Source organism: Pseudomonas sputi (assembly GCF_021603585.1).
GTDB classification, from domain to species: domain Bacteria; phylum Pseudomonadota; class Gammaproteobacteria; order Pseudomonadales; family Pseudomonadaceae; genus Aquipseudomonas; species Aquipseudomonas sputi.
In genome coordinates this window covers 1-55,516 of record NZ_BQHI01000025.1, presented here as the reverse complement: position 1 = coordinate 55,516, position 55,516 = coordinate 1, and the positions used below count along the sequence as shown (strand labels likewise).

The following is a 55,516-nucleotide window of genomic DNA, read 5'->3' as shown; positions in this document are numbered from 1 at the left end:
GCTGCGCTCGAACGCTTCAGGCTTGAGATTGATGCTGCCGCCGAATACGCCGTCATCCAGCACTTTCAAACCCGCATCCAGTTGTTTGAGGCTGTCGTGATACTGCCCGGCCCAGTTTTGCAGGGCTGGCGGCTGACGCGCTTCGAGCAGGCCTGCGGTTTTCACCAACTGCTCGCGGGCATCACCGATGCGGCTGCGCAAGTCACGCAGTTGCAAACGGCTTTGCAGAGTGAACTGGCCGGAAACCACGGACGCCTGGCCGACAGCTGCCAGTCGGCCGACGCGTTCGATCAGGTCCGGTGCGTGCTGGGTGGAAATCTGCGTCAGCAGATAGGTTTCCAGCCACGGCGCAAGAATCAGGCGATTATCCATCGCGATTTGTTCGCGCAGCGCTTGCAGGGCGCTGAGTGCGTTGGTGAAGCGATCATAACCGTCTGGCCACCAGCCAACACCGGAAAGGCTTTTCGAGTCCAGACCATTGAGCGCGGCTTGCAGGGCCTGATAGCGGGTCAGTGTTTCGCCTTCCGCGCCTTCGGCTCGCAAGGCATTGCCCAGATCCAGCGTGGCCTGAGCAACGGCAGGCTGCACAGCATCGAATGCGGCCATCGCGGCGAGGGTCGCGGGCGTCGGCTGGCGGTTGGTTTCCGTGGCGCGCCAGCGGGCGGCGCGGTCGCGTTGGGCGGCGAGCAGGTTGTCGAGTGCATCGAGGGCGAGCAACTGCCGCACGCCGGCACGTTCGCCAGCGATCAGGTTGAGTTTTTCGCGATAGTCCTGGCCGATCATCAACAGGCTGCCGGCCAATGGAAGGATAAACAGTAGAAACAACAACTGGAATTTACGCGCGAAGCCAAACCGCCCCAGCAATCCGATCCCCGGTGATAAAAAAAACTGCATGCCCCATGACTCCTCTGGACACCACGCACCATCGGCGTGCATCGCGGTCGTTGCGACCGGGATTGGTGCCCTGCTTAAAGGCCTCGAAAGTTCACCCTTACCCGCTCTGTAGGCCGGCTCTGTAGCGAAACTTCCCATTCTCGATGCCCTTTGTAAGGGCGCCGCGTTCAAGCGGATAAGCAAGGCAAGATTCAGACCATGGCGTTGCGCTATCACTTGCGACGCGACGATTGAATAGTTCGTTAGCTGGCTAAGGGGATGGCGCTGGCGCACCGAAAAATGGCACATTGACGCACCTGCCCGCGTGCACCCATCTGCAGTCCGGAAACTCCCATGGCTATCAGCAACGTTCAGACCGCCGCTGCCTCGGCGTCCGCTCCTCCCCAGAGCAGTCCACTGGTGATGCGCATCATCGGCGCGGTGGCGCTGGCGCATTTGATCAACGACCTGATCCAGTCGGTGCTGCCGTCGATCTATCCGATGCTCAAGGCCAACTATGGCTTGAGCTTTACTCAGGTCGGCCTGATTACCCTGACCTTTCAATTGACCGCTTCGCTGTTGCAGCCGTGGGTCGGTTATCACACCGACCGGCACCCGAAGCCGTGGCTGCTGCCGGCAGGTTCCGTGTGCACGCTGATCGGCATCGTGATGATGTCGATGGTCGGCAGTTTTCCGTTGATTCTGCTGGCGGCGGCGCTGATCGGCATTGGTTCATCAACCTTTCACCCCGAGGCTTCTCGTATCGCCCGCCTGGCTTCTGGTGGGCGTTTCGGTCTGGCCCAGTCGACGTTCCAGGTCGGTGGTAATGCCGGTTCGGCCTTCGGCCCGTTACTCGCGGCGGCGATCATCATTCCTTTCGGTCAGGGCAACGTGGCGTGGTTCGGGCTGTTCGCAGTGTTTGCGTTGTTCGTGCTTTATCGCATCAGCCGCTGGTACGCCCATCACCTGAACCTGTTCAAGCTCAAGGCTGGCCAGGCCGCCACTCATGGACTGTCGAAGGGCAGGGTGACCAGCGCGTTGGTGGTGCTCGGGCTGCTGGTGTTCTCCAAGTATTTCTACATGGCCAGCCTGACCAGTTACTTCACCTTCTACCTGATCGAGAAGTTCGACCTGTCGGTGGCAAGTTCCCAACTGCACCTGTTCCTGTTCCTCGGCGCGGTCGCGGCGGGCACGTTCTTCGGCGGGCCGATTGGTGACAAGATCGGGCGCAAGGCGGTGATCTGGTTCTCGATCCTCGGCGTGGCGCCGTTCACGCTGCTGATGCCACATGTCGATCTGTTCTGGACCAGCGTCCTGAGCGTGGTGATCGGTTTCATCCTCGCTTCGGCGTTCTCGGCGATCGTGGTGTATGCGCAGGAACTGGTGCCGGGCAACGTGGGGATGATTGCCGGGGTGTTCTTCGGTCTGATGTTCGGATTTGGCGGGATTGGTGCGGCGTTGCTCGGGCATCTCGCGGACATTCACGGCATCGAATACGTGTACTTCCTGTGCTCGTTCCTGCCGCTGTTCGGGGTGCTGGCGATCTTCCTGCCGAAAACCAGAAAGGCCTGACGGACTGAATTTCAGGCATAAAAAAGCCGCGTATCGAACGCGGCTTTTTCTTGGGTGCGGCTTTTACACGTTGAAGCGGAAGTGCATCACGTCGCCGTCCTTGACGATGTAGTCCTTGCCTTCCAGACGCCATTTACCGGCTTCTTTGGTCCCGGCTTCGCCCTTGTACTGGATGAAGTCGTTGTAGGCGATTACTTCGGCGCGGATGAAGCCTTTTTCGAAGTCGGTGTGGATTACGCCGGCGGCTTGCGGTGCGGTGGCACCGACGCGGACGGTCCAGGCGCGGACTTCTTCGACACCGGCGGTGAAGTAGGTCTGCAGGTGCAGCATCTCGTAGCCGGCGCGGATTACGCGGTTCAGGCCAGGCTCTTCCAGGCCCAGGGCCTCGAGGAACATGTCTTTCTCTTCGCCGTCATCCAGCTCGGCGATTTCCGCTTCGATCTTGTTGCAGACCGGAACGACCATGGCGCCTTCTTCTTCGGCGATGGCCTTGACCACGTCCAGGTGCGGGTTGTTCTCGAAACCGTCTTCAGCGACGTTGGCGATGTACATGACCGGCTTGGTGGTCAGCAGGTGGAAGCCCTTGATGATCGCCTTTTCGTCGGCGCTCATGTTCTTCATCAGGCTGCGTGCAGGCTTGCCTTCGGTGAAGTGCGGGATCAACTGCTCCAGCAGGGCCTTCTGGGCCACTGCGTCCTTGTCACCGCCCTTGGCGTTGCGCGAAACCTTCTGCAGTTGCTTCTCGCAGCTGTCGAGGTCGGCGAAGATCAGTTCCAGGTCGATGATTTCGATGTCGCGCTTCGGGTCGACGCTGTTGGAAACGTGGATCACGTTATCGTCTTCGAAGCAGCGCACGACGTGAGCGATCGCGTCGGTTTCGCGGATGTTGGCCAGGAACTTGTTGCCCAGGCCTTCACCTTTCGAGGCGCCGGCCACCAGGCCTGCGATGTCGACGAATTCCATGGTGGTCGGCAGGATGCGCTTCGGATTGACGATGGCCGCCAGGGCATCCAGACGCGGATCCGGCATCGGCACGATGCCGCTGTTCGGCTCGATGGTGCAGAAGGGGAAGTTCTCGGCCGCGATCCCGGATTTGGTCAGGGCGTTGAACAGGGTGGACTTGCCGACGTTAGGCAGGCCGACGATGCCGCAATTGAATCCCATGGTGTTTCCCCTCGGATTAGAGTCAGGCCTTCTGGCTGTGCAGGTTTTTCATCGCGCGGTTCCATTCACCGGCGAGGATATCCGGCAGCACGCCGAGGGCAAAGTCGATGCTGGCATCGAGTTTTTCCTGTTCGGCGCGTGGCGCACGACCCAGGACGAAATTTGAAACCATACTGGCGACGCCCGGGTGGCCGATGCCAAGCCGCAGGCGGTGAAACGTATTCTGATTGCCCAATTGCGCAATGATGTCGCGCAACCCGTTGTGACCGCCATGGCCGCCGCCGACTTTGAGTTTGGCGACGCCCGGAGGCAGATCGAGTTCGTCATGTGCCACCAGGATCTCTTCAGGCTTGATGCGGAAGAAACCGGCGAGTGCCGCCACGGCCTGGCCGCTGCGGTTCATGTAGGTGGTGGGAATCAGCAGACGAACATCCTGACCCTGATGCGAAAAACGCCCGGTCAGGCCGAAATACTTGCGATCGGCCACGAGATTCACGTTCTGTGCGTGGGCGATGCGCTCAACAAAAAGGGCCCCTGCGTTATGCCGGGTCTGTTCGTATTCAGCGCCTGGATTTCCCAGGCCAACGATCAGTTTGATGGCAGTCACGATAGGGGCCCTTCCTTTGAGTGGTGGATAACATCGCCGCGATCAGGGAAGGCGGCGAAAGTGGACGAAAAATGCTCATTTACCATGGATGTAAACTCCGCGTTCCCGCCCGCTTTCTCGCTACGTTCCAGTCCGCGATGTTACCTGCTCACTCAGGCATGACAGAGTGAATTACTCTGCTGCGCCTTCTTCGGTAGCTTCTGGAGCAACACGTGGAGCGTGGACGTTGGCAACAGCCTTGTCATCGCCGTGTGCCAGAGCAACGAACTCAACGCCTTTAGGAGCCTTGAGGTCCGACAGGTGAACGATGGTGCCGATTTCAGCGTTAGCCAGGTCGACTTCGATGAACTCAGGCAGATCTTTCGGCAGGCAGGAAACTTCGATCTCGGCAACAACGTGCGAGATTTCGCCGCCTTTCTTCACTGGAGCCGCTTCGTTGATGAAGTGCACAGGAACGATAGCGGTCAGTTTCTGGCCAGCTACAACGCGTACGAAGTCAGCGTGCATCACGTGGCCTTTGGCCGGGTGACGTTGCAGAGCCTTGATGATTACGTTTTGCTTGGTGCCACCAACGTTCAGTTCGATAACGTGGCTGTAGGCCGCTTCGTTTTCGAGCAGTTTGGCAACTTCTTTGGCCAGCATGCTGATGGATTCAGGGGCTTTTTCGCCACCGTAAACAACAGCTGGAACCAGGGCAGCGAGACGACGCAGGCGGCGGCTCGCACCTTTCCCCAGGTCGGAACGCAGTTCAGCATTCAAAGTAAAATCGTTCATTTTGTATCTCCAAAATAGCCATGACCGAGTGGCGTTTGCGACCAGCGCCGAACACGGTATGGGCAAAAAAGCCCCGCCCCGGCAGAGATGCCGGGGCGGGGCGCTTTTCGTCAACGAGACATTTCGCGAAGGGCAGGGCCCTTAACGGAACATCGCGCTGATCGATTCTTCATTGCTGATGCGGCGAACCGCTTCGGCAACAACCGGTGCGATATCCAGTTGACGGATACGTGCACAGGCTTGTGCTGCAGCGGACAGCGGGATGGTGTTGGTGACCACCAGCTCGTCCAGCACGGAATTTTCGATATTCTCGATGGCCCGACCCGACAGCACAGGGTGTGTGCAGTAGGCAAAGACCTTGGCTGCGCCATGCTCTTTCAGGGCCTTGGCCGCGTGGCACAGGGTGCCGGCGGTATCGACCATGTCATCGACCAGGATGCAGGTACGCCCTTCGACATCACCGATGATATGCATCACTTCAGAGTGATTGGCTTTCTCACGGCGTTTGTCGATGATCCCGAGATCCACGCCCAGGGATTTGGCAACGGCACGTGCACGCACGACGCCACCAATGTCCGGGGACACGATCATCAGGTTCTCGAAGCGCTGATCTTCGATGTCATCCACCAGAACCGGGGAGCCGTAGATATTATCTACCGGAATATCGAAGAAGCCCTGAATCTGGTCAGCATGCAGATCAACCGTGAGAACACGGTCGATGCCGACTACGGTGAGCATGTCAGCAACGACTTTCGCGCTGATAGCCACACGTGCGGAACGCGGACGGCGATCCTGACGGGCATAACCAAAATAAGGAATAACAGCAGTGATACGAGTAGCCGAGGAGCGGCGGAAGGCATCAGCCATCACTACCAGTTCCATCAGGTTATCGTTGGTCGGAGCGCAAGTCGGCTGAATAATGAAGACGTCTTTACCACGAACGTTTTCATTGATCTCGGCTGTAATTTCGCCGTCGGAAAATTTACCGACAGAGATGTCACCGAGAGGGATATGCAGCTGACGTACAACACGCCGAGCCAGATCGGGGTTAGCGTTCCCCGTAAAGACCATCATCTTGGACACGCGCAGTACCTGAAGGCTGAGGGTATACCTGGATGAGTATAGGAAAATGGCAGGGGCGGCTGGATTCGAACCAACGCATGGCAGGATCAAAACCTGCTGCCTTACCGCTTGGCGACGCCCCTGTATCTGTTGCTTGCAAGTGCCGGGCACTTGATTCCTTTAGAGCAGACTTTGTAGCTTGCGATGCAACATCGAAACGTTGCTTCCTTTTGCTACAAACCCTGTAAGGGTCTCTGTCAGAAGGGCCGAGACTTTATCAGCTTCAGCTTTGCTTGGGAAGCCCCCAAACACACAACTTCCAGTTCCGGTGAGTTTTGCTTCGGTAAAATTACCTAACAAATTCAATGCGTTACGTACTTCCGGGTAACGCTTCGAGACCACCGGCAAGCAGTCATTTCGACTGTTTCGCTCGGGAACGGGGCGCACTTTAATGGGCGGCGTGTTACGTGTCAACAAAGGATCTGAAAAAATTTCTGCCGTACTAACAGAGACTTGCGGAACGAGTACGACATACCACGGTTCGGCGGGCTCGACCGGGGTCAGTTTTTCGCCGACACCTTCGGCGAAAGCCGCATGGCCACGCACGAACACCGGCACGTCGGCGCCCAGCGTCAGGCCCAGTGCCGCCAGGCGATCTTGATCCCAACCCAGTTGCCACAAATGATTGAGACCAAGCAGCGTGGTGGCCGCGTTCGAACTGCCGCCACCGATGCCGCCGCCCATCGGCAGGATCTTGTCGATCCAGATATCAATGCCGAGCGAGCAGCCGGATTGCTCCTGCAGTTTTTTCGCTGCGCGCACGATCAGGTTGCTGTCGTGGGGCACGCCGTCGAATTCGGTGTGCAGGCGAATAATGCCGTCGTCACGCACGGCGAAGGTGATTTCGTCGCCGTAGTCGAGGAACTGAAAAAGCGTCTGCAACTCGTGATAACCGTCTTCACGGCGACCGAGAATGTGCAGCATCAGGTTGAGTTTGGCCGGCGAGGGCAGCGTCAGGCGTGCAGCGGTCATGCGTTATTGCCCCAGTTTGCGCGGTTGCCAGGTCTTGATGACCAGCGTCACGTCCAGATCGGTGCCGTGCAGCTTGATCCGCTCGGGCAGCCAGTAACCGTTCTGTTCGGCATAACCGAGGTATTCGACCTGCCATCCATCCTGATCCAGATTGGCCAGGCGACTGTTGCCGTCCAGGGTCAAGCGGCTTTTGCTGTCCGGGGCCGGAAGACCGCGAACCCACCAGGCCAGATGCGAGACCGGCAGTTTCCAGCCCAGTTGCTCTTCGATCAGTGCTTCCGGAGTTGGTGCTTCATAGCGACCCTGATTCGCCACTTCCAGTGACACCGCGCCCGGGCGGCCGGTCAGCCGCGCCGCGCCGCGACCCAGCGGGCCGGACAAGCGGATGTCGTAGTAGCCCTGACGTTGCAGCCAGAACAGCGTGCCGCTGCCCGAGTCTTTCGGCGCGCGGATGCCGATCTTGCCGTCGATCTGCCAGCCGTCGAGGCCGGTCAGTTGCTGTTTGTTCGCGGCCCATTGGGCAGGGCTGCCATGGCCCTCGACGGATTCACGGGCGCCGAAGCCCGCGCAACCGGCGAGCAGGGCGATGAAGCTGAAAACGATGACGTGGCGCAAAAACATGAGTTAAAGAGTCTCGGATCCGGTCAGGCGCTTGATGGTGCTGCGCAGGATGGTGCTGTCGGGTTGGTCCTTGAGGAACTTGCCCCAGATTTGCTTGGCTTCACGCTGCTTGCCTTTGGCCCACAGTACTTCGCCCAGATGCGCGGCGACTTCGTGATCGGGGAAGCGATCGAGGGCCTGGCGCAAGTATTTCTCGGCGTCTTCCAGATTGCCCATGCGAAAGTTCACCCAGCCGAGGCTGTCGAGAACCGCCGGGTCTTCCGGGTTGATCTGGTGCGCCTGCTCGATCAGCGCCTTGGCTTCGGCGTAGCGGGTCGTGCGGTCGGAGAGGGTGTAGCCGAGGGCGTTGAGGGCCATGGCGTTGTCCGGATCGCGCTTGATGATCAGGCGCAGGTCTTTTTCCATCTGCGCCAGGTCATTGCGTTTTTCCGCCTGCATCGCGCGGGTGTAAAGCAGATTCAGATCGTCCGGGTACTGCTGCAACGCTTGTTGCAGGACTTTCCAGGCCTTGTCGCCCTGATTGTTGGCGGACAGGGTTTCGGCTTCGATCAGGTACAGCTGGATCGCGTAATCCGGCTGCTCATCGCGCTCGGCGGCCAGTTTGCTCTGGGCTTCGGCGGTCTTGCCGTTGTTCATCAGAATATCGGCCTGACGCAGTTGCGCCGGCAGATAATCGTTGCCCGGGCCGACCTGGGCGTACTCGATGAGCGCGCCTTGCGGATCGTTGCGCTCTTCGGCGATGCGCCCCAGGTTCAGATGCGCCGAATCGACATGGCTTTCCCGGGCGATGAGGTCTTCCAGATAACCCTTGGCCTCGTCCCAGGCCTTGGCTTCCAGGCAGACCAGTGCCAGGGAGTAACGAAGCTCGTCGTCTTCCGGGTATTGCTGAACCAGGGTGGAGAACTCGACCTTGGCGTCGTCCATCCGGTTCTGCTCTACCAGCATCCGCGCGTAGGTCAGGCGCAGGCGTTTGTCGTCCGGATACTTCTTGATGCTCTTTTGCAGCAACGGCAAGGCTTCGTCGCCACGACTCAGCCCTTGCAGCAGGCGTGCACGCAGCAGAATCGGGGCGATCTCGCCGTCTTCCGGCGGATTGTCTTCGAGCAGGGTCAGCGCGCCTTTGGTGTCGCCATCCTGCTGCATCAGCAGGGCCTTGCCGAAAATCAGCTGATTGTTGTTCGGGTGACGCTGCAACAGGCGGTCGAAACTTTTCATCAGGCCGTTGCGGGTTTCCTGATCGGTATCGGCGGCCGACAGTGCGAGGAAGTCGAAATGGGTGTCGCCCTTGCCCTGCAGGACTTTCTCCATATAGACCATCGAGTCGTCATAACGCCCGGCGCGGGCCAGTTGCACGGCGGCGGCGCGTTGCGCTTCGAGGTCGTCCGGGGCGTTTTTCGCCCAGATCAGCGCGGTATCGAGAGCCGGCTGGTCGGCGCCCAGGTACTCGGCGATGCGGAACGCACGCTCGGAGACGCCCGGATCCTGGGTGTTGATGGCCTGGGTCACGTAGTTGTCCAGGGCAATGTCGAAACGATTGCGCTGGCCGGCGAGCTCGGCGCTCAGCAGGCTGAACACCGTTTCCTGGCTGAACGAGCTGTAAACCTTGGGCTTTTCAGGGGCCGGCGTGGTGTCTTCGACCGGTGAGGCACCGTCCTGCGAAACGGGGGCCAAGGCCTGGCAGCCGCTGAGGAAGACAAAAGCGAGGAGCAACGCGGAAGATCTGTTCATATAGGAAGAGGACGACTAACCTGCGGTCGGATCATCATGACACAAGCCTTCGGCCAAACATAACCGAGTCTCGATTGTGGTCATTATAGGGGCCGACAATTGGGACAATAGTCAGCGGTAGTTGTTCTGAATCTGACGAAGTAGGACAATTGCCGGCTTCACGTCACCATCAGCGACCTTGAATGGCCTTCCTTGCACTCGGTATCAACCACAAGACTGCTTCAGTAGACGTCCGCGAGCGCGTGGCCTTTACCCCTGAGCAGCTGGTGGAGGCCTTGCAGCAGCTCTGCCGACTCACCGACAGCCGCGAAGCTGCGATCCTCTCCACCTGCAATCGCAGTGAGCTGTATATAGAACAGGATCAGCTGTCGGCCGATATCGTGCTGCGCTGGCTGGCCGACTATCACCATTTGAGCCTCGATGAGCTGCGCGCGAGCGCTTATGTGCATGAAGACGATGCGGCCGTTCGTCACATGATGCGCGTCGCCTCCGGGCTCGACTCGCTGGTGCTGGGCGAACCGCAGATTCTCGGCCAGATGAAATCGGCCTACGCCGTGGCCCGCGAGGCCGGCACTATCGGGCCGCTGCTCGGGCGACTGTTCCAGGCGACCTTCAACGCCGCCAAGCAAGTGCGCACCGACACCGCCATCGGTGAAAACCCGGTGTCCGTGGCGTTTGCCGCCGTCAGCCTGGCCAAACAGATTTTCAGCGACCTGCAACGCAGCCAGGCCCTGCTGATCGGCGCCGGCGAGACCATCACCCTGGTCGCCCGCCATCTGCATGAACTGGGGGTCAAACGCATCGTGGTCGCCAACCGGACCCTGGAACGCGCCAGCCTGCTGGCCGAGCAGTTCGGTGCCCATGCAGTGTTGCTATCGGACATCCCGGCCGAACTGGTGCGCAGCGATATCGTGATCAGCTCTACCGCCAGTCAGTTGCCGATCCTCGGTAAAGGTGCGGTGGAAAGCGCGCTGAAGTTGCGCAAGCACAAGCCGATCTTCATGGTCGACATCGCCGTTCCCCGTGACATCGAGCCGGAAGTCGGCGAACTCGACGACGTTTACCTCTATAGCGTCGACGATCTGCACGAAGTGGTCGCCGAAAACCTCAAGAGCCGTCAGGGTGCAGCCCAGGCTGCCGAAGAGATGGTTTCGGTCGGCGCCGACGATTTCATGGTGCGCCTGCGCGAGCTGGCGGCGGTCGATGTGCTCAAGGCCTATCGTCAACAGAGCGAACGCCTGCGTGACGAAGAGCTGCAAAAGGCTCTGCGCCTGCTGGCCAACGGCGGCAACGCCGAAGACATCCTCGGGCAACTGGCCCGTGGCCTGACCAACAAACTCCTGCACGCCCCGAGCGTGCAGTTGAAAAAGCTTTCTGCCGAAGGCCGCCTTGATGCGCTGGCCATGGCTCAGGAACTCTTTGCCCTCGAGGGCTCACCGGATAGCTTTTCGGATAAAAAACCGCAATGAAAGCGTCACTGCTCAATAAGCTGGACATCCTCCAGGACCGTTTCGAGGAACTGACCGCGCTGCTCGGCGACGCCGAAGTCATTTCCGACCAGACCAAATTCCGCGCTTATTCCAAGGAATACGCCGAACTTGAGCCGGTGGTACAAGGCTATAAAAAGCTGCTCGGCGTACAAAGCGATCTTGAAGGCGCACAGGCGCTGCTCAAGGACAGCGACCCGGACATGCGTGAAATGGCTGTGGAAGAAGTCCGCGAAGCCAAGGAATTGCTGATCACGCTGGAATCCGACCTGCAACGCATGTTGCTGCCCAAGGATCCCAACGACGGGCGCAACGTGTTTCTCGAAATCCGCGCCGGCACCGGTGGTGACGAGGCGGCGATCTTCTCGGGTGACCTGTTCCGCATGTACTCGCGTTACGCCGAACGCCGTGGCTGGCGCGTGGAGATCCTCTCGGAAAACGAAGGCGAACACGGTGGCTATAAAGAAGTCATCGCCCGCATCGAAGGCGACAACGTTTACGGCAAGCTGAAATTCGAATCCGGCGCGCACCGCGTACAGCGTGTACCCGCCACCGAATCCCAGGGCCGTATCCACACCTCGGCCTGCACCGTGGCGGTATTGCCCGAGCCGGACGAGCGTGAAGCCATCGAGATCAACCCGGCGGATTTGCGCGTCGACACATACCGCTCCTCCGGGGCCGGTGGTCAGCACGTCAACACCACCGATTCGGCGATCCGCATCACCCACATACCGACCGGCACCGTTGTCGAGTGCCAGGAAGAACGTTCCCAGCACAAGAATCGCGCCCGGGCGATGGCCTGGCTGTCGGCCAAGCTCAACGATCAGCAGACTGCCGCCGCGGCCAACGCCATCGCCAGCGAACGTAAATTGCTGGTGGGTTCCGGTGACCGCTCCGAGCGCATCCGCACCTACAACTTTGCCCAGGGCCGGGTCACCGATCATCGCGTCAACCTGACCCTGTATTCCCTCGACGAAATTCTCGCCGGTGGCGTCGAAGCGGTGATCGAGCCGTTGCTGGCCGAATACCAGGCCGACCAACTCGCAGCGATAGGTGAGTAAATGACCATCATCGCCAGCCTGTTGCGCGCCGCCGAACTGCCGGACTCGCCGACGGCGCGTCTGGACGCCGAATTGCTTCTGGCCGCCGCGCTGGGCAAGTCGCGCAGTTTTCTCCACACCTGGCCCGAGCGCATCGTGCCCAGCGAAGCTGCGCTGGTCTTTGCCGAGTACCTGCAACGCCGCCGCAGTGGCGAACCGGTCGCCTACATTCTGGGCCAGCAGGGTTTCTGGAAGCTGGATCTGGAAGTCGCGCCGCACACGCTGATCCCGCGTCCGGACACCGAGCTGCTGGTGGAAGCCGCGCTGGAGTTGTTGCCGGCGACCCCGGCCAAGGTCCTCGATCTGGGCACCGGCAGCGGGGCAATTGCCCTGGCCCTGGCCAGCGAGCGCCCGGCGTGGAAGGTCACCGCCGTGGATCGCGTTCTGGAGGCCGTGGCCCTGGCCGAGCGCAATCGTCAGCGCCTGCACCTGAACAACGCCACGGTATTGAGCAGCCACTGGTTCAGCGCCCTCGAAGGCAAGCGTTTCGAGCTGATCATCAGCAACCCGCCGTACATCCGCGCCGCCGACCCGCATCTGGTGGAAGGCGATGTGCGTTTCGAGCCGGAAAGCGCCTTGGTGGCCGGCATCGACGGGCTCGACGATCTGCGGCTGATCATCACCCAGGCGCCGGCCCATCTGGAGGCCGGTGGCTGGCTGATGCTCGAACACGGCTATGATCAAGCCGAAGCCGTGCGCGATCTGCTGCTGACGCAAGGTTTCGACGAAGTCCACAGCCGCACCGATCTGGGCGGTCATCAACGGATCAGCCTGGGGCGCCTGCCGTGCTGAATGATCAGGAATTGTTGCGCTACAGTCGGCAGATCCTGCTGCAACACATCGACATCGATGGCCAGTTGAAGCTCAAGGACAGCCGGGTATTGATCGTCGGCCTCGGCGGCCTCGGTGCGCCGGTGGCCTTGTACCTGGCGGCGGCGGGTGTCGGTGAATTGCACCTGGCGGATTTCGACACGGTCGACCTGACCAACCTGCAACGCCAGATCATCCACGACACCGACAGCGTCGGCATGACCAAGGTCGACTCGGCGCTCAAGCGCCTGAGCGCGATCAATCCTGAAATCCGCCTGGTGCCCCATCGTCAGGCGCTGGATGAGGATTCCCTCGCCGCCGCCGTGGCCGCGGTGGATCTGGTGCTCGACTGTTCGGACAATTTCTCCACCCGCGAAGCGGTCAACGCCGCATGCGTGGCGGCGCGCAAGCCATTGGTCAGCGGCGCGGCGATCCGTCTTGAAGGACAGCTCTCAGTGTTCGACCCGCGTCGCACCGAGAGCCCGTGCTACCACTGCCTGTACGGTCACGGCAGCGAAGCCGAACTGACTTGCAGCGAAGCCGGCGTGGTCGGGCCGCTGGTCGGTCTGGTCGGCAGCCTGCAAGCGCTGGAAGCCTTGAAGCTGCTGGCGGAATTTGGTGAGCCGCTGGTGGGCCGTCTGCTGTTGATCGATGCGCTGGGCTCGCGCTTTCGTGAACTGCGGGTCAAGCGCGATCCGGGGTGCAGCGTCTGTGGTTCGCAGCATGCGTGAAGCGCCGATTGCCGTATTCGATTCCGGCGTCGGTGGCGTGTCGGTGCTGGCGGAAATCCAGCACCTGCTGCCGAACGAATCGCTGCTGTACTTGGGCGATTGCGGCCACATCCCTTATGGCGAGAAAACCCCGGAATTCATCCGCCAGCGTTGCAGCGTGATGGCCGGGTTTTTCCGCGAGCAGGGCGCCAAGGCGCTGGTGATCGCGTGCAATACCGCGACCGTGGCCGGCGTTGCCGATCTGCGCCGGGACTTTCCCGAGTGGCCGATTGTTGGGATGGAGCCGGCGGTCAAACCGGCCGCCGCCGCCACCCGCAGCGGTGTGGTGGGCGTGCTCGCCACCACCGGCACCTTGCAGAGCGCCAAATTCGCCGCATTGCTCGACCGCTTCGCCACGGATGTGCGGGTCATCACTCAGCCGTGTCCCGGACTGGTCGAGCGCATTGAAAGCGGCGATCTGCACAGCCCCGAGTTACGTGCCTTGCTCAAGCACTACGTTGACCCGCTACTGGCCAACGGTTGCGACACGATCATCCTGGGCTGTACCCACTACCCGTTTCTCAAGCCGATGCTCAAGTCGATGATCCCCGAGAGCATCAGCCTGATCGATACGGGCGCGGCGGTAGCGCGGCAATTGCAGCGGCTGCTGGCCGAGCGTGATCTGCTCGCCGCAGGTCCGAACCGCCCGGTCAGATTCTGGACCAGCGCCGATCCTGCGTCTCTGCGCAAGACCCTGGTCCTGCTGGGCCAAGTCGTTGGCGACGTTGAAAGATTCACTTTGTAAAAAAAATGTGAAATATCTAAAAAGTCAGCTGAACTTCTGACCAAGCGCAGATTTCTATAGCGCAGAGTGACCTAAAAAACCAAACGATCGTTCCGGAAAAGGAAGTTTCAAAGTGAAGCGACTATTCTGCTTGGCCGCGATTGCGGCTGCACTGATGGGGCAAAGTTTTACCGCACAAGCTGCTGGCGTCGAGTTTGCAGTGGGTGCTACCAGCGATTCGACCATGACTTATCGCCTGGGCATGAATTTCGATTGGGACAAGAGCTGGCTGCAAAGTGACGTGGGTCGTCTGACCGGTTACTGGAGCGGTGCCTACACTTATTGGGAAGGCGACAAGACGTCGAGCAACAACAGCCTGTCGTTCTCGCCGGTATTTGTTTACGAGTTTGCCGGCCAGTCGGTCAAACCGTATGTCGAGGCGGGGATCGGCGTGGCGCTGTTCTCCAACACCGAATACGAAGACAACAAGCTCGGCGGCTCTTTCCAGTTCGAAGACCGTATCGGTTTCGGCTTGCGCTTCAATGGCGGGCATGAAGTCGGGATCCGTGCGACGCACTATTCCAACGCCGGTCTGAGCAGCGACAACGACGGGGTTGAAAGCTACGCGCTGCATTACACGATGCCGCTGTAAGAACGCGGAAAGTCAGTTCGAGCAAAAAAGAGCGCCAGGCGCTCTTTTTTTGTGCTCAGCGATACGCCGTGGCAATTCCCTGGCGTTCGTCGATGCATTCCGGGGCGCCCATTTCGAACTCGCGGCAGATCAGCGGACGCTTCTCGTAAATCGTGCACATCATCGTGTCGCGATCCAGCGCCGCGCACCAGCCGTCGTCCAGACGCAGCATCACTTCACCCCCCCAATCGTCGGTATCGATAAAACGCTCGGGCACGCCGGTGTCGGTGATCAGCATCACTTCAAGCTGACAGCAGCAGGCCGCACAGGTCGAGCAGGTGACCACGGGTTCGGCGATTTGCCGATGGGGAATGGTTTTCATGGCGCCAGTGTACGGCAGTGACCGAGGACCGTGTGAAAGGCCTGACAGGCGTTTAGCGTTCCAGCCGCCGGGACAACTGGTGCAACAGCGGAAACAGCAACGCCCACAGCAGCGCGATGCCGGTCAGGGTCGCAAACTCACCATAGGGAAACTGCACGCCGGCCAGACGTCCGCCAGCGCCATAGGACAGCGCGCCACCCGCTGCGCCGAGCAGACTGGCCAGCCACCAGGGCCTGGCGCTCCATTGCAGACAATGACGCAATGTCGTGGCAAACAGCGCCCACAACAGCATCAGCCACAGCGGAATCAGCGGCGACAGATCCTTGAATTCGAAAACCCCCAGGCCGCGCAGCGCACTGTCCACCGCCGTGCCGATGATCACCACGCTGAGGATCAACCGGCCTTCCTGCGCCCAACTGCTGATCCAGTGCAGATGAATCACCAGCATCGCCAGTGCCAGCAGCAACCACAGGCTGTCGCCACCGAGCACGCAGGCCAGCCAGCCGATCTGGAACAGCACCGCGTTGGCCAATCGCTCAAGCATCGAATCGGCCGAGCAAGGGCGCGGTCATCGCCGCCGGTTTGGCCAGCACCAGTTGTGCGGTGCCGATGGTGCGTTCGAGAAATCCGCCCTCGCAGTAACACAGGTAGAACTCCCACAACCTGAGGAAGTAATCGTCATAGCCCAGTTCCGTCAGGCGGCCGTGAGCATGGCGAAAGTTCTCGTGCCACAGACGCAGGGTGCGGGCGTAGTGCAGGCCGAAATCTTCCATATGCAGCAGGTTCATGTCGGTGTCGCGGCTGACGATCTCAAGCATTTTCTGCACGCAGGGCAGGGCGCCGCCGGGGAAAATGTAGCGCTGGATGAAGTCCACCCCGCGACGTGCCTGTTCGTAGCGCTGTTCGCGGATGGTGATCGCTTGCAGCAGCATCAGGCCGTTGCTCTTGAGCAGGTGCGCGCACTGTTTGAAGTAGGTCGGCAGGAAGCGGTGGCCGACCGCTTCGATCATCTCGATCGACACCAGTTTGTCGTACTGGCCGGTGAGATCGCGGTAGTCCTTGAGCAGTAGCGTCACCTGATCCTGCAAACCGAGGCGTTCGATACGGGCGGCAGTGAAGGCGAACTGCTCCTTCGACAACGTGGTGGTGGTGACTCTGCAACCGTAATGCTGCGCCGCGTAGAGCGCCATGCTGCCCCAGCCGGTGCCGATTTCCAGCAGGTGGTCTTCGGGCTTGAGCGCGAGTTTCTGGCAGATCCGCTCCAGTTTGTTCAGTTGCGCCTGCTCCAGGCTGTCGTCGGGGCTGAGAAACTGCGCGGCGGAATACATCATGGTCGGATCGAGAAACTGCTCGAACAGGTCATTGCCGAGGTCGTAATGAGCGGCGATGTTTTTCTGCGAGCCTTTGCGCGTATTGCGGTTGAGCCAGTGCAGTCCGCGCACCAGTGGGCGACCGAGCCGGGCCAGGCCACCTTCCATGGCGTCGAGCACTTCAAGGTTGCTGACAAAGACCCGCACTACGGCCGTCAGATCCGGCGAGCGCCAGTAGCCATGAATAAAAGACTCACCGGCACCGATCGAACCATTGCCGGCGACCAGCCCCCAGACGGCCGGGTCCAGCACCTGAATTTCCCCCACCAGCGTGCTGCCTGGCGTACCGAAGACGTGGCGTTCGCCGTCCTCGATGACGATCAATTGACCCTGCTTGAGCTGCTCGAGCTGGCGCAGCACTCCCCGGCGCAGCAGCGAACCGCTCAGGCCATGGGGGCTGAACAGGCTGGCTTTGGCCGAGACGCTAGTGGATTTCATGGTGGCGTTCCTCGGTCGGTACGGTGGCGGTTCGAAAAAGGTCGTCGGTGCGCTGGTGGTCATACACCGGAGTGCGCTTGAGCAACAGGCGCAGCGCCTGCCAATAGATCGCCAGCGCGGTCTTGGCAGTCATCCAGGGAAAGCGCCACAGGTGTCGGTGCAAGTGGCTTCGATCAAGGGGTTCGCGTCGCAGGTCGAGGGTGGCGTCGAACAGTTTCTGCTCGCCCTGCCAGTCGGCCATGTGTACGCCCAGGTGCTGCGCGGCGGGGCTGAAGCTCATGCGGTATTCCAGATCCGGCGGCAGGAACGGCGACACATGAAAGGCCTTGGCCACGGCAAAGTGCTGGTGAAAGTCCTGCAAATGGGTCGGCGCTCGGGCCGGCAGCACGTAGTGATAACGCTCGCGCCACGGCGTGTTGCTGACTTCGCAGAGAATCGCCGCCAGTTGGCCGTCGGCCTCGTGGCAATAGAAAAAACTTACCGGGTTGAACGACAGGCCCCAACTGCGCGGCTGGGTCAGCAGGCAGATCGAGCCTTGCGGTGCGCGGCCCAGGGCTTCGCCCACCCGTTGCCGCACCGCATCGCTCAGGCGTACACCCCGGCCGGTGAAGGTTTTCAGGTAGTCGGTTTCGCGAAATGAAAACGGCGCAAAGCGGCTGGTACCCGCCAGTCGGGACAGGCCCAGCACCGCTTCCTGTTCAGCCAGATCCAGATACAGCATGCCGATCCGGTAACGGAATTGATGACGGCGCGGTGCGAATCGCCGATGGGCAATCCAGCCACTGTAGAGCGCGCTGTTCACAGGCTTTCTCCGAAGGCTGCGGCCACGCGCAGGGCGCTGACTACGCCGTCCTCATGAAAACCGTTGGCCCAATAGGCGCCGCAATAATGCGTGTGTTGCGCGCCGTCGATTTCAGCCCAGCGCTGCTGCGCCGCCACGGCCGCGAGGCTGAATTGCGGGTGGGCATAGGTGAAGCGCGCCAGGACTTTGGATGGTGTGATGCCTGCGCTCTGGTTGAGGCTGACGCAGAACGTGGTGTCGCTCTGAATGCCTTGCAAAATGTTCATGTCGTAGGTCACGGCTGCCTGGGTAAGGCCCGTTCCGCCGAGGCGATAATTCCAGCTGGCCCAGGCCCGTTTGCGTGTGGGCAGCAGGCGGGTATCGGTGTGCAGCACCACTTCGTTGTCGGCGTAGGGCAGGGCGCCGAGGATTTCCCGTTCTTTATCGTCAGGATCTCCCAGCAGTCGCAACGCTTGATCGCTGTGACAGGCCAGCACCACTTTGTCGAAACGCTCGATGCCGGCCGGGCTGTGGATGACCACGCCGTGCTCGTCGCGATCGATCCGGCCCACCGGGCAGTTCAGGCGGATGCGTTCCTTGAACGACTCGACCAGCGGCGTGATGTAGGCACTGGAACCGCCCTCGATCACCTGCCACTGCGGCCGATTGCTGACCGACAGCAATCCGTGATTCTCAAAAAAGCGCACGAAGAACTGCAACGGAAAATTGAGCATCTCGGCCATCGGCATCGACCAGATCGCCGCGCCCATCGGCACGATGTAATGCAGGATGAAACGCTCGCCGTACCCGCCGGCCTTGAGGTAATCGTCAAGGGTGGTGTCGGTGCCGATCCGCTGCTCGGCAAGGTCGCGCCGGGCTTCTTTATTGAACCGCAGGATGTCGCGCAACATGCCCCAGAATCCAGGTGACAGCAGATTGCTGCGCTGGGCGAACAGGCTGTTAAGGTTGTTGCCGTTGTATTCCAGGCCGGTGTCCGGATCGTTGACCGAAAAACTCATCTCGGTGGGCTTGAAGGCCACACCCAACTGACCGAGCAAGCGAATGAAGTTCGGGTACGTCCAGTCGTTGAACACGATGAACCCGGTGTCCACCGCGTACTCGCGCCCGTCCACGGTCACCGGCACGGTGTGCGTATGGCCGCCGACCCGGGCGTCGGCTTCGAACACGGTGATTTCGTGTCGGCGAGCGAGCAGATACGCGCAGCTCAGACCGGCGATGCCGCTGCCGACGATGGCGATTTTCATGTTGCATCCCTGAGCGGCGGGTTGCTGCGCACCATGCGTTTGCCAATGGCCAGTTGTACCCGCGCAGGCATTTTCGACAGGGGCCACAGGACCGCCATGAACAGTGCCGGGAAAGCGATCTCCAGCGGCCGGTCCTCAAGTTTGGCGAAAATATGCCGCGCGGCTTTATCCACAGGCCAGCTGAGCGGCATCGGGAAATCATTCTTGGCGGTCAGCGGTGTGTCGACGAAACCGGGGCTGATGACGGTAACGTCAATGCCTTCGTCGGCCAGATCGATGCGCAGCGATTCGAACAGATAACGCAGCCCGGCCTTGGATGCGCCGTAGGCTTCGGCGCGGGGCAGCGGAACATAGGTGACGGAGCTGGCCATCCCCACCAGAAACGGTGCCGTACCTTTGCGCAGCAAGGGCAGGGCGGCTTCGATGCAGTAGCTGCTGGCGAGCAGGTTGGTGCGCACCACGTGCTCGATGATCGAGGCGTCGAACTGCCGGGCATCGACGTACTCGCAGGTGCCGGCGTTGAGGATCACCGTGTCCAGCGCCCCCCATTCCATTGCGATCTTCTCGCCGATTTCCCGGACGGTCTGGCTGTTGGTCAAGTCTCCCGGCACGACCAGTACCTGGCCCGGATAGCGTTGTGACAACACTTTGAGCGGCGCGACCTGGCGGGAACTGACCGCCAGCTGTGCACCGCTTTTGAGAATTTCTTCTGCGAGTGCCGCGCCGATACCACTGCTGGCACCGGTCAACCAGTAACGACGTGGAGCTGTACGACTCATCCCAATCTCCTTTTCAGCCAGGCGATCACCCGGCCCAATACGGGTAAATGTTCATAGAGCAGTGCCCCGGCATCGAAGTAATCCCGGTGGCGGTAAACCTTGTCGCGCCAGAGCAGGTGCGAGCAGCCGACGACGCGGATCAGTTGTCCGCCGGCCAGTCGCGGGTGGCGGTAGCTCATGACCCAACGCAAATAGCCTTCGCCTTCGCCGATCTGGTCGAAACCGTGGAAATCGAAGCGCAGTTCGTTGACGTTGGCGTACAACTCGCTGAAGTAACTGCGTAGTTGCGCCAGCCCCTGGACTTCGTGCAACGGATCGGTGAAATGAATGTCTGCGCTGTACAGTTCGTCGAGGTTACGCAAGTTGTCTTTATCCAACTGTGCGAACCGCTGGGCGAAACTGCGCAGAAATTCACTCATCGCTCTCTCCTTGAGACGACCGCGACGGCAGATTCTTGAACGCTGCCAGCGCTCGCTCCCGTGACGCGCTCAAATTGACGATCGGCGACGGATAGTCCGCCACGCCGAACAGCCCGCCGGCATTGGCCGGGTTGTGCACGTCTTTCTTGTTCAGCCCGGTCAGTTGCGGCAGCCAGTGCTTGATGAACAGGCCTTCGCTGTCGAATTTTTCCGACTGGCTGAGCGGGTTGAAGATCCGGAAGTACGGCGCCGAATCGGTGCCGGTCGAGGAACTCCACTGCCAGCCGCCGTTGTTGGCGGCCAGGTCGCCGTCGATCAGGTGGCGCATGAAAAAACGCTCGCCTTCGCGCCAGTCGATCAACAGGTTCTTGGTCAGAAACATCGCCACCACCATGCGCAGGCGGTTGTGCATCCAGCCGGTTTCCAGCAGTTGGCGCATGGCCGCATCGATGATCGGCAACCCGGTGCGGGCCTCCTGCCAGGCGGCCAGATCGTCCGGGGCATCGCGCCAGGCCAGGGCTTCGGTTTCCGGACGGAATGCGCGATGGCGTGAAACCCGTGGATAACCGACGAGGATATGTTTGTAGAACTCGCGCCACAGTAGTTCGTTGATCCAGGTGACGGCCCCGACCTTGCCGCTTTCGAATTCGCCCTGATTACTTTGCAGGGCGGCGTGCAGGCATTGGCGCGGCGAGATCACACCGGCGGCCAGGTAGGCCGAGAGCTGACTGGTGCCGGGTTTGGCCGGGAAGTCGCGTTCGCTCTTGTAGTAGTCGATCTGTGCATCGGCGAACGTGTCGAGACGGCGTCGGGCTTCGGTTTCACCGGCGGGCCACAGTGCGCGCAGGGATTCGCCGGGTGTCGGGAAACCTTCGATGGCTGCTGGAACAGGGTCGCTGGTGATGTTCAGTGCCGACTGTTTGCCCGGGGCCTTTTTCAGCGAAGGCATCGAGCGGTGCAGGCGTTCGTAGCAGACTTTGCGGAACTGGCTGAACACCTGAAAGTAAGTGCCGGTCCGGGTCAGCACGCTGCCGGGCTTGAACAGCAATTGGTCGAGGTAGCTGTGGAAGGTGATGCCGTCGGCTTGCAGGGCCTCGGCGACTGCCGCATCGCGACGGCTTTCGTTGATGCCGTATTCCTCGTTGACGTGCACGGCCTCGATCTTCAGTTGCCGACACAGTTCGAGCAGTACCGCAGGTGCCTGATCCCAGTGAGGCGCGGTGCGGAGCAGGAGCGGGATATTCAGTTCGCCGAGGCTTTTGCTCAGCTCACGCAGATTGCGCAGCCAGAAATCGATCTTGCACGGTGCGTCGTCGTGTTGCTGCCATTGCTCTGGGCTCAACAGGTACACGGCCACGGTCGGGCCACGCTCGGCGGCGGCCGCCAGGGCGGTGTTGTCATGTTGGCGCAGGTCGCTGCGCAGCCAGATCAATTGCATGTCGGTCTCTGTCTGAATCATTAAATCAACCCACGCTCAACGAGTATCCGATGCGCCGAAAGGGGGTCTTCGGCCAGGAGCAGATCAGCGCGTTCGGTAGTGTTTGCGGACAACTCGGCGTGGTGGATGCACACCGTTGGTCCGGCAATCAGTTTCGGGCAGCTGACGCCATTTAACAGTTTCGGCAGCTGCGCAAGGTTCAGGGCTTTGCTGGAATACAGCAGTACGCCACGGGCTTGCAGGGTATCGGTTGCCAATGCCAGCTCGCCGGCCGGCAGCGGCCAGTCGAACACCTGCACCGGGCAATCGGCGCTGCTGATCAGCCAGGCGCAGAGCCAAACGTGCGGCTCCAGTGGCAGGTCCGACTGGTTGATCAGCAGCAGCGGCGCGGTGCGTAACTGACGATTGTTATGGTAGATGCGCGCTCCGAATTTGCTGCGCAACCAGGCATAAAAGAACACACGTTCCATCTGCGCGCCGAACTGGCCCTGCCAGCGCTGTTCGAGATCGCTCAGCAGCGGCAGCAGTAATTGCTCGCACAGCGTGCGTGGCGGATACAGCGCCATCGCCTGGTTGATGCTGTCGTCGAGGCCGCGCTCGTTCAGGTCAGTGACCGCGAGCAGGGCGGCCTGGCGCAGGGGATGCCATTCGTTCTCCACCGGTTCGTTCAAGGCCTGCGCCGTGTCGAGCAGCGGTTTGACCTGGCTGACCGCAACGCCACGGTTGAGCCAGGTAAGGATGTTCTGGATACGTTGCACATGCTCGGCGTTGTACAGGCGATGGCCCTTGGGCGTGCGCTGCGGAACGATCAGCCCATAGCGCCGTTCCCAGGCGCGCAGGGTGACGGCGTTCACGCCGGTCTGACGGGCGACTTCGCGGATTGGCAGCCAGCCTTCGTCGAGGGCTTTCTTGAAGTCGGCGCCGAGGTCTTCCCGGGCGCTGGTATCGGGTGAGTCGTTCATCAAATGGCGTTTCGCAGGCTGAGGTTTTCCGGATGCGGTTGCAGGTACACCTGCTGCGCAATGTAGGGATCCGGGTGGAGGCGAAAGTGATGCTTGAGCAGCGTCAGCGGCACCACCAGCGGCACGATGCCGTGTCGGTACTGGCCGATGATGTGCTGCACTTCCTGTTTGTCTTCGGGGCTGATCGCCTGTTTCAGGTAACCACTGATGTGTTGCAGGACATTGCTGTGGGTGCGGCGAGTGGCGCATTTTTTCAGCGCCGCCATCAATTCGCTGAAATAGCGCGGGCCCAGCTCGGCCGGGTCGGTCCGGCCCATGTTGCCCAGCCGATTGCCCAGCGCCTTGTATTGCACCGGGTTGTGGGCCATCAGCAGGTATTTGTAGCGCGAGTGGAAGTCGGTGAGCGCGCGGCGGCTCAGGCCTTGCTTGAGCACTTGCTGCCATTCGCGGTAGGCGAGTACGCGAGTGATGAAGTTCTCCCGCAGCACGGGGTCATTAAGGCGCCCGGCTTCTTCCACCGGCAGATCCGGATGCCGTGCACAGAACGCCTCGGCGTAAATGCCGCGCCCGCCACCATTCACCGGTGCGCCGTTGGCATGGTAGACCTTGACTCGCTCAAGTCCGCAGGACGGCGATTGCTGCATGAAGATGTAGCCGCAGATGCCATCGAGCTCTGCAGCCATTTTTTCTCCATAGGCCGCCAGCGGTTGGGTGACATTGATCGATGAATTGACGGTGCCGACCGCCTCGGGCCTGGTCGGGTCACCCACCAGACGGATCGGTTCGCGGGGAATCCCCAGACCGATCGCGACTTCAGGACAGACGGGAACGAATTCAAAATGCTCGGCCAGGGTGCGGCTGCACAGCCGCGATTCCTTGTGTCCGCCGTTGTAGCGTACTTCGGCGCCCATCAGGCAGGCGCTGATGGCGATTTTCGGCAGGGACGTCGATGAGTCGGACATGCAACAACCTCGAATCTGAACCTGTACAGACAAATAGATCTGTACAACATGCTCTCAGCATAGATTCATGGGTGTACAAGTCAAACTGTTTGTATAAGTTTTTTTGAGGTTTTTAACGCCAGCCCATTTTCCAGCGTGAATCATCCTCCAGGGCGCGCCAGTCGCATTGCTCGGTACGCCGGGTCAGCACCGCCTGCAATTCGATTTCCAGCACTGTGCCGTCCTCGTCGCGGAAGAGTTCGGTCACCAGAAAATGCTTTTCACGGTTTTGCGGGTGGGCTGCTGTCCATTTCGACAGCAGCAATTTGCGCGGATTGATGCGATTCACTGCAGGTGTTCGTGCAAGCGTCTTGCCGCCTCCTGGCCACTGAGCCACGCCCCTTCGACCCGACCCGACAGGCACCAGTCGCCACAGGCATACAGGCCCAGATCGGCGTCGGCCAGGGTGCCCCATTCGTGGCTGCTGGCGGGGCGGGCATACAGCCAGCGGTGGGCGAGGCTGAAGGTCGGTGCCGGCATGGCGCTGTGCAGCAACTCGGCGAAGGCGCCGTGCAATTGTTCGATCACCGCTTCCTTGGGCAGGTCGATGTGCTGCCGGCTCCAGGCACTGGTGGCGTGCAGAACCCAGGTGTCGCAGGTGGTGTCGCGACCCGGTTTGCTGCGGTTGCGGGCCAGCCAGTCAAGGGCGCTGTCCTGAACGAAGCAGCCTTCGATCGGCGTATCCAGTGGCGTGTCGAAGGCGAGGGCGACGGCCCAGGTCGGGTCCATTTTCACGCCGGCGGCGGCGCCGGCGAGTTTCGGCGCGGAGGCCAGCAGGGCAGTGGCCTGAGGCGCCGGCGTGGCGACCACCACGTGGCTGAACGGCCCGTGGGTGAAACCCTCGGCGTCCTGCAGGTGCCAATGTTCTTCACCGCGATAGACCTCGGTGATCCGGCAGGCGAAATGCACTTCCAGGCCATCGAGCAGACCGCGGGTGATGGCGCTCATGCGCGGCGTGCCGACCCAGCGGGTCTGTTCGTCCGGCGACAGGTTCAGTTGCCCGCCATGATAGGTGTAGAGCTGCGGTGCCCATTCGGCGACCCAGCCTTTGCTTTGCCAGCGCTGGACTTCGGTCACGAAGCGCCGGTCACGGGCGGTGAAGTATTGCGCACCCATGTCCAGCGAGCCGGCATCGCTGCGCTTGCTCGACATGCGCCCGCCGCTGCCGCGACTTTTATCGAACAACTGAACGGTATGCCCGGCATCCGTGAGTGCCTGGGCGGCGGAGAGTCCGGCGATGCCGGTGCCAATGATTGCGATAGGTACAGTCATAGGGGCCTCGTTTACCTTTCTGCACAGACTACGCCGTGGATGAAACCTGTACAATTATGTTTTTTGGTATAACTTCCAGCGTTCTGGTTCTGACAGCTTGGCCTATGGTTAAACAATAGAGCCTGCCCGATAGAAAAGATCCCTGTTTATAAAAATAGACTAGTGATCGGGGTAAAACGCCACGCGAGGAAGAAGTCATGCACATATTGCTGACCGGCGGTACTGGGTTGATCGGACGTCAGCTTTGCCGGTACTGGTCCGGACAAGGGCATCGCCTGACGGTCTGGAGCCGCCGTCTGGAGAAAGTTGCGCAAATCTGTGGCGCCCAGGTGCGTGGCGTCGCGCGTCTGGAGGACCTTGGCGACGAACCGGTCGACGTGATCGTCAACCTGGCCGGTGCGCCGATTGCCGACCGGCCGTGGACCCATCGGCGCAAGGCGCTGTTGTGGAGCAGCCGGATCACACTGACCGAATCGCTGCTGGCATGGCTGGAAAAGCGCGGGCAGAAACCGTCGCTGCTGATCTCGGGCTCGGCCGTGGGTTGGTACGGTGACGGCGGCGAACGTGAGTTGACCGAGGACTCGCCGCCGGTGATTGACGATTTCGCCAGCCAGTTGTGCATCGCCTGGGAGGAAACCGCGCAACGCGCCGAAGCGATGGACATTCGCGTGGTGCTGGTGCGCACCGGCCTGGTGCTGTCGGCCGAGGGCGGCTTTTTGTCGCGCCTGCTGCTGCCGTTCAAGCTCGGGCTGGGCGGGCCTTTGGGCAACGGTCGGCAGTGGATGCCGTGGATTCATATCGATGACCAAATCGCCCTGATTGATTTTCTTCTGCACCGCAATCAGGCGAGCGGTCCTTATAATGCGTGCGCGCCGAAACCGGTGCGCAATCGCGAATTCGCCAGGACGCTGGGCAGCGTGTTGCACCGCCCGGCGTTCATGCCGATGCCGGCCCTCGCCTTGAAGGTCGGGCTCGGCGAGATGTCATTGCTGTTGCTGGGAGGCCAACGGGCCACGCCCAAACGCTTGCTGGAAGCGGGATTCACTTTCCGGTTCACGGATTTACGCGCGGCCCTGGACGATCTGTCCAGCCGCCTCTGAAATAGGACGTTGCATGACCGATCACGCCTTGCTTCTGGTCAACCTGGGCTCGCCGGCCTCCACTTCGGTGGCCGACGTGCGCCGCTATCTCAATCAATTCCTGATGGACCCGTACGTGATCGACCTGCCGTGGCCGCTGCGGCGTCTGCTGGTGTCGCTGATCCTGATCAAGCGCCCGGAGCAGTCGGCCCATGCCTACGCCTCGATCTGGTGGGACGAAGGGTCGCCGCTGGTGGTGCTCAGTCGTCGCCTGCAACAGCAGATGAAGGCGCAGTGGACCCACGGCCCGGTGGAACTGGCCATGCGTTACGGTGAGCCGTCGATTGAGACAAGTCTGATGAAGCTGGTAGCGGCGGGGCACAAACGCATTACCCTCGCGCCGCTTTATCCACAGTTCGCCGACAGTACCACCACCACGGTGATTGAAGAAGCCAAGCGGGTGGTACGCGAAAAGAAACTCAATGTGCAACTGTCGGTGTTGCAGCCGTTCTACGATCAGCCGGAGTACCTCGACGCTCTGGTGGCGAGCGCCAAGCCGCACTTGCAGCAGGATTACGATCACCTGTTGCTGAGCTTCCATGGTTTGCCCGAGCGGCACCTGACCAAGCTCGACCCGACCGGCAATCATTGCTTCAAGAATGAAGATTGCTGCAGGAACGCTTCGGCTGCCGTCCTGGCCACCTGTTATCGCGCCCAATGCCTGCGCACCGCGGCGTTGTTCGCTGAGCGCATGGGGCTGGCGGACGGCAAGTGGTCGGTGTCGTTTCAATCGCGTCTGGGCCGGGCGAAATGGATCGAGCCCTACACTGAAGCGCGGCTGGACGAGCTGGCCAACAGCGGCGTGAAGAAGATTCTGGTGATGTGCCCGGCGTTTGTTGCCGATTGCATCGAGACGCTGGAAGAGATCGGCGATCGCGGCAAGGAACAGTTCCGCGAGGCGGGGGGCGAAGAGCTGGTGCTGGTGCCGTGCCTGAATGACGACCCGCAATGGGCGAAGGCGTTGGCAACGCTTTGTGAACGGGCGCCGTTGGCCCTCTGAAAGCGTCGCCAGCAGGCTGGCTTTGATCGTTCCCACGCAGAGCGTGGGAACGATCAGTGTGGGTTGATCCGCGTGGGAACGATCTTGAAGCTAAGGCTTAGATCAGCGGCTCATCCGCCTTCTTCTGCTTCCAGCCGTCATTGCCCGGCAGCAGCAGGTTCAGCGCAATCGCCACCACCGCGCACAGCGCGATGCCTTTGAGACCGAAGTCGTCGGGACCGGTGCCGGTGCCGACCAGCACACCGCCGATACCGAACACCAGGGTTACCGAGACGATCACCAGATTGCGCGCCTCGCCCAGATCGATCTTGTGACGGATCAGGGTGTTCATCCCCACCGCCGCGATCGAACCGAACAGCAGGCACAGAATCCCGCCCATCACCGGCACCGGAATGCTTTGCAGCAGGGCGCCGAACTTGCCGATGAACGCCAGGCTGATGGCGAAGATCGCCGCCCAGGTCATGATTTTCGGGTTGTAGTTCTTGGTCAGCATCACCGCGCCTGTCACTTCCGCGTAGGTGGTGTTGGGCGGACCGCCGAACAGACCGGCTGCGGTGGTGGCGATGCCGTCACCGAGCAGGGTGCGATGCAGGCCCGGCTTCTTCAGGTAGTCGCGACCGGTCACGCTGCCGACCGCAATCACGCCGCCGATGTGTTCGATGGCCGGGGCCAGCGCTACCGGAACGATGAACAGGATCGCCTGCCAGTTGAACTCCGGTGCGGTGAAGGCCGGCAGGGCAAACCACGGTGCCGCGGCAATCTTTGCGGTGTCGACCACGCCGAAGTAGAAGGACAGGGCAAAGCCCACCAGCACGCCGGAAATGATCGGCACCAGACGGAAAATGCCCTTGCCGAACACCGCCACGATCAACGTGGTCAGCAGCGCCGGCATCGAGATCATCATCGCGGTCTGGTAATGGATCAGCTCCGAACCGTCGCCGGCCTTGCCCATCGCCATGTTCGCGGCAATCGGCGCCATGGCCAGGCCGATGGAGATAATCACAGGGCCGATCACCACCGGCGGCAGCAGACGGTCAATGAACCCGGTGCCTTTGATCTTCACGGCAAGGCCGAGGAAGGTGTAGACGAAACCGGCCGCCATCACGCCGCCCATGGTCGCGGCGAGGCCGAACTGGCCCTTGGCGAGAATGATCGGGGTAATGAAGGCGAAGCTCGACGCCAGGAACACCGGTACCTGACGCCCGGTGACGATCTGGAACAGTATCGTGCCCAGACCTGCGGTAAACAGTGCCACGTTCGGGTCCAGGCCCGTGATCAGTGGCATCAGCACCAGGGCGCCGAAAGCCACGAACAGCATCTGTGCGCCGGACAGTACGGTGCGCCAGAGCGGATCGTTGAACTCTTGTTGCATGCTTAAGCGTCCTTCTGCTTGGTGCCGAAGATCTTGTCACCGGCATCGCCAAGCCCAGGAATGATGTAACCGTGCTCGTTGAGTTTCTGATCGATGGACGCGGTGTAAATGATCACGTCCGGGTGGGCCTGCTCGACAGCGGCAATGCCTTCCGGTGCGGCAACCAGCACCATCGCGCGGATGTCCTTGCAACCGGCCTTCTTCAGCAGGTCGATGGTCGCGACCATGGAGCTGCCGGTGGCGAGCATCGGGTCGATGATCATCGCCAGGCGCTCGTCGATTTCCGGAACCAGTTTTTCCAGATAGGTGTGGGCCTGCAAGGTTTCTTCGTTGCGGGCAACGCCCACGGCGCTGACTTTTGCGCCCGGGATCAGGCTGAGCACGCCTTCGAGCATGCCGATGCCGGCGCGCAGGATCGGCACGACGGTAATCTTCTTGCCGGCGATTTTCTCGACCGACACAGTGCCGCACCAACCTTCGATATCGTAGGTTTCCAGCGGCAGGTCTTTGGTCGCTTCATAGGTCAACAGGGCACCGACTTCCTGAGCGAGCTCACGGAAATTCTTGGTGCTGATGTCTGCACGGCGCATAAGGCCAAGTTTGTGACGGATCAGCGGATGGCGGATCTCTTGGATGGACATGGGGAAAGGCTCCGGCGGCGGGCAAAAAAACCGGCCTAGATTAATCTATCCGAGGGTGATGTCCTATAGGACATACAGTACGTTAGTCCACAAATGCTTGATTCGGCCCCGGTTGATGCGTACCTTTGCCCGCTTTTCCGAAATCCGTCCCCCTGGAGAGCGCCATGTCCGCTGATCTCGAGCATATCCGTCAAATCATGCGAGAGGCTGACTGCCTGTACACCGAAGCTGAAGTCGAGGCTGCCATTGCCCGCGTCGGTGCACAAATCAACGAACAACTGGCCGACAGCAACCCGGTGGTGTTCTGCGTGATGAACGGTGGCCTGATCTTCTCCGGCAAACTGCTGACTCATTTGCAGTTCCCGCTGGAAGCGTCCTACCTGCACGCCACCCGCTATCGCAACGAAACCAGTGGTGGCGACCTGTTCTGGAAAGCCAAGCCGGAAGTCTCGTTCATCGACCGCGACGTGCTGATCATCGACGACATCCTCGACGAAGGTCACACCCTCGGCGCGATCATCGACTTCTGCCGTCACGCTGGCGCGCGCAAAGTGCACACTGCCGTGCTGATCGACAAGGAGCACGACCGCAAGGCTCGTCCTGATCTGAAAGCCGACTTCGTCGGTCTGCCGTGCATCGACCGTTACATCTTCGGTTACGGCATGGACTACAAAGGCTACTGGCGCAACGCCAACGGGATCTTCGCCGTCAAAGGCATGTAAGCCCCCCCTGAAAGATCGCAGCCCCAGGCTGCGATCTTTTGCTTTAAAGGCTGCTAAAGTGCTCGGCCCCGTCCCCCGGAGCCTGTCATGAGCCTCTTGATCCGCAGCTGCGCCGCTCTGTTGCTGACCCTCAGCCTGCCCCTGTCCGCCGCTCCGATGCACAGTCAATTCCTGCCGCCGGACGATCTGACCCTGCGCGATGCCGAACCCGAGCAGCAGCAACTGTTGCAGGTCACCGATTATTCAGTGGTGGTGGGGGCCCAGCGTCAGTCCAATCAGCAGCCGATTCCGGTCACCTCTTCGTTGATGATCCGCCTCAAAGGCAAACCCCTGAACAAGGGGGCGTCGATCAATCAGGTGCTGGTCAACTTCGATGGCGAAAGCAAAAGCCTGAAAAAACCGGCGTATGACGCCAAGAGCAAAACCCTGACGCTCTATTACCCGCTGGCCCAGTACCGGGTGGTGATCGATCTGTTGCGCAATGGCACCGTGTATTGCCAGTTCCTGACCTACGCCAACGGTCATATCTGGGCCGATTTGCACACCGGCAGCACGCGCTCGCGTTGAGCCTTGTGCCTGCGCAGGGGTAAACTGCCCGCCCCGTGAAATGTCTGCGAGCTGGAGTCGGCAATGCGTAAAGATAAGAAGCAAGTGATTGGTGACGAGATCGGCGATGAGCAGATCAAGCTGTTTCTCGATTTTGAGCCGGTCGACGCCACTTCGCCGTCGCTGCACAAACTGGTCAAGGCTTACCGTGGCCTGCGCATCGACGATTTCGAGCGTTTCCTGACGTTCTTCGTTGCAGCCGGTTATGACGTGGATGGCAAGGACGAGCACGGCAAGACCTTCGTCGATCAGATCCGCGATCAGCGCAACGCCCAGGAATACATCGAGCTGATCGAGAAAGCCCGCGGTTTTCTAAAGGCATAAAAAACGCCCCGCACTGACTGAGTGCGGGGCGTTTTTCATGGGGCCGAATCAGGCGTAGCTTTCGGTCTCGTTGCTGGCTTCAACCAGTTCCAGCGCGACGTTGTTCTGCGTGTTGATCTTGCGATACAGCGCAGCGTCGGTTTCCAGGACCTTTTCACGGGCCGGGAAAATTTCCGCCAGTTTGGCAGCCCACTCACCCTTGGCCTTGGCCGGGAAGCACTTCTCGATCAGTTCCAGCATGATCGAAACGGTCACCGAAGCACCTGGTGAAGCGCCGAGCAGGGCGGCGAGGGAGCCGTCCTTCGCGGCCACCAGTTCGGTACCGAACTGCAGGATGCCGCCTTTTTTCGGGTCTTTCTTGATGATCTGCACCCGTTGGCCGGCCACTTCCAGGCGCCAGTCTTCGGCTTTCGCCTCGGGGTAGAAACGGCGCAGGGATTCCAGACGCTGTTCCATCGACTGCATCACTTCGCTGACCAGGTACTTGGTCAGGTCCATGTTGTTTTTTGCCACGGCCAGCATCGGCCCGATGTTGCCGGCGCGAACCGACAGCGGCAGGTCCATGAAGGAGCCGTGCTTGAGGAACTTGGTGGTGAAACCGGCGTATGGCCCGAACAGCAGGGATTTCTTGCCGTCGACCACGCGGGTGTCCAGGTGCGGCACGGACATCGGTGGCGAACCCACGGCCGCCTGGCTGTAAACCTTGGCCTGGTGATGCTTGACCACATCCGGGTTGTCGCAACGCAGCCACTGGCCGCTGATCGGGAAGCCGCCGAAGCCTTTGCTTTCTTCGATGCCCGAGGCTTGCAGCAGCGGCAGGGCCGCGCCACCGGCGCCGAGGAACACGAACTTGGCGTCGACTTCACGGCTGCTGCCGCTGTTGACGTCCTTGATGCTGACGGTCCAGCCATTGCCGTTACGCTTGAGGCCGGTCACGCGCTTGCAGTACTTGACCTGGGCATCGGGTGCGCTGGTCAGGTGCTTGAGCAACTGATTGGTCAGGGCGCCGAAGTTGACGTCGGTGCCGTTGATCACGCGGGTGGCGGCGAGCACCTGGTCTTTTGGACGACCCGGCATCATCAGTGGCATCCACTCGGCCATCTTCGCCTTGTCTTCGGTGTATTCCATGTCGGCGAAGGCGTGGTGCTTGTGCAGCACGTTGAAGCGTTCCTTGAGGAACGACACGCCTTTCTCGCCCTCGACGTAACTCAGGTGCGGCACCGGACTGATGAAGGATTTGCACGAGCCGAACGTGCCTTTTTTGGTCAGGTACGACCAGAACTGCTTCGACACCTCGAACTGGGTGTTGATGTGCACGGCTTTCTTGATGTCGACGGTGCCGTCGGCAGCCTGCGGCGTGTAGTTCAGCTCGCACAGGCCGGCGTGGCCGGTACCGGCGTTGTTCCAGGGGTTGGAACTCTCGGCGGCACCGGAATCCATCAGCTCGACGACTTCCAGCTTGATCGCCGGGTCGAGTTCCTTGAGCAGTACTGCGAGGGTGGCACTCATGATGCCGGCCCCAACCAGAACTACGTCGACTGCTTCGTTATGCGCCATTTAACGCGTCTCCAAAATCTGCAGCACCAAATTGTCGGCATGGCTGCCAGGCGTCCAGGGCAGGTCAGTTGAGCCCCGGTATCCTTGGTCAGGTGTGCCATGTCCGAATCTTCGCAATTTTTCGCAACTTCGACGGATGCGTGCGGCCTGGCTTCAAGAGTCCCATGAACTCATTTCGGCACGGGGCTGGCAATTCGACTTATGGTCGAGACATCCGTTCGTGCAACCAAATCCGTAGCGGACAGGCTTCAGGCTCCGGTAGTCGAGGCGTTCCCGTTCCTGTGTCGTTGGGCTGTTTCAGACGCTAATGGTGCATGTTCAGACGCAAAACTATTCATTTGCTCGCCACACTCTTGTGAAGTTGTGAAAACCCGTTTTTTTCACGCTCTTTTGAAGACGTGAACCTCAAAAAGGGCTGTCCGGGGCTGGCACCGTGCCCGGAGGGGCAAACTACTCAGTGGCCGAGCGTCATGACAGCTCTGCAGATTCGCGAAAAGCGGGATTTGCCAGGGAAACAGCAAGCACGCCAGCTTCACTCGATCTGTGTGGGCGGCTCTCTGTGGGCGATTTGGATGCCAATGCAAGCGCATTGACGCTGTTGCGGGGCCCGATCAGGAGACGTCCTTATAATCGGGGGGAGATTGTATCGAAGAAATGCGCGGAGTTGGTCGAGTTTAATGACTTTTATTAGGCATCCGGTCAGATGCTCAACATTGCCTGAGCGCGTGCGCGTGGGCGCTGCTGTTCGACCCGGGCGCTGGCGGGCAGTGGCTGGTGCAGCCAGTTGAGACGGATTTCCTCGATTTCCACCCAGCCGTCACCCATCGGTTGCAGGCTGCATTGCTTGAAGGCCTGGCAATGGCCGTTGCGGTCGAGCAGGGCAAAGCTGCGGTGCAGCGGGCGGGGGGCGAACAACGAGATCAGATAGCGCATGACAGTGCTCCTTTTGGGAATCTGTGAGGAAGATTGTCAAAGGGGCGTGACGCGCACGTGTATGGGGGGTGAAGAATGTGTGACAGGAACCGCTGGCGGCGGGCTTTGTCAGAGATTTCAGTGCTGGTGACCCACAGTGGCCCACCGCTATACTGCCGGCCTGTCTGTGCCTGATTCTGGAGAGAAGAGCATGTTGCAACGCCTGTTGTTCGGTTTGATCACTGTGACCAGTTTGACCCTGGTTGGCTGCGCCCACAGCCCGCAACAACTGAGCCCGGAACCGAAGCTGACCACTCAGCTGGCACCGGTCGGCCATGGCCAGCCTGTCGTGGTTCGCGTGGTTGACGGTCGTCCGTCACCAACCCTCGGCACCCGTGGCGGCCTGTACCCGGAAACCAGCGCCATCACCGTGCAGCGCGAGCAGATCCTGCCGAAGTTGCAGGCCCAGGCCGAAGCGGCCGTACGTCTGCTGGGCTTCACCCCGTCCAGCGGTGCGATGAATGCTCCACAACTGACCGTGACCCTGACTGAGCTGAAATACCAGTCGCCGAAAGAAGGCATGTACGTGACCGAGGCCACCATCGGCGCGACCTTCCGCTCCGACGTGCAGAGCGGCAACCGTCGCTACAGCGGCCGTTACGGCGCCTCGCTGGACCAGCGTTTCGGCATGGCGCCGAACCAGGAAACCAACACCAAACTGGTCAGCGATGTGCTGAGCGATGCGTTGACCCGTCTGTTCAAGGATCCGTCCATAGGCCAGATCCTCGCCGAATAAGCCATGCACCAGATGTGAAAAAGCCCGGAGCCAGTGATGGCCCCGGGCTTTTTTCGTTCAGGCGGCCTGGGAATAGAAGTCGAGGACGCTGACGCCGGTCAGCAGGTCGGTCTCGGGCAAGTCCGCGTGCTGGTGCCCGCCGAGGGCGCAATACACCAGCCAGTGACGGTCCTGAACATTGAAGGCCAGGCTGCCGACGAGGGTTTGCTGCTCGTCGGACGGGGAGATGAGGTACAGGCGATCCTGGTTTTCAGCGTGAAGCATGTCGCGTTCCGTGTCGGTTTCGAGGCGCGCAGGGTGACTGAAACAAATGACGATGCCGTGACACAGGACAGCCATCGGTCGATTGATGGGTTATTTGTCGTAAAGACTGGGGTTGGCGGGGAGGGTTCCGGTAGAATCCGCGCCGCGGTCGTCGATCTGGCGCTCGCCATACCGGTCTAGATTGAGGTCTGTGATGTCGCTGCACTTGATGACGCTGTTTACCGCCCATCCCGCCAAACTGATCAACCTGCTGGCCCTGCTGTTGGCCTTCCCCGGCAGTTGGCTGCTGCACGCGACCCGTCGCCGTGAACAACGGGCGATGGCCAGTATCGCGGCCCAGCGCCAAAGTCAGCCGAATCAGGAACCGGTGCTCGATTGGGCGACCCTGCGCATGAACCGCTTCTTCTACCGCTTCGGTTTTGCCTGCCTGGGGCTGGCGTTGCTGGTGTCCTGGATCAGTACCCGCTTCTGAACGAAGAACGGCGCCCGAAGGCGCCGTTCTTGTATCCGGCCAAAACCGCTTACAGCGGCAAGCCAGCCTTGACCCGGTACTGATTGCGCACTGGCGTCGCATATTGCAGCACCAGATACGGACGATGCTCTTGCGGGCAAGCGTCCAGACGGCTCTGCCACTCTTCCTGGGCCTTGGCCAGTTCCTCGGCACCGAACACGTCGGCAGCCTTCGGCACGTTCAACTGCGGATCGGCATCGGCCCACTGCGCATACGCCAGGTAATGCACCGGGAACAACCGGTAGCCGCCGAGAATCTGCTTGTCCATCTCGACCGCCAATTGCTTGGTGTCCTCGAACAGCTCGGTGATCGGCGCAGCGAAGTTCACGTGCACCCGGCCCTTGTAGCCGGTGATGCCCTTGGCGATGCTCACGTCATCCTCGCCCGGCGCCTTGCTGTAGGTGCCGGTGGTGGCGCGGATGTACAGCTCACGGGCCTTGGCCTGGTCGCACGGGTCGTATTCGTAGCTGATCGACACCGGAGTCAGGTTCAGCGACTGGATGACCTCGCCGAACGGCTCGTCCTTGCGGCTCATGTGGAACATCTTGAGGATCGCCGACTCGGTACGATCGTCGCCGTCCTTGGCCCGACCTTCGGCCTGGGCGATCCAGATCGAGGCGCAATCATTGCGGATCGAGTGGTTGATGTAGGCCGACAGCAATTGATACGCCGCCATTTTCTCGCGGCGCCCGGTGATCGAACGGTGCACGATGAAGCTCTTGTTCAAGCGCATCAGGTCGCTGACGAACGGCTTTTGCAGCAGGTTGTCGCCAATCGCGATACGCGGCGTCGGCAGGCCGGCGTGGTACACGGCGTAATTGACGAAGGCCGGGTCCATCACGATGTCGCGGTGGTTGGCGATGAACAGGTAGGCGCTGCCGGACTTGAATTGTTCGACACCGGTGTAGGTCACGCCATCGGTGGCGCGCTCGATGGTGTGGTCGACGTAGAACTCGACCTTGTCCTGCAAAGTGGCCACGGAGGTCACGTCGGCAAACTCACGACGCAGCCGATGGGCTATAAGGGGTTTGAGCATCCAGCCGAAGGCACCGGCAAAACGCGGGAAGCGGAAGTGGGTGAGGATATCTAGAAACGCCTTGTCGCCGAGCAGTCGCGCCAGTACCGCAGGTACTTCGCTGTCGTCGTAAGGTCGGATGGCATCGAATTCGCCCATCATGCTCTCTTGTTGGAAACGGCTAGGGTAAGTAAAGGTTTTGATCGAAAACCAACGGGGCACGGTCTGAAAAAGTAGCCAGACAAAAATAGCCCTGCAAATAGACCGGCGATTATACGCACAAGTCACCCGGGAGACCGCGATGCTGGAAAGCGCAGTATATGAATGTCCGTATTGTGGTGAAGAGGTCGAGACGACCGTGGATCTCTCCGCTGGCGACCAGACCTATATTGAAGACTGTCAGGTCTGTTGTCGGCCGATCACCTTTGTGTTGCAGGTCCATGGAGAGGACTGGTTTCTGGAAGTCTTCAGCGAAAACGAGTGAGGCGCGGCCATGCAGCGAATCTACGAGCCGGAAAACCTGATGGAGGGCGAGATGCTCAAGGGCATGCTCGCCAGCGAGGGCATCGAGGCGCATCTGGTCGGGCGCGATTTGCTGGGCGGTACGGGGGAGTTGCCGATTTTCGGCCTGTTGGGCCTGTCGGTCGATAACGACCAGGCCGAATACGCCCGCGAGCTGATCCGTGCGTACAATGCCGCGCTGCCGCTGCCCGGCGATGAACCGGATGGCTATCCCGGGACGCTGGTCTGTTAGGCTGGCGTTCGTTTTATTTGTGAGTCGTGCTGCCCCATGTGTGGACGTTATGCCCTGTTTCGCTGGAACCGCGATTTTGCGAGCCTGCCAGGTTTTCCTGCCGATCAGCAGGCGCAGTGGAACATTTCCCCCAACGATTCGGTGTTGATGCTGCGCGCCGAACCCGACGGCCAGCGCACGCTGGCCCGTGCGCGTTGGGGGCTGACGCCGCCGTGGCTGACCGACCTGTCACGTACCCCGGCCCACGCCCGGGCCGAAACCGTCGCCGAGCAGCCGATGTTCCGTGAAGCCCTGCGTCTGCGTCGCTGTCTGCTGCCGGCCAACGGCTTCTACGAATGGCGCGGCACCACGCGCAAGCGCCCGTACTGGCTGACGCCGGGGGAGGGTTCTTCGTTGTTTTTTGCGGCGATCTGGGAAGCGTATCCGGTGCAGGAGCAAGTCTGGCTGAGTACGGCGGTAATAACACAACCGGCCGCCAGTCAGCGCCGGCCGTTGATTCTCGATGAGGCGGGGCAGGCGGCGTGGCTTGATCCTGAAACGCCGTTGCACGTCCTGCAGGGTTTGCTCGCCAGCGAGCCTGCCGCCTTGCGCGAGCGGGTGCTGGCGAACCTGGTCAATGATCCGAAACTCAATGGGCCGGAGTGTTTGACCCCGGCCTGACCCTGCAGTGATCGTTCCCGCGCCGAGCGTGGGAACGATCACTGTCGGCTAGACCTTGAACTGATTGATCAACCGCCGCTGCTGCTCCGCCAGCTTGGTCAGATCGGCACTGGCCGAACTCGATTCATCCGCACCGCCGGCCACCTCATTCGCCACCTGACCGATGTTGATCACGTTGCGGTTGATGTCGTCGGCCACCGCGCTCTGTTCTTCGGCGGCGCTGGCGATCTGTGTGTTCATGTCATTGATCACCGAAACCGCCTGAGTAATCGTTTCCAGTGCTTCGGCGGCCTTCGCCGCGTGCTGCACACTTTCGTCGGTGCGGTTCTGGCTGTCCTCCATGACCCGCACCACATCGCGAGTGCCCTGTTGCAGTTGCTGGATCATGCTCTGGATTTCTTCGGTGGCCTTCTGGGTTTTCTGCGCCAGGTTGCGCACTTCGTCGGCCACCACGGCAAACCCGCGACCCTGCTCACCGGCACGCGCCGCTTCAATCGCCGCGTTGAGGGCCAGCAGGTTGGTCTGCTCGGCGATCCCGCGAATGGCGATGAGGATCGCGTTGATGTTTTCGCTGTCCTTGGCCAGTGTCTGCACCACGTCCACGGCCTTGCCGATTTCCACGGCCAGCACGCCAATCGAGTTGGAGGTGTCGCGCACGATCTGCATGCCCTGACTGGCCGCCTGATCGGCGTGGCTGGCGGCTTGTGCCGCCTGGGTCGCATTGCGCGCCACGTCTTGTGCGGTGGCGGTCATTTCCTGCACCGCGGTGGCCACCTGATCGATCTCGGCCATCTGTTTCTGAATGCCGATATTGGTACGGATCGCGATGTCCGCCGTGTGCTCCGAGGAATCGCTGACGCTCTGCACCGACGACACCACCTGCGTGATCATCCCCTGCAGCTTGGCGAGGAAAGTATTGAAGCCTTTGGCGATTGAACCGAGTTCGTCCTTGCGGTCACTGCTCAAGCGACGGGTCAGGTCACCTTCGCCCTGGGCGATGTCATCGAGCATGGTCACCATTTGTTTGAGCGGACGGGCGATGCCGTGGCCCACCAGCCAGATCACCAGCAAGCCGAGACCGGCAATGATCAGACCGACCATGGCCATGCCGAAGGTGTCGGACTTGCGCTGGGCGTCGAGGTCGCCTTGCAGCTTTTGCAGATCCGCCATCACCGCGTCGAGCGGCAGTTGCAGCATCAGGGTCCAGCGCGCCTCGGTCTGGCCGATACCGAACGGCAAGTACAGCTCGATCCGGCCTTGCTCTTTATTGACGGTGTAAGTCACTTCGCCGCGCTTGAGACTGGCCATGTTGGCAATCTGCTGGGCGTCGAGGATATCGCTGACCTTCTCGCCGAATTTGCTCGGATCCTTGGTGTAGGCAACGATCCGGCCATTGCTGCCGATCAGGGCCATTTGCCCGGCGCCGCTGTAGAGTTTCTGGTTCGCAGCCAGGAGCATTTCCTGGATGAAGTTCACCGACAGGTCGGCGCCGACGATGCCCTGGAAGGCGCCGTTGAGCATGATCGGTTCAATGAAGGAGGCGAGCATGACGATCTTGTCGCCGACCTTGTACGGGGCCGGATCGATCACGCAGGATTTCTTGGTTTCTTTCGAGCACAGATAGTACTCGCTGGCGCGCACGCCGGTGGACAGGACTTTCTGGTCGTCGACGTCCACCAGTTTGTCCAGGCCCAGGGTGCCGTCGTCATTGCGAAACCACCACGGCAGGAAGCGGCCGTTGCCAGGGTCGATGCCGACAACCTGGGTGCCGACGTAGGCCGCGTCATTATGATCCAGCGCATTTTTTTCCCAGCCGATGTAGGTGCCGAGAATCTTCGGGTTCTTCTCGACGTTTTCCTTGATCAGGCTGATCAGTTGCTCACGGCTTACGGTCAGGCGTGGCTGGCCGTCGGTGCCCGGTGTGCCGAGCAGGGCGTTGACGCGTACCAGTCCGCCGGCAATCAACAGCGGCGCTTCCAGCTCGCGCTGGATCTGGCTGACTTGGGTCTGCGCCAGCGAGGTCAGGCGTTGTTCGATGACTTGTTCGAACTGGGCCTGGGTCCGTTGCTGGACCATCTCCTGGGTGCGGGCACCGGAGAACAGCGCATACAGCACCAGCGCGGCAACTACGCTGAGCACGATGGCGCCGGCCAGGGCGGCCACGGAAAACTGGATCGACTTGAACTTCATGGGAGCTCCGCACGCGAGAGGACGTCTGCGCTGTTGTATCGGCAGCCACTATTGCGCCATGAGGCGAAGTGAATCTGAATGTCGCAAATGGATCAGTGGGCGCCGCAGTGGCAGTGCGCTCGGAGGTGGATATGAATTTTTTCCTACAGGTCAGAAGCGTGTCTTCTGAAAACAGGTGCAACACGTCCGTTGTATCTGGCGTCGATACCATTACCCGCCTAGGATACGCGGCAGGTTTTCAGGGAGCTTTTGAATGAACAAGACATTGGTTGTAAGTGCACTGAGCGCAGCGTTGTTGCTGGCCGGTTGTCAGTCGGTCAACACCACCAGTGGCGGTGCCGTGGGCGTGGAACGCAAGCAGTACATGTTCAGCATGCTGTCCTCGCAAGAGGTCGACCAGATGTATGCCCAGTCCTATCAGAAGACCGTGGGCGAGGCGTCCAGCAAAGGCGTGCTGGACAAGACCAGCAACGATGCCAAGCGTGTTCAGGCGATTGCCAACCGCTTGATTGCCCAGGCACCGAACTTTCGTCCGGACGCTGCGCAGTGGAAATGGGAAGTGAACCTGATCAAGAGCGACGAGCTCAATGCCAACTGCGGTCCTGGCGGCAAGATCATTTTCTATACCGGGCTGATCGACAGTCTGAAACTCACCGACGATGAAATCGCTGCGGTCATGGGCCATGAGATTGCTCACGCCCTGCGTGAGCATGGTCGTGAGGCCATGTCCAAGGCCTATGGCATTGAAATGGCCAAGCAGGGTGCCGGTGCGTTGCTCGGTCTGGGCCAGGACAGTCTGGCGCTGGCCGACACCGTGGCCAACTACGGCATGACCTTGCCCAACAGCCGCGCCAACGAGAACGAAGCCGACCTGATCGGTCTGGAGCTGGCTGCGCGCGCCGGGTACAACCCGAATGCCGCCATCACCCTGTGGAACAAGATGAGCAAGGCCTCTGAAGGTGCGCCACCGGAGTTCATGAGCACTCACCCATCTTCCAGCAGTCGCACGGCTGCCTTGCAGGCGGCGATTCCGAAGGTCATGCCGCTTTACGAGAAAGCGCCCAAGTCCTGAAACAATGATCGCTCCCCCGCTGAGTGGGGGAGCGATCTGCCGGATCAAACCCAGCCGCTGCTCTGCATCGCCTTGTACACCGCGACGATCGCCAGGATCAGGAACGCCGAGGCGGCCAGTCGACGGATCAGGGTCAGCGGCAGTTTCTCCGCCGCAAAATTACCCGCCAGTACCACCGGCACGTTGGCGATCAGCATGCCCGCCGTCGTACCGATGATCACCAGCCACAGCTCCGGATATTGCGCTGCCAGCATCACCGTAGCGATCTGGGTCTTGTCACCGATTTCCGCCAGGAAGAACGCGATCAGGGTGGTCAGGAATGGCCCGAACTTGCGGGCGGTGCTGGCTTCGTCGTCATCCATCTTGTCCGGCACCAGCGTCCACAGGGCGGTGGCGGCAAAACTCGCGGCGAGGATCCAGTGCAGGACCGAATCAGAGAAGAAACTGCCGAACCAGGCGCCGACCGCACCGGCTGCCGCGTGGTTGGCCAGAGTCGCAGCGACGATACCGGCGATGATCGGCCAGGGTTTGCGAAAGCGAGCGGCGAGAATCAGCGCGAGCAGTTGCGTCTTGTCGCCGATTTCGGCCAAGGCAACGATTGCGGTGGGAACGAGTAACGAGTCCAGCATCAGGATTTCCTAAGGGGCGGGTCGACACGGCTATGACACGTACAGCCTTCCCGCCCCGGGTAAGGTGTGCGTGTCATAGGTCTTGTCAAACCCTGCGATCCGTCTGCTGCGGACGCTTGGGTCGCATACGCCATGATCTGAGGATCAAGTATGTTGACGTATGCCGGACGAGCATGGCGCTCGTGGGAGACTACTCCCCTAGGACGGAGCGGATTCTGCCTAGGCAAATCCGATTGAGCAAGCCTCTTTTTTAAAAGAAGTTTCAGCCGCGCTTGGCCCGGTAAATCCGGAATCCGTTGCCTTCGGCCTTGATCGCACAGACCCCGAGATGCTCTTCGATCAACGGTTGATACTTCAGGAAGCTGTTGGCAACCAAGCGAAGTTCACCGCCGTTTTTCAGATGTTTGGCCGCTTTTCGCAGCAAGTTCTCGGTAGCGAAATAATCGGTGTGCACGCCGACATGGAACGGCGGGTTGCTCAGGATCGCGTTCAATCCCATCGGCGCGGCATCGATTCCATCACCGGTCAGCACCTCGGCTTCCAGACCATTGGCCGCCAGGGTCAACCGGCTGCTGGCGGCCGCGAACGCATCAACGTCGAGCAACGTGACCTGATTGTGCGGGTAACGGCGCTTGACCGCCGCGCCGAGCACGCCGGCGCCGCAACCGAAATCCAGCAAATGACCGCTCGGCAGTTTGTCCAGGTGTTCCAGCAGCAGGGCGCTGCCGCGATCCAGTCGGCCGTGGCTGAACACGCCCGGCAGGTTGATGACTTTCAACGGGCCTTCGGCCAGCGGCAGTTCGTAGGTCTGTGCCAGGCTTTCCAGCGGTTTGGCTTCGGGAGCGTTGGCCACGGTCACTTGCCACAGCTGGCAATGCCGCGCGCTGTCGAGCTTGCGCGGCTTGCCGAACGGGTTGAGCTGTTTGGAGGCGCCTTCGATACCGCTGCGTTTTTCCCCGACCAGATACACCTCACGCCCGGCCAGGCGCGAAGCCACGGCATTGAGGAGGTAATCGGTCAGGTCCTTGGCTTTTGGCAGAAACACCACGGCGTTGGTGAATTCGCGTTCCGGAACGTTCACGCCAAAATGGCTGCGGCCTTCGAAGCGCGCATCCAGCGCAGCCTGATCGCCGGCGTGCCAGCACCAGCCAAACGCCTCGGGCAGGCGCCCCAAAAGATCATCGGCAGGCAAACCGGCCAGCAACACCGAACCCTGGAATAACTCGGCCTGACGAAGCAGTACTTCACTGCGCGGATCCATAACTGCTCCTGTGAAAAAAGTCCCGCAGTTTATCAACTGACGACCCGCAGCGCCTTACCGCTGTAGAACGCCTGGGTGTTTTCCACCAGTTGGCCGACGATGCGCTGCCGCGCTTCGCGGCTGCCCCAGGCATTGTGCGGGGTGACGATCAGGCGCGGGATGTCGGCGGCCAGCAGCGGATTGCCTTGGGTCGGCGGCTCGACGCTCAGCACGTCGGTGGCGGCACCGCCCAGATGACCGCTGCGCAGGGCATCGGCCAGGGCCTGTTCGTCGATCAGCCCGCCACGGGCGGTGTTGACCACGAAGGCGCCGGGTTTCATTGAGGCGAGTTCGCGGGCGCCGATGAAATGCCGGGTATGTTCGTTGAGCGGGCAGTGCAGGGTGAGGGCGTCGATCTGCGGCAGCAACTCTTCCAGCGGCAGGCGATCCGCACGGGCAGGGCGCCCCGGAATCTGCCCCAGCAGTACGCGCATGCCGAAGGCTTCGGCCAGACGCGCGACTGCACCGCCCAATTCGCCGTGACCGAGCAGGCCAAGGGTTTTGCCTTCCAGTTCGACGATCGGGTAATCCAGCAGGCAGAACTGTTTCGCCTGCTGCCAGCGGCCTTCAGCGACAGCTTTCTGGTAGTCGGCCAGACGCGTGGCGAGGTTGAGCAGCAGCATGATCGTGTGCTGCGCCACCGACGGCGTGCCGTAACCCTGGCAGTTGCATACGGTGATGCCGTGGGCGCGTGCGGCGGCCAGATCGACGTTGTTGGTGCCGGTGGCGGTAATCAGGATCAGCTTCAGCTGTGGGTTGGCGGCCATGGCGGCGGCGTCGATCAGGACTTTGTTGCTGATCGCCACGGTCGCACCCTGCAGGCGTTCGACCACCTGCGCAGGCAGCGTCTGGACGAACAGTTGCAGATCACTGAAGCAATCACGCAAAGGGCTCAGATCGAGATCACCAAGATCCAGCGAAGGGTGATCGAGGAATACGGCGCGGTGGACGTTCGTCATCAACTGTACCTGTCGTGCTTTGAAGGGAAGGCGTAATCTGCCGAGCCTACCAGATGAAACAACTCGTTACGCTTGGCCGAAAGGAGCCCCCATGTACTGGACCGAATTCTTGACCGTTGCCCTGATCCATCTGTTGGCCGTTGCCAGCCCCGGTCCTGATTTCGCCGTGGTGGTGCGTGAAAGTGTGACCCATGGTCGACGCGCCGGGACCTGGACGGCGCTGGGTGTGGGCACGGCGATTTTCCTGCACGTCGGCTATTCGCTGCTGGGGATCGGGCTGATCGTTTCCCAATCGATCGTGTTGTTCAACGCCCTGAAGTGGGCGGCGGCCGCGTATCTGCTGTATATCGGCTTCAAGGCCCTGCGCGCGCAACCGGCGAAAACCGTCACCGATGACCTGCACAAGGAAGCCGGCGAGCGCACCGCCCGTGGCGCGTTCACCTCGGGTTTCGTGACCAATGGTCTGAACCCGAAAGCCACGCTGTTCTTCCTGTCGCTGTTCACCGTGGTGATCAACCCGCATACCCCGCTGACAGTCCAGGCCGGTTACGGCATTTATCTCGCCGTCGCGACCGCCACCTGGTTCTGCCTGGTAGCCATGTTGTTCAGCCAGCAGCGCGTGCGCGCCGGTTTCGCCCGCATGGGCCACTGGTTCGACCGCACCATGGGCGCTGTACTGATCGCGATTGGCGTGAAACTCGCGTTCACCGAGATGCATTGATCGAGCTGAGCTGATTCAGGGCGTTGAGGTACTCCCGGGGATTGTCCCCGAGCAAACGGCGAAACATCGCGCTGAACGCCCGCGCGCTGCCGTAACCCAGATCCCGCGCCACGCTCTGCACGCTGTCCCCGGCGAGCAGGCGGGGCAGGGCTTCCATCAGGCGCAATTGCTGGCGCCAGGCATTGAAATTCATTTTCAGTTGTTGCTGAAACAGCCGCGCCAATGTGCGTGAGCTGGCGCCCACCTGCTGCGCCCAGTCTTCCAGGGTGTTGGGATGATCCGGCGCACGCAACAGCGCCAGGCAAATCCCTTGCAGGCGTCGGTCACTGGGCATCGGGATGTGCAGCGGCAGGTTTTCGAGGCTGGCGAGTTCTTCCAGCATCAGTTGCTGTATCAGCGGATTGTCGGCATGCGGCGGGCCCTGCACCGCGCGCAGGATCAGCTCGCGCAGCAATGGTGTCACCGCCAGCACGCAGCAGTTGCGCAGGCTGGCGGGCGACAGTTCGGGGGCGATGAACAATGAACGCATCTGTACATCGCCGGACATGAAAATCTCGTGGGCGACCTCAGGCGGAATCCAGACCGCACGACTCGGCGGAAGCACCCAGGCGCCTTGCGCCGTCACCACCCGCATCACGCCGCTCACGGCATAGAGCAATTGCGCCTCGCGGTGCAGGTGCAGCGGCTGGTGCGCACCGTCCAGATAGTCGCGGGGATAGGCGCTTACCGGGCCGTGTTCAAAATGGCTGATCAACATGTCTGATTCGATGACTTGGTTGGCAGGAATGCTCTTTTCGGCCAACTTAGCATGAGCGCTCACTACAACGTAAAGCGTGCCGTCATGAACCAGTCCAGAAACGTCATTCGCTACATCAACGCCGCGCATGTGATCGATCACATGTTCATGCTGATTTTTCCTGCTGCCGTGCTCGGCATGACCCAGACCTTCGCCCTCGACTATGCCGCGCTGATCGGCCTGTCGCTGGGCGGCTTCATCGCGTTCGGCGCGTGTTCGCTACCCGCCGGCTGGCTGCGCGATCACTGGAGCCGGCGGCAGATGATGCTGGTGTTTTTCTTCGGTATCGGTGCGTCGGCGATTTTCACCGGCCTCAGTAACAGCCCGACGATGTTGGTCATCGGCCTGACCCTAATCGGCATTTTTGCTGCGATCTACCACCCGGTCGGCACGGCGATGCTGGTGGCCTATGCGCAGAATCGCGGGCGCGAGATCGGTATCAACGGCATGTGGGGCAACCTCGGCGTGGCGTTCTCGGCGCTGATTACCGGGCTGTTGGTGGCGCAGTTCGGTTGGCGTTCGGCTTTCCTGTTACCGGGTGCAGTGGCGATCGTGCTGGGGATCGGTTTTGCCTTGCAGGTGCGCGAGGAGCCGATTCCCAAGCGTCCGCACACCGCGCTCAAGGGTGCCGGAGGCCAGCGCATTTCAATGGTCATGGTGTTCGGCGTGCTGGCGCTGGCCACGGCCACCGGCGGGGTGGTGTTCAACGCCACCACCATGACTTATCCAAAACTGTTTCAGGACCGCTTGCATGACCTGTTCGCCTCGCCGCAAACCCTCGGGGTGGTGGTCAGCCTGGCCTATGCCTTCGGCGCGATTGCCCAACTGAGCATCGGCCGGGTGTTGCATCGCGTCAGCCTGAAATGGCCGTTTATTGCGCTGACGCTGTGCCAGGCGCCGTTGCTGTTCGCATGGCTGGGCGGTGATCGCCGTCGGTGCCGCGTTCATGTTCGTGGTGTTCGGTCAGGTGACGGTGAACGATTCGATGGTCGCCAACTTTGTTGCGCCGCAATGGCAGTCGCGGGTGTTTGCCTTGCGTTACTGTTTATCGTTCGGTGCCAGCGCAACGGCGATTCCGCTGATTTCTTATGTCGAACCGCGCCACGGTTTTGTGGGGCTTTACCTGATTCTGGCGGGTTTTGGCGCTTTGACTTTCCTCGCTGCAGTGGTTTTCCCACGCACGCCTTCTGAAGCAGCTGTAGGGCAAACGGCCTGAGTGGTGTCGGATTCCGGCAAATGCTGGCTCAAAGCTAGCATTTGTACGGCTCTGCAAATCATTCCTTTGGCTGATTTGGCTGACGTCTAACGGTTCTAGAGTACGAAACTCCAACGCCAACACCGTGCAGTCAGAAAAGGGATTCTTATGTTGCAGACTCGCGTTATTCCACCCGCCGAAGGGGCGTACCAGTATCCACTGCTGATTAAACGGCTGCTGATGTCCGGTGCCCGTTACGAGAAAACCCGCGAGATCATCTACCGTGACCAGCTGCGTTACAGCTACCCGACCCTGATCGAGCGTGTCGCGCGGCTGGCCAACGTGCTGACGGCGGCCGGGGTCAAGGCCGGTGACACCGTGGCGGTGATGGACTGGGACAGCCATCGCTACCTGGAGTGCATGTTTGCGATTCCGATGATCGGCGCGGTGATCCACACCATCAACGTGCGCCTGTCGCCGGAACAGATTCTCTACACCATGAACCACGCCGAGGACCGCTTTGTGCTGGTCAACAGCGAGTTCGTCGGGTTGTACCAGGCCATCGCGCCGCACCTGACCACGGTGGAGAAAACCCTGCTGCTGACCGATCTGCCGGAAAAAACCGCCGATCTGCCGAATCTGGTCGGTGAGTACGAGCAACTGTTGGCGGCCGCGAGTCCGCAGTACGACTTTCAGGATTTCGACGAAAACTCGGTCGCCACCACGTTCTACACCACGGGCACCACCGGCAATCCGAAAGGCGTGTACTTCACCCATCGGCAACTGGTGCTGCACACCATGGGCGTGTCGACCATCATGGGCGCCATCGACAGCGTGCGGCTGCTGGGCACCAACGACGTGTACATGCCGATCACCCCGATGTTCCACGTGCATGCGTGGGGCCTGCCGTATGTGGCGACCATGCTCGGGCTCAAGCAGGTTTATCCGGGGCGTTACGACCCGGAGTTTCTGGTCGAGCTGTGGCGCAAGGAAAAGGTCACGTTCTCCCACTGTGTGCCGACCATCCTGCAGATGGTGCTCAACGCCAAGGGCGCCCAAGGCACCGATTTCGGCGGCTGGAAGATCGTCATCGGTGGCAGTGCGCTGAACCGCTCCCTGTATGAGGCGGCCAAGGCCCGGGGCATTCAGCTCACGGCAGCCTATGGCATGTCGGAAACCGGGCCATTGGTTTCGTGCGCGCATCTGAATGATGAGTTGATGGCGGGCACCGAAGACGAGCGCACCACCTACCGGATCAAGGCCGGCGTGCCAGGGCCACTGGTCGAAGCGGCGATCGTCGACACCGAGGGTAATTTCCTCCCGGCCGACGGCGAGACCCAGGGCGAACTGGTGCTGCGCGCACCGTGGCTGACCGAGGGCTACTTCAACGAACCGCAGAAGGGCGCCGAGCTGTGGGCGGGCGGCTGGCTGCACACCGGCGACGTCGCCACGCTCGACAGCATGGGCGTGATCGACATCCGTGACCGGATCAAGGACGTGATCAAGACCGGCGGCGAGTGGATCTCCTCGCTGGACCTTGAAGACCTGATCAGTCGCCACGTCGCGGTACGTGAAGTAGCAGTGGTGGGCATTGCCGATCCGCAGTGGGGCGAGCGTCCATTTGCCTTGCTGGTGGTCCGTGAAGGGCACACCATCGGGGCGCGCGAGCTCAAGGAACACCTCAAGCCATTCGTTGAATTGGGGCACTTGAGCAAGTGGGCGATCCCGAGCCAGATCGCGCTTGTTACTGAAATTCCCAAGACCAGTGTCGGCAAGCTCGACAAGAAGCGCATCCGCCTCGACATCACTGAATGGCAGGCCAACAACAGCACCTTCCTCTCGACGCTCTGAGCGTCCGCTGGCGCGCCGAAAACGGCGCGCCAGACCCACCAAGCAAGCGCTTGGCTTGTGAAATCCGAATTTTCAGCCATCCTTGCCATGCCGACATGTGTCGGACTGGCGAAAGGACTGTTCCAGAGTGGCCGGCAGCTGCAAATCACACTTTAGAGGGATCAAGCAGTACCACCTGCTGGCTATAGTCCGCTCAAGGATTTTTAAGAACGGGGCACACGCACGAACGGGGCGATGCAACATTGAAGCGATTTCGGGAAGCCTCTGGCGCCCGGTCCTTCAGGCGTTTTTAAAAGTACTCACTGCCATAACAATAATGCACATGGAGTAGCGTCGATGACCTCAGTAAACCAGTTCTGGCGCCGGGCAAAGCTGCCTCTGGCCGTCAGTCTTGCTTCTTCGCTCGCCGGGCCAGCATTCGGCGTCAGTTTCAACGTCGGTGAAATCGAAGGCCAGTTCGACTCCTCCCTGTCGATCGGTGCCAGCTGGTCCACCCAGAGCCCGAACAAGAACCTCATCGGCGTCAACAACGGCGGTCACGGTCTGTCCCAGACGTCCGACGACGGCCATGCCAACTTCAAGAGCGGCGAAACCTTCTCGAAGATCTTCAAGGGCATCCATGACCTCGAACTGAAATACGGCGACACCGGCGTGTTCGTCCGTGGCAAGTACTGGTACGACTTCGAACTGAAGGACGAGAGCCGCCAGTTCAAGGACATCAGCGACAGCAACCGCAAGGAAGGCGCCAAGTCCGCCGGCGGTCAGATCCTCGACGCCTTCGTCTATCACAACTACGCGATCGCCGATCAGCCGGGCTCCGTGCGCCTGGGCAAGCAGGTGGTGAGCTGGGGTGAAAGTACCTTCATCGGCAGCGGCATCAACTCGATCAACCCGATCGATGTGTCCGCGTTCCGTCGTCCGGGCGCCGAGATCAAGGAAGGCCTGATTCCGGTCAACATGTTCTATGTGTCCCAGAGCCTGACCGACAACCTGTCGGCCGAAGCCTTCTACCAGCTCGAGTGGGACCAGACCGTCGTCGACAACTGCGGCACCTTCTTCTCTCAGCCGGACATCATTGCCGATGGTTGCACCGACAACCTGCGCGTGCTGAACAAGCGTTCGCAGATCCCGGCCATTGCCCTGGGGCCATTGGCGGCCAACGGCGTCAATGTCAATGAAGAAGGCGTGCTGGTGCCTCGCGGCGGCGATCGCGATGCGCGCGACAGCGGCCAGTGGGGCGCTTCCCTCAAGTACATGTTCGAACCGCTGGACACCGAATTCGGTGCCTACTTCATGAACTACCACAGCCGTGCGCCGATCTTCAGTGCCACCGGCGCGCCGCAATCTGTCTACAACACCGTCGCCGGATTGCCAGGTCCGTTTCAGGCGCTCGGGCCTCTGTTGGTCGCGGGCAACTCGAAGTACTTCGTCGAATACCCTGAAGACATCCGCCTCTACGGTCTGAGCTTCTCCACCACCCTGCCTACCGGTACGGCGTGGAGTGGTGAAATCAGCTATCGCCCGAATGCGCCGGTACAACTGAACTCCACCGACATCCTGTTCGCCGGTGTGCGTCCATTGGGCGGCCCGTATGCCAACGCCTCGCTGCTCAACGGTGTACCTGGCCAGGACCTGCATGGCTACGAGCGCAAGGAAATCACTCAACTGCAAACTACGTTCACGCACTTCTTCGATCAGGTCATGGGCGCCAGCCGTCTGACCCTGGTGGGTGAAGTGGGCATGACTTACGTGGGGGGGCTGGAGAGCCGGTCCGACAAGCGTTATGGCCGTGATCCGGTCTACGGGCCGGGTGAATTGCCAGCTACCGGTACCACCAACACCTGCGTCAACATCCTCAACAACGGCACCATCAACGGCGCCGGACCAGGTTCGCCGCAGAACAACCGCAGCCGCAATTGCGACAACGACGGTTTCACCACATCCATGTCCTGGGGCTACCGTGGCCGTGCAATCTGGGAATACAACGATGTCTTCGCCGGTGTGAACCTCAAGCCGAACGTAGCGTGGTCCCACGACGTCAGCGGTTACTCGCCAGGCCCTGGCGGCAACTTCGAGGAAGGTCGCAAGGCGGTGAGCCTGGGCGTCGATGCCGAGTACCAGAACACCTACACCGCGAGCCTGGCCTACACCAACTTCTTCGACGGCAAGTACACCACCGTGGATGACCGCGACTTCGTGGCGCTCAGCTTCGGCGTGAACTTCTAAGCACTGCATTTCAGGACGAACGAATTTATGAAAATAACAAAGAGTCTGTTCCACGCCGGTGTTCTGGGCCTGTCGCTGCTGGCGACCGGTGTCATGGCGGCGGTGCCTGCCGCCGAAGCGGACAAACTGGGCAAGAGCCTGACCCCGATGGGGGCCGAGATGGCCGGTAACGCCGATGGCTCGATTCCGGCCTGGAAACCGATGCCGAAGAACGCCGGCACCGTCGACAGCAAGGGCTTCCTGTCCGACCCGTATGCCAGCGAAAAACCACTGTTCACCATCACGGCGCAGAACGTCGATCAGTACAAGGCCAAGCTCGCACCGGGCCAGTACGCGATGTTCAAGCGTTACCCTGAGACCTTCAAGATGCCGGTCTATCCGTCCCATCGCGGTGCCACCGTGCCGGATGAGGTATTCGCCGCCATCAAGAAGAACGCCACCACCACGACGCTGGTGTCGGGCGGTAACGGTCTTGAAAACTTCGACACCGCCGTGCCGTTCCCGATTCCGAAAACCGGCGTGGAAGTGATCTGGAACCACATCACCCGCTATCGTGGCGGCAGCGTGACCCGTCTGGTGACCCAGGCCACGCCGCAACCGAACGGCTCCTACAATCTGGTGTACTTCCAGGACCAGTTCGTGTTCCGCGACAAGATGAAGGACTACGATCCGGCTAACCCGGGCAACATCCTGTTCTACTTCAAGCAGAAAGTGACCGCGCCAGCACGTCTGGCCGGTGGCGTGTTGCTGGTGCACGAAACCCTCGACCAGGTGAAGGAACCGCGTTCAGCGTGGGTCTATAACGCCGGTCAGCGTCGTGTACGTCGCGCTCCGCAAGTGTCCTATGACGGCCCGGGTACCGCGGCGGACGGCCTGCGTACCTCCGACAACCTGGACATGTTTAACGGCGCACCGGACCGTTACGACTGGAAACTGGTCGGCAAGCAAGAGATGTACATTGCCTCCGACAGCTACAAGCTCGACGATCCGAAACTCAAGTACGCCGACATCATCAAGGCCGGGCACATCAACCAGGATCTGGCGCGTTATGAACTGCGTCGCGTCTGGCACGTGACCGCGACCTTGAAGGAAGGTCAGCGTCACATCTACGCCAAGCGTGACTTCTTCATCGACGAAGACACCTGGCAAGCGGCCGTGATCGACCACTACGACGGTCGTGGTCAACTGTGGCGCGTCGCCGAGGCGCACGCCGAGAACTACTACGACAAGCAAGTGCCGTGGTATGCCCTTGAAACCCTCTACGATCTGCAGTCCGGCCGCTATCTGGCACTGGGTATGAAGAACGAAGAGAAGCGGGCGTATGACTTCGGCTTCACCGCCGCCTCCAGCGACTTCACCCCAGCCGCCCTGCGCCAGGATGGTGTTCGCTAAGCTGTTGCAAACCGAGGCCGCATCCTCGTGAAAACGCCCCGACTGGTTCGGGGCGTTTTTTTGCCTGTCGCTTTTTCAGTAGCCTTTTTGTAGCCATTTGTAGCAACGACCTTCATAACCGCTCCGTTTAAGGCTAGTCTGCGGACATCTGCTACGCCGCCAACAGCCATTCAAACAAGAGCCGGCCATGACTGATCTGTCCCCACTTCCGGGTCCTGCAAGCGTTGCCGTCGCGGCACTGGACGGGCGTTTTTTCCGTCCGCCGTTACCCGATGGCTACGTACTACGACCCCGTTTGTGCGAGCGCCTGAGTGCGGGGCTCGGAGGACGCCTGTTGCTGGTCAGCGCTCCGGCCGGCTTTGGCAAGAGCTCGCTGGCAGTGGAGTTCTGCCAAAGCCTCCCGGGCCATTGGCAAAGCCTGTGGCTGGGGCTTAGCGCTCGCGACAGTGACCCGGGACGCTTTCTCGAGCGCTTGCTCGAGGGCCTGCAGGACTACTTTCCAGAACTTGGCAGCCGCGCACTCGGTTTGTTGAAAATGCGTCAGCGTCACCAACCGTTTGCCTTCGAAGAATGGCTCGACGGGTTGCTCGATGAGTTGGCACTGCATCTGCTACCGACCTCGCCGCTGCTGCTGGTACTCGATGATTACCACCTCGCCCAAGGGCCGGTACTCGACCGTTGCCTGCAATTTTTCCTCAACCATTTGCCCGATGGCCTGCTGGTCATGGTTACCAGCCGTCAGCGGCCGGACTGGCACCTGGCTCGTCTGCGCCTGTCACGCCAACTGCTGGAACTGCACGAACAGGATCTGCGCCTGACCCACGACGAAGCTCTGGAACTGCTCGATCGTCACAGCAGTTCCCTGCGCGGCGAGGCGCTGGAAAACCTGATCCAGCGCAGTGAAGGCTGGGTGGCCGGGCTACGTTTCTGGTTGTTGGCGATTGCTGAAGCCGGCACCGAATCAGCCTTGCCTCAAGCGTTGAGCGGCGGAGAAGGGTTGATCCGCGAATATCTGTTGGAAGAAGTCATCGATTGCCTGCCCGCCGAGGTTCAGGCCTTTCTTTATGACACCGCACCGCAGGAGCGCTTTTGCAGCGAGCTGTGCGACGCGGTGCGCGAAGCCCATGACAGCGCCGAAATCCTGCGTTTTCTGCTGGCGCATCAGGTGTTCCTCGTGCCGCTGGACGAGCACGGGCACTGGTATCGTTATCACCATCTGTTTTCCGATCTGTTGCGCAGTCGGCCGATCACCCGAGCGATAGTCCCGGCCGCCACGCTGCACCTGCGCGCCTGTCGCTGGTTCAATGCGCAGGGCTTGCTCGATGAGGCGGTGGAGCAGGCCTTGCGCGCCGGGCATCTCGATGTCGCGGCAAACCTGGTACAGAACCTGTCCGAGGAACAACTACTGGCCGAGCAGAACGTCGGCATGCTGCTGCGCTGGAAAATGGACTTACCCGACAGCCTGCTGATCAGCACCCCGCGACTGATCGTGTTGTACAGCTGGGCGCTTGGACTGGCTTGTCAGCTCGACGCGGCCGAAGAGCTGGCCAGTCACCTGAGCCGGTTTCTGCCAGCACCTTCGGCCACCGCACAAAAATCGATGTTGGCCCAATGGCTGGCGCTCAAGGGCATCATCGCCCGCGGGCGGGGGCATCGCGAGCAGACCATCGAGTATTGCAGCGAGGCACTGGAAAGCCTGCCGGCCAAGCGTTACGGCCAGCGCCTGATGTGTCTGTCGACCTTGTCCAATCTGGCGATTGCCGACGGTGATCTGTGGCGTGCTCGTGGTCTGAATCGTGAGTCGCTAGAGCTGGCACAGCGGGTTGGTAATCCGTTGTTCGAGGCGTTGGCGCATTACGATCGTGCCCGCGTCCTGCAGGCGCGCGGCGAAATCCTGCGTGCGCTCGATGAGGTGCGCCAAGGACTGGAGCGCTTGCGCGGATTGTCCGCACAGCGTTTGTACGCCGTGCGTGCGCGACTGACGCTGTATGAGGGTTTTCTGCTTGCCATGCGGTTGCAGCCTCAGGCGGCAAGGATACGATTGCAGGCAGGCCTGACTGAAGCGCGGGCCTGTCGCGACATCAGCGTGCTGATCGGTCACTGCGTGATCGCACGGCTTGACGGCAACAGCGGAGATTTTGCCAAGGCCTTTGCGGAACTGGCCGAAGCCGAACGTTTGATGCACATCTGGGACGTTCCGCCGATCTATTACCTGGCGATGATCACCCTGGTCAAATGTGAACTGTGGCTGGCCCAGGGGCGTATCGATCTGGCCGAAGCCTGGCTGGCGCGACTGGGCCAGACTTACACCGGTGAACGTGCTGCGGCTCCGCCGGAGTTTCATCCGCAGTTGCCGTTGCACGTCGAACTGCAACAGGCGTTGCTGGACGTCATTCAGGGGCAGCCGTTGCTCGCCGAAGGGCGGCTGAACGTGCTGCTGGAGAACGGCCAGCAAACCGGGCGGCAACTGCTCAGCGTGATGGCACTGACGCAGAAAGTGGGGTTGCTGTTGGCGGGTGGGCGCGAACCCGAAGCCCGTAAGGCGTTGAGTCAGGCGTTGGAAGCGGCGGCTGGCGGCGTCCTGCAACCCTTCGATGTGCTGGTCAAGAAGCATGCGAACTGGTTGCGCGGGCAACTGTCACTGACTGCACCGACAGTCGTCGGTCAGCAGTTGCTCGAGCAATTCCCTCAGGCCCAGGCTCGCCCCACTGCGGAATCCGCCGCTACCGAACAGCTCAGCAGCCGCGAACTGGCGGTGCTGCGTCTGATCGCTCAGGGTTGCTCGAATCAGGAAATCAGCGATCAACTGTTCATCTCGCTGCACACCGTGAAAACCCATGCCAGTCATATCAACAGCAAACTGGGGGTGGAGCGGCGCACCCAGGCCGTGGCGCGAGCCAAGGAACTCGGGGTTTTGAACTAGACATTCTGCGTTATTGACGCAAACAGAAACGCCCCGAATCATCGGGGCGTTTCTGTTTGGCTCCCGACCTGTGAAAACAGGTCGGGTGTCGGGTTGTATCAGGCCACCAGATCGTTGGCACTGAAGCTGTTCACACCCACCAGCTGGATTTCGAAGTCCGCACCGGTGTTACCGCTCACGTTGCCTGAGAGCACGTGATCGATGAATCGCAGTTGGCCCGCGCCAGTGAAGTCGCCCGCACCGATGAAGGTGAAGCCGTTGAAACCGGCGGTCAGCAGATTGGCATCAAACTTGGTCAAGTCGATCTTGTCGCCTTGTGCGCTGTTGAAGTCGGTGATGACGTCGCGCAGATTGCCCACTCCACTCTCGTTCCAGTCATTGAACGTGAACACGTCTGCACCGCTGCCACCGGTTAAGGTGTCAGTGCCCAGCCCGCCGATGAGTGTGTCGTTGCCGGCCCCCCCATTGAGCAGGTTGTTGCCGGTATTGCCGGTCAATACGTTGTTCAGACCATTGCCAGTGCCGTTGAGGTTGGCCGTGCCGGTGAGTACCAGATTTTCCAGGTTGTCGCCCAGGGTCCAGTTCACTGAAGAACGCACGGTGTCGATTTCGCTGGCCAGGGTGCTGGTTTCGATGATGGTGTCACCGGCGTTGTCGACGATGTAGGTGTCATTGCCCAGACCGCCGATCAGGGTGTCGGCACCGAGGCCACCGTCGAGGATGTTGTTGCCATCGTTGCCTGTGATGCGGTTGCCCGAACTGTTGCCGGTGCCGTTGAGATTGTCGGTACCGCTCAGGAGCAGGTTCTCGACGTTGGCGGTGAGGGTGTAGTCGATGGAGGCGAAGACCCGGTCGTAGGCGGTCGGCGAGGCATCGGTCTCGATCACCACGTCGCCGACGTTGTCGACGTAGTAGGTATCGACACCG

Annotated in this window: 55 protein-coding genes, 1 tRNA gene, 2 pseudogenes and 1 riboswitch (1 of these 59 cut by a window edge); of the genes and pseudogenes, 24 read left to right on the top strand and 34 right to left on the bottom strand. The window is 60.9% G+C overall.

The genetic code is table 11. The features are described 5' to 3' along the window. A protein-coding gene (locus tag L6D81_RS24285) for a methyl-accepting chemotaxis protein (RefSeq protein ID WP_236182246.1) crosses the window boundary here: on the bottom strand, positions 1-894 show its beginning. 1,164 nt of this gene lie to the left of the window's left edge; the window shows 894 of its 2,058 coding nt (coding positions 1-894); the start codon lies at positions 892-894; the stop codon falls past the left edge of the window. Positions 895-1,227: 333 nt separating this feature from the next. On the opposite strand from L6D81_RS24285, the gene L6D81_RS24280 reads away from it, so the two are divergent. Further along, positions 1,228-2,445 (top strand): MFS transporter, encoded by a 1,218-nt coding sequence (locus tag L6D81_RS24280; RefSeq protein WP_236182245.1) that lies wholly within the window; start codon positions 1,228-1,230, stop codon positions 2,443-2,445. A 63-nt stretch (positions 2,446-2,508) separates the two neighbouring features. Here the strand turns inward: L6D81_RS24280 and ychF are convergent, their stop codons facing one another. The 8 genes from ychF to L6D81_RS24240 form a co-directional block, all read right to left on the bottom strand. Next, positions 2,509-3,609: a redox-regulated ATPase YchF gene (gene ychF / locus L6D81_RS24275; RefSeq protein WP_236182244.1), complete on the bottom strand. Its 1,101-nt coding sequence runs from the start codon at positions 3,607-3,609 to the stop codon at positions 2,509-2,511. A gap of 22 nt (positions 3,610-3,631) precedes the next feature. Further along, positions 3,632-4,216, bottom strand: a complete 585-nt coding sequence (pth, locus tag L6D81_RS24270) for an aminoacyl-tRNA hydrolase (protein ID WP_007951726.1) — start codon at positions 4,214-4,216, stop codon at positions 3,632-3,634. A gap of 171 nt (positions 4,217-4,387) precedes the next feature. Then, entirely contained in the window at positions 4,388-4,990 is a 603-nt protein-coding gene (locus L6D81_RS24265) for a 50S ribosomal protein L25/general stress protein Ctc (RefSeq protein ID WP_236182243.1), read from the bottom strand. Between the two features lie 141 nt (positions 4,991-5,131). Then, positions 5,132-6,073, bottom strand: a complete 942-nt coding sequence (locus L6D81_RS24260; RefSeq protein ID WP_003171603.1) for a ribose-phosphate pyrophosphokinase — start codon at positions 6,071-6,073, stop codon at positions 5,132-5,134. A gap of 47 nt (positions 6,074-6,120) precedes the next feature. Beyond that, positions 6,121-6,195 (bottom strand) — tRNA-Gln (locus tag L6D81_RS24255). 37 nt (positions 6,196-6,232) lie between these two features. Next, the gene (ispE, locus tag L6D81_RS24250) at positions 6,233-7,084 is read right to left on the bottom strand and encodes a 4-(cytidine 5'-diphospho)-2-C-methyl-D-erythritol kinase (protein ID WP_236182242.1); all 852 of its coding nucleotides are present in this window, start codon (positions 7,082-7,084) and stop codon (positions 6,233-6,235) included. Between the two features lie 3 nt (positions 7,085-7,087). Continuing rightward, positions 7,088-7,705 carry a lipoprotein insertase outer membrane protein LolB gene (gene lolB / locus L6D81_RS24245; protein WP_236182241.1) on the bottom strand — a complete coding sequence of 206 codons (618 nt, stop codon included), beginning with the start codon at positions 7,703-7,705 and terminating at the stop codon, positions 7,088-7,090. 3 nt (positions 7,706-7,708) lie between these two features. Beyond that, positions 7,709-9,433, bottom strand: a complete 1,725-nt coding sequence (locus L6D81_RS24240) for a tetratricopeptide repeat protein (protein WP_236182240.1) — start codon at positions 9,431-9,433, stop codon at positions 7,709-7,711. A 182-nt stretch (positions 9,434-9,615) separates the two neighbouring features. On the opposite strand from L6D81_RS24240, the gene hemA reads away from it, so the two are divergent. From hemA to L6D81_RS24210, 6 genes are all read left to right on the top strand, one after another. Then, positions 9,616-10,902, top strand: a complete 1,287-nt coding sequence (gene hemA, locus L6D81_RS24235) for a glutamyl-tRNA reductase (protein WP_236182239.1) — start codon at positions 9,616-9,618, stop codon at positions 10,900-10,902. Next, positions 10,899-11,981 carry a peptide chain release factor 1 gene (gene prfA, locus L6D81_RS24230; protein WP_236182238.1) on the top strand — a complete coding sequence of 361 codons (1,083 nt, stop codon included), beginning with the start codon at positions 10,899-10,901 and terminating at the stop codon, positions 11,979-11,981. The genes hemA and prfA overlap by 4 nt, the downstream gene beginning before the upstream one ends. Further along, positions 11,982-12,812, top strand: coding sequence for a peptide chain release factor N(5)-glutamine methyltransferase (prmC, locus tag L6D81_RS24225; RefSeq protein ID WP_236182237.1), 831 nt, complete (start codon positions 11,982-11,984; stop codon positions 12,810-12,812). Then, positions 12,806-13,561, top strand: coding sequence for a molybdopterin-synthase adenylyltransferase MoeB (locus L6D81_RS24220; RefSeq protein WP_236182236.1), 756 nt, complete (start codon positions 12,806-12,808; stop codon positions 13,559-13,561). The genes prmC and L6D81_RS24220 overlap by 7 nt, the downstream gene beginning before the upstream one ends. Continuing rightward, entirely contained in the window at positions 13,554-14,345 is a 792-nt protein-coding gene (murI, locus tag L6D81_RS24215) for a glutamate racemase (RefSeq protein WP_236182235.1), read from the top strand. The genes L6D81_RS24220 and murI overlap by 8 nt, the downstream gene beginning before the upstream one ends. A 112-nt stretch (positions 14,346-14,457) precedes the next feature. Next, positions 14,458-14,976 carry an acyloxyacyl hydrolase gene (locus L6D81_RS24210; protein WP_039766327.1) on the top strand — a complete coding sequence of 173 codons (519 nt, stop codon included), beginning with the start codon at positions 14,458-14,460 and terminating at the stop codon, positions 14,974-14,976. Positions 14,977-15,031: 55 nt separating this feature from the next. Here L6D81_RS24210 and L6D81_RS24205 read toward each other — a convergent pair whose 3' ends face one another. From L6D81_RS24205 to L6D81_RS24150, 12 genes are all read right to left on the bottom strand, one after another. Beyond that, positions 15,032-15,337: a YkgJ family cysteine cluster protein gene (locus L6D81_RS24205; protein WP_011335918.1), complete on the bottom strand. Its 306-nt coding sequence runs from the start codon at positions 15,335-15,337 to the stop codon at positions 15,032-15,034. A 52-nt stretch (positions 15,338-15,389) separates the two neighbouring features. Next, positions 15,390-15,881: a DUF2878 domain-containing protein gene (locus L6D81_RS24200; protein ID WP_236182234.1), complete on the bottom strand. Its 492-nt coding sequence runs from the start codon at positions 15,879-15,881 to the stop codon at positions 15,390-15,392. Then, a complete protein-coding gene (locus L6D81_RS24195; RefSeq protein ID WP_236182233.1) occupies positions 15,874-17,145 on the bottom strand; it encodes an SAM-dependent methyltransferase in 1,272 nt (423 codons plus the stop codon). Before L6D81_RS24195 ends, L6D81_RS24200 begins: the two co-directional genes overlap by 8 nt. After that, positions 17,132-17,947, bottom strand: coding sequence for a DUF1365 domain-containing protein (locus L6D81_RS24190; RefSeq protein ID WP_236182232.1), 816 nt, complete (start codon positions 17,945-17,947; stop codon positions 17,132-17,134). The genes L6D81_RS24195 and L6D81_RS24190 overlap by 14 nt, the downstream gene beginning before the upstream one ends. After that, positions 17,944-19,191 (bottom strand): NAD(P)/FAD-dependent oxidoreductase, encoded by a 1,248-nt coding sequence (locus tag L6D81_RS24185; RefSeq protein WP_236182231.1) that lies wholly within the window; start codon positions 19,189-19,191, stop codon positions 17,944-17,946. Before L6D81_RS24185 ends, L6D81_RS24190 begins: the two co-directional genes overlap by 4 nt. Beyond that, entirely contained in the window at positions 19,188-19,970 is a 783-nt protein-coding gene (locus L6D81_RS24180; RefSeq protein WP_236182230.1) for an SDR family NAD(P)-dependent oxidoreductase, read from the bottom strand. The genes L6D81_RS24185 and L6D81_RS24180 overlap by 4 nt, the downstream gene beginning before the upstream one ends. Beyond that, positions 19,967-20,389, bottom strand: a complete 423-nt coding sequence (locus tag L6D81_RS24175; RefSeq protein WP_236182229.1) for a nuclear transport factor 2 family protein — start codon at positions 20,387-20,389, stop codon at positions 19,967-19,969. Before L6D81_RS24175 ends, L6D81_RS24180 begins: the two co-directional genes overlap by 4 nt. Continuing rightward, on the bottom strand, positions 20,382-21,827 hold the full coding sequence (gene phrB, locus L6D81_RS24170) for a deoxyribodipyrimidine photo-lyase (RefSeq protein ID WP_236182228.1): 1,446 nt from the start codon (positions 21,825-21,827) through the stop codon (positions 20,382-20,384). The genes L6D81_RS24175 and phrB overlap by 8 nt, the downstream gene beginning before the upstream one ends. Before the next feature lie 20 nt (positions 21,828-21,847). Beyond that, positions 21,848-22,789, bottom strand: a complete 942-nt coding sequence (locus tag L6D81_RS24165; RefSeq protein ID WP_236182227.1) for a MerR family transcriptional regulator — start codon at positions 22,787-22,789, stop codon at positions 21,848-21,850. Beyond that, on the bottom strand, positions 22,789-23,751 hold the full coding sequence (locus tag L6D81_RS24160) for a YbgA family protein (RefSeq protein ID WP_236182226.1): 963 nt from the start codon (positions 23,749-23,751) through the stop codon (positions 22,789-22,791). The genes L6D81_RS24165 and L6D81_RS24160 overlap by 1 nt, the downstream gene beginning before the upstream one ends. 112 nt (positions 23,752-23,863) lie before the next feature. Continuing rightward, complete coding sequence (locus tag L6D81_RS24155; RefSeq protein WP_236182225.1) at positions 23,864-24,079, bottom strand: TIGR02450 family Trp-rich protein; 216 nt, start codon at positions 24,077-24,079, stop codon at positions 23,864-23,866. Next, entirely contained in the window at positions 24,076-25,062 is a 987-nt protein-coding gene (locus L6D81_RS24150; protein ID WP_236182224.1) for an NAD(P)/FAD-dependent oxidoreductase, read from the bottom strand. Before L6D81_RS24150 ends, L6D81_RS24155 begins: the two co-directional genes overlap by 4 nt. A gap of 197 nt (positions 25,063-25,259) precedes the next feature. Here L6D81_RS24150 and L6D81_RS24145 point away from each other — a divergent pair, with 197 nt between their 5' ends. Further along, positions 25,260-26,162 carry a TIGR01777 family oxidoreductase gene (locus tag L6D81_RS24145; RefSeq protein WP_236182223.1) on the top strand — a complete coding sequence of 301 codons (903 nt, stop codon included), beginning with the start codon at positions 25,260-25,262 and terminating at the stop codon, positions 26,160-26,162. A 13-nt stretch (positions 26,163-26,175) separates the two neighbouring features. Then, positions 26,176-27,201 carry a ferrochelatase gene (hemH, locus tag L6D81_RS24140; protein WP_236182222.1) on the top strand — a complete coding sequence of 342 codons (1,026 nt, stop codon included), beginning with the start codon at positions 26,176-26,178 and terminating at the stop codon, positions 27,199-27,201. A 97-nt stretch (positions 27,202-27,298) separates the two neighbouring features. On the opposite strand, the gene L6D81_RS24135 is transcribed toward hemH, so the two are convergent. Next, positions 27,299-28,573, bottom strand: coding sequence for a uracil-xanthine permease family protein (locus L6D81_RS24135; protein ID WP_039766305.1), 1,275 nt, complete (start codon positions 28,571-28,573; stop codon positions 27,299-27,301). A 2-nt stretch (positions 28,574-28,575) separates the two neighbouring features. Continuing rightward, a complete protein-coding gene (upp, locus tag L6D81_RS24130; RefSeq protein ID WP_011335903.1) occupies positions 28,576-29,214 on the bottom strand; it encodes a uracil phosphoribosyltransferase in 639 nt (212 codons plus the stop codon). 164 nt (positions 29,215-29,378) lie between these two features. Between upp and L6D81_RS24125 the strand changes: the two genes are divergently transcribed. The 3 genes from L6D81_RS24125 to L6D81_RS24115 all read left to right on the top strand — a co-directional run bounded on the left by L6D81_RS24125 (position 29,379) and on the right by L6D81_RS24115 (position 30,866). Further along, entirely contained in the window at positions 29,379-29,936 is a 558-nt protein-coding gene (locus L6D81_RS24125) for a hypoxanthine-guanine phosphoribosyltransferase (protein WP_236182221.1), read from the top strand. Positions 29,937-30,023: 87 nt separating this feature from the next. Then, positions 30,024-30,503, top strand: a complete 480-nt coding sequence (locus L6D81_RS24120) for a hypothetical protein (protein ID WP_236182220.1) — start codon at positions 30,024-30,026, stop codon at positions 30,501-30,503. 63 nt (positions 30,504-30,566) lie between these two features. Next, positions 30,567-30,866, top strand: a complete 300-nt coding sequence (locus L6D81_RS24115; RefSeq protein ID WP_236182219.1) for a PA4642 family protein — start codon at positions 30,567-30,569, stop codon at positions 30,864-30,866. 48 nt (positions 30,867-30,914) lie between these two features. On the opposite strand, the gene mqo is transcribed toward L6D81_RS24115, so the two are convergent. Together mqo and L6D81_RS24105 are read right to left on the bottom strand one after the other, a co-directional pair. Next, positions 30,915-32,423 (bottom strand): malate dehydrogenase (quinone), encoded by a 1,509-nt coding sequence (gene mqo / locus L6D81_RS24110; RefSeq protein ID WP_236182218.1) that lies wholly within the window; start codon positions 32,421-32,423, stop codon positions 30,915-30,917. A 699-nt stretch (positions 32,424-33,122) separates the two neighbouring features. Continuing rightward, positions 33,123-33,356 carry a hypothetical protein gene (locus L6D81_RS24105; RefSeq protein ID WP_039766297.1) on the bottom strand — a complete coding sequence of 78 codons (234 nt, stop codon included), beginning with the start codon at positions 33,354-33,356 and terminating at the stop codon, positions 33,123-33,125. A 190-nt stretch (positions 33,357-33,546) separates the two neighbouring features. Here L6D81_RS24105 and L6D81_RS24100 point away from each other — a divergent pair, with 190 nt between their 5' ends. Then, on the top strand, positions 33,547-34,131 hold the full coding sequence (locus L6D81_RS24100; RefSeq protein WP_236182217.1) for a YajG family lipoprotein: 585 nt from the start codon (positions 33,547-33,549) through the stop codon (positions 34,129-34,131). A 57-nt stretch (positions 34,132-34,188) separates the two neighbouring features. On the opposite strand, the gene L6D81_RS24095 is transcribed toward L6D81_RS24100, so the two are convergent. Beyond that, positions 34,189-34,395: a hypothetical protein gene (locus L6D81_RS24095; protein WP_039766399.1), complete on the bottom strand. Its 207-nt coding sequence runs from the start codon at positions 34,393-34,395 to the stop codon at positions 34,189-34,191. Positions 34,396-34,588: 193 nt separating this feature from the next. Here L6D81_RS24095 and L6D81_RS24090 point away from each other — a divergent pair, with 193 nt between their 5' ends. Continuing rightward, the gene (locus L6D81_RS24090) at positions 34,589-34,867 is read left to right on the top strand and encodes a hypothetical protein (RefSeq protein WP_007951673.1); all 279 of its coding nucleotides are present in this window, start codon (positions 34,589-34,591) and stop codon (positions 34,865-34,867) included. A gap of 49 nt (positions 34,868-34,916) precedes the next feature. On the opposite strand, the gene L6D81_RS24085 is transcribed toward L6D81_RS24090, so the two are convergent. After that, positions 34,917-36,080 carry a 1-acyl-sn-glycerol-3-phosphate acyltransferase gene (locus L6D81_RS24085; RefSeq protein WP_236182216.1) on the bottom strand — a complete coding sequence of 388 codons (1,164 nt, stop codon included), beginning with the start codon at positions 36,078-36,080 and terminating at the stop codon, positions 34,917-34,919. A gap of 142 nt (positions 36,081-36,222) precedes the next feature. Here L6D81_RS24085 and L6D81_RS24080 point away from each other — a divergent pair, with 142 nt between their 5' ends. Genes L6D81_RS24080 through L6D81_RS24070 form a run of 3 tightly spaced genes read left to right on the top strand, consistent with a single transcriptional unit; the run spans position 36,223 to position 37,335 of the window. Continuing rightward, the gene (locus tag L6D81_RS24080) at positions 36,223-36,405 is read left to right on the top strand and encodes a CPXCG motif-containing cysteine-rich protein (RefSeq protein ID WP_011335896.1); all 183 of its coding nucleotides are present in this window, start codon (positions 36,223-36,225) and stop codon (positions 36,403-36,405) included. 9 nt (positions 36,406-36,414) lie between these two features. Beyond that, positions 36,415-36,675: a putative signal transducing protein gene (locus L6D81_RS24075; protein WP_236182215.1), complete on the top strand. Its 261-nt coding sequence runs from the start codon at positions 36,415-36,417 to the stop codon at positions 36,673-36,675. Between the two features lie 36 nt (positions 36,676-36,711). Beyond that, positions 36,712-37,335: an SOS response-associated peptidase gene (locus L6D81_RS24070; protein ID WP_236182214.1), complete on the top strand. Its 624-nt coding sequence runs from the start codon at positions 36,712-36,714 to the stop codon at positions 37,333-37,335. 48 nt (positions 37,336-37,383) lie between these two features. On the opposite strand, the gene L6D81_RS29750 is transcribed toward L6D81_RS24070, so the two are convergent. Beyond that, positions 37,384-38,127, bottom strand: coding sequence for a methyl-accepting chemotaxis protein (locus L6D81_RS29750; protein ID WP_371857322.1), 744 nt, complete (start codon positions 38,125-38,127; stop codon positions 37,384-37,386). Between the two features lie 114 nt (positions 38,128-38,241). Beyond that, positions 38,242-38,436, bottom strand: a pseudogene (locus tag L6D81_RS29745) (HAMP domain-containing protein); the annotation flags it as partial. Between the two features lie 1,342 nt (positions 38,437-39,778). Between L6D81_RS29745 and L6D81_RS24060 the strand changes: the two are divergent. Then, complete coding sequence (locus L6D81_RS24060; protein WP_192562371.1) at positions 39,779-40,597, top strand: M48 family metallopeptidase; 819 nt, start codon at positions 39,779-39,781, stop codon at positions 40,595-40,597. A 44-nt stretch (positions 40,598-40,641) separates the two neighbouring features. On the opposite strand, the gene L6D81_RS24055 is transcribed toward L6D81_RS24060, so the two are convergent. From L6D81_RS24055 to L6D81_RS24045, 3 genes are all read right to left on the bottom strand, one after another. Further along, positions 40,642-41,226: a TMEM165/GDT1 family protein gene (locus L6D81_RS24055; protein ID WP_007956837.1), complete on the bottom strand. Its 585-nt coding sequence runs from the start codon at positions 41,224-41,226 to the stop codon at positions 40,642-40,644. Positions 41,227-41,313: 87 nt separating this feature from the next. Further along, a riboswitch (yybP-ykoY riboswitch) is annotated at positions 41,314-41,438 on the bottom strand. 50 nt (positions 41,439-41,488) lie between these two features. Beyond that, positions 41,489-42,487 (bottom strand): class I SAM-dependent methyltransferase, encoded by a 999-nt coding sequence (locus L6D81_RS24050; protein WP_236182212.1) that lies wholly within the window; start codon positions 42,485-42,487, stop codon positions 41,489-41,491. Between the two features lie 32 nt (positions 42,488-42,519). After that, positions 42,520-43,485 carry a 2-hydroxyacid dehydrogenase gene (locus tag L6D81_RS24045; RefSeq protein WP_236182211.1) on the bottom strand — a complete coding sequence of 322 codons (966 nt, stop codon included), beginning with the start codon at positions 43,483-43,485 and terminating at the stop codon, positions 42,520-42,522. Between the two features lie 91 nt (positions 43,486-43,576). On the opposite strand from L6D81_RS24045, the gene L6D81_RS24040 reads away from it, so the two are divergent. After that, positions 43,577-44,206, top strand: coding sequence for a LysE family translocator (locus L6D81_RS24040; RefSeq protein ID WP_007956831.1), 630 nt, complete (start codon positions 43,577-43,579; stop codon positions 44,204-44,206). Here the strand turns inward: L6D81_RS24040 and L6D81_RS24035 are convergent. Next, positions 44,190-44,963 (bottom strand): AraC family transcriptional regulator, encoded by a 774-nt coding sequence (locus tag L6D81_RS24035; protein ID WP_236182210.1) that lies wholly within the window; start codon positions 44,961-44,963, stop codon positions 44,190-44,192. The two genes, L6D81_RS24040 and L6D81_RS24035, sit on opposite strands and share 17 nt — an antisense overlap. An 84-nt stretch (positions 44,964-45,047) precedes the next feature. On the opposite strand from L6D81_RS24035, the pseudogene L6D81_RS24030 reads away from it, so the two are divergent. The 5 genes and pseudogenes from L6D81_RS24030 (at position 45,048) to L6D81_RS24010 (ending at position 54,589) form a co-directional block, all read left to right on the top strand. Continuing rightward, positions 45,048-46,218: pseudogene (locus L6D81_RS24030) on the top strand (MFS transporter). Between the two features lie 147 nt (positions 46,219-46,365). Then, positions 46,366-48,048: a fatty acid--CoA ligase gene (locus L6D81_RS24025; protein WP_236182209.1), complete on the top strand. Its 1,683-nt coding sequence runs from the start codon at positions 46,366-46,368 to the stop codon at positions 48,046-48,048. 336 nt (positions 48,049-48,384) lie between these two features. Then, positions 48,385-50,274: a DUF1302 domain-containing protein gene (locus L6D81_RS24020; protein WP_236182208.1), complete on the top strand. Its 1,890-nt coding sequence runs from the start codon at positions 48,385-48,387 to the stop codon at positions 50,272-50,274. A 27-nt stretch (positions 50,275-50,301) separates the two neighbouring features. Next, positions 50,302-51,666 carry a DUF1329 domain-containing protein gene (locus tag L6D81_RS24015; RefSeq protein WP_236182207.1) on the top strand — a complete coding sequence of 455 codons (1,365 nt, stop codon included), beginning with the start codon at positions 50,302-50,304 and terminating at the stop codon, positions 51,664-51,666. A gap of 187 nt (positions 51,667-51,853) precedes the next feature. Further along, positions 51,854-54,589 (top strand): winged helix-turn-helix domain-containing protein, encoded by a 2,736-nt coding sequence (locus L6D81_RS24010; RefSeq protein ID WP_236182206.1) that lies wholly within the window; start codon positions 51,854-51,856, stop codon positions 54,587-54,589. A 98-nt stretch (positions 54,590-54,687) separates the two neighbouring features. Here L6D81_RS24010 and L6D81_RS24005 read toward each other — a convergent pair. Then, positions 54,688-55,516 (bottom strand): calcium-binding protein (locus L6D81_RS24005; protein WP_276574232.1); only part of this gene is annotated, 829 nt, incomplete at its 5' end.

Excerpts from the sequence above, each read along its gene's own strand:
- L6D81_RS24070 (WP_236182214.1), top strand. The coding sequence starts at position 36,712 with ATGTGTGGACGTTATGCCCTGTTTCGCTGGAACCGCGATTTTGCGAGC.
- L6D81_RS24020 (WP_236182208.1), top strand. The coding sequence starts at position 48,385 with ATGACCTCAGTAAACCAGTTCTGGCGCCGGGCAAAGCTGCCTCTGGCC.
- mqo (WP_236182218.1), bottom strand. The coding sequence starts at position 32,423 with ATGGCGCATAACGAAGCAGTCGACGTAGTTCTGGTTGGGGCCGGCATC.
- L6D81_RS24115 (WP_236182219.1), top strand. The coding sequence starts at position 30,567 with ATGCGTAAAGATAAGAAGCAAGTGATTGGTGACGAGATCGGCGATGAG.
- L6D81_RS24165 (WP_236182227.1), bottom strand. The coding sequence starts at position 22,789 with ATGAACGACTCACCCGATACCAGCGCCCGGGAAGACCTCGGCGCCGAC.
- L6D81_RS24185 (WP_236182231.1), bottom strand. The coding sequence starts at position 19,191 with ATGAAAATCGCCATCGTCGGCAGCGGCATCGCCGGTCTGAGCTGCGCG.
- L6D81_RS24205 (WP_011335918.1), bottom strand. The coding sequence starts at position 15,337 with ATGAAAACCATTCCCCATCGGCAAATCGCCGAACCCGTGGTCACCTGC.
- L6D81_RS24090 (WP_007951673.1), top strand. The coding sequence starts at position 34,589 with ATGTCGCTGCACTTGATGACGCTGTTTACCGCCCATCCCGCCAAACTG.
- prmC (WP_236182237.1), top strand. The coding sequence starts at position 11,982 with ATGACCATCATCGCCAGCCTGTTGCGCGCCGCCGAACTGCCGGACTCG.
- murI (WP_236182235.1), top strand. The coding sequence starts at position 13,554 with ATGCGTGAAGCGCCGATTGCCGTATTCGATTCCGGCGTCGGTGGCGTG.
- L6D81_RS24045 (WP_236182211.1), bottom strand. The coding sequence starts at position 43,485 with ATGACGAACGTCCACCGCGCCGTATTCCTCGATCACCCTTCGCTGGAT.
- L6D81_RS24175 (WP_236182229.1), bottom strand. The coding sequence starts at position 20,389 with ATGAGTGAATTTCTGCGCAGTTTCGCCCAGCGGTTCGCACAGTTGGAT.
- L6D81_RS24055 (WP_007956837.1), bottom strand. The coding sequence starts at position 41,226 with ATGCTGGACTCGTTACTCGTTCCCACCGCAATCGTTGCCTTGGCCGAA.
- L6D81_RS24035 (WP_236182210.1), bottom strand. The coding sequence starts at position 44,963 with ATGTTGATCAGCCATTTTGAACACGGCCCGGTAAGCGCCTATCCCCGC.
- ychF (WP_236182244.1), bottom strand. The coding sequence starts at position 3,609 with ATGGGATTCAATTGCGGCATCGTCGGCCTGCCTAACGTCGGCAAGTCC.
- prfA (WP_236182238.1), top strand. The coding sequence starts at position 10,899 with ATGAAAGCGTCACTGCTCAATAAGCTGGACATCCTCCAGGACCGTTTC.
- upp (WP_011335903.1), bottom strand. The coding sequence starts at position 29,214 with ATGTCCATCCAAGAGATCCGCCATCCGCTGATCCGTCACAAACTTGGC.
- L6D81_RS29750 (WP_371857322.1), bottom strand. The coding sequence starts at position 38,127 with ATGGCCGAGATCGATCAGGTGGCCACCGCGGTGCAGGAAATGACCGCC.
- L6D81_RS24085 (WP_236182216.1), bottom strand. The coding sequence starts at position 36,080 with ATGGGCGAATTCGATGCCATCCGACCTTACGACGACAGCGAAGTACCT.
- L6D81_RS24160 (WP_236182226.1), bottom strand. The coding sequence starts at position 23,751 with ATGTCCGACTCATCGACGTCCCTGCCGAAAATCGCCATCAGCGCCTGC.
- L6D81_RS24095 (WP_039766399.1), bottom strand. The coding sequence starts at position 34,395 with ATGCTTCACGCTGAAAACCAGGATCGCCTGTACCTCATCTCCCCGTCC.
- L6D81_RS24195 (WP_236182233.1), bottom strand. The coding sequence starts at position 17,145 with ATGAAATCCACTAGCGTCTCGGCCAAAGCCAGCCTGTTCAGCCCCCAT.
- L6D81_RS24080 (WP_011335896.1), top strand. The coding sequence starts at position 36,223 with ATGCTGGAAAGCGCAGTATATGAATGTCCGTATTGTGGTGAAGAGGTC.
- L6D81_RS24050 (WP_236182212.1), bottom strand. The coding sequence starts at position 42,487 with ATGGATCCGCGCAGTGAAGTACTGCTTCGTCAGGCCGAGTTATTCCAG.
- L6D81_RS24120 (WP_236182220.1), top strand. The coding sequence starts at position 30,024 with ATGAGCCTCTTGATCCGCAGCTGCGCCGCTCTGTTGCTGACCCTCAGC.
- L6D81_RS24015 (WP_236182207.1), top strand. The coding sequence starts at position 50,302 with ATGAAAATAACAAAGAGTCTGTTCCACGCCGGTGTTCTGGGCCTGTCG.
- L6D81_RS24025 (WP_236182209.1), top strand. The coding sequence starts at position 46,366 with ATGTTGCAGACTCGCGTTATTCCACCCGCCGAAGGGGCGTACCAGTAT.
- L6D81_RS24240 (WP_236182240.1), bottom strand. The coding sequence starts at position 9,433 with ATGAACAGATCTTCCGCGTTGCTCCTCGCTTTTGTCTTCCTCAGCGGC.
- L6D81_RS24145 (WP_236182223.1), top strand. The coding sequence starts at position 25,260 with ATGCACATATTGCTGACCGGCGGTACTGGGTTGATCGGACGTCAGCTT.
- hemA (WP_236182239.1), top strand. The coding sequence starts at position 9,616 with ATGGCCTTCCTTGCACTCGGTATCAACCACAAGACTGCTTCAGTAGAC.
- L6D81_RS24060 (WP_192562371.1), top strand. The coding sequence starts at position 39,779 with ATGAACAAGACATTGGTTGTAAGTGCACTGAGCGCAGCGTTGTTGCTG.
- L6D81_RS24135 (WP_039766305.1), bottom strand. The coding sequence starts at position 28,573 with ATGCAACAAGAGTTCAACGATCCGCTCTGGCGCACCGTACTGTCCGGC.
- L6D81_RS24200 (WP_236182234.1), bottom strand. The coding sequence starts at position 15,881 with ATGCTTGAGCGATTGGCCAACGCGGTGCTGTTCCAGATCGGCTGGCTG.
- L6D81_RS24010 (WP_236182206.1), top strand. The coding sequence starts at position 51,854 with ATGACTGATCTGTCCCCACTTCCGGGTCCTGCAAGCGTTGCCGTCGCG.
- L6D81_RS24075 (WP_236182215.1), top strand. The coding sequence starts at position 36,415 with ATGCAGCGAATCTACGAGCCGGAAAACCTGATGGAGGGCGAGATGCTC.
- L6D81_RS24100 (WP_236182217.1), top strand. The coding sequence starts at position 33,547 with ATGTTGCAACGCCTGTTGTTCGGTTTGATCACTGTGACCAGTTTGACC.
- L6D81_RS24150 (WP_236182224.1), bottom strand. The coding sequence starts at position 25,062 with ATGACTGTACCTATCGCAATCATTGGCACCGGCATCGCCGGACTCTCC.
- hemH (WP_236182222.1), top strand. The coding sequence starts at position 26,176 with ATGACCGATCACGCCTTGCTTCTGGTCAACCTGGGCTCGCCGGCCTCC.
- L6D81_RS24125 (WP_236182221.1), top strand. The coding sequence starts at position 29,379 with ATGTCCGCTGATCTCGAGCATATCCGTCAAATCATGCGAGAGGCTGAC.
- lolB (WP_236182241.1), bottom strand. The coding sequence starts at position 7,705 with ATGTTTTTGCGCCACGTCATCGTTTTCAGCTTCATCGCCCTGCTCGCC.
- phrB (WP_236182228.1), bottom strand. The coding sequence starts at position 21,827 with ATGCAATTGATCTGGCTGCGCAGCGACCTGCGCCAACATGACAACACC.
- ispE (WP_236182242.1), bottom strand. The coding sequence starts at position 7,084 with ATGACCGCTGCACGCCTGACGCTGCCCTCGCCGGCCAAACTCAACCTG.
- L6D81_RS24280 (WP_236182245.1), top strand. The coding sequence starts at position 1,228 with ATGGCTATCAGCAACGTTCAGACCGCCGCTGCCTCGGCGTCCGCTCCT.
- L6D81_RS24105 (WP_039766297.1), bottom strand. The coding sequence starts at position 33,356 with ATGCGCTATCTGATCTCGTTGTTCGCCCCCCGCCCGCTGCACCGCAGC.
- L6D81_RS24265 (WP_236182243.1), bottom strand. The coding sequence starts at position 4,990 with ATGAACGATTTTACTTTGAATGCTGAACTGCGTTCCGACCTGGGGAAA.
- L6D81_RS24180 (WP_236182230.1), bottom strand. The coding sequence starts at position 19,970 with ATGAGTCGTACAGCTCCACGTCGTTACTGGTTGACCGGTGCCAGCAGT.
- L6D81_RS24040 (WP_007956831.1), top strand. The coding sequence starts at position 43,577 with ATGTACTGGACCGAATTCTTGACCGTTGCCCTGATCCATCTGTTGGCC.